Origin of the sequence: Saliniramus fredricksonii (genome assembly GCF_900094735.1) — a bacterium.
Taxonomy (GTDB): domain Bacteria; phylum Pseudomonadota; class Alphaproteobacteria; order Rhizobiales; family Beijerinckiaceae; genus Saliniramus; species Saliniramus fredricksonii.
This window is the reverse complement of sequence record NZ_FMBM01000003.1, coordinates 285,329-342,013: the sequence shown is the minus strand read 5'-3', so window position 1 is coordinate 342,013 and position 56,685 is coordinate 285,329. Positions and strand designations below refer to the sequence as shown.

Annotated in this window: 52 protein-coding genes and 1 pseudogene (2 of these 53 only partly in view); 21 read left to right on the top strand and 32 right to left on the bottom strand. The window is 66.6% G+C overall.

Annotation, left to right across the window (positions count from 1 at the left end):
* The 6 genes and pseudogenes from GA0071312_RS18890 to miaB form a co-directional block, all read right to left on the bottom strand.
* Positions 1-129, bottom strand: partial view of a helix-turn-helix domain-containing protein gene (locus tag GA0071312_RS18890; RefSeq protein ID WP_074446549.1) — the 5' portion only. The gene continues 309 nt to the left of window position 1, outside the view; 129 of the gene's 438 nt are visible here — the first part of the coding sequence; its start codon is at positions 127-129; its stop codon lies beyond the left edge, outside the window.
* A 17-nt stretch (positions 130-146) separates the two neighbouring features.
* The gene (lnt, locus tag GA0071312_RS18885) at positions 147-1,772 is read right to left on the bottom strand and encodes an apolipoprotein N-acyltransferase (RefSeq protein ID WP_074446629.1); all 1,626 of its coding nucleotides are present in this window, start codon (positions 1,770-1,772) and stop codon (positions 147-149) included.
* 230 nt (positions 1,773-2,002) lie between these two features.
* Positions 2,003-2,956, bottom strand: a pseudogene (locus GA0071312_RS18880) (hemolysin family protein); the annotation flags it as partial.
* Positions 2,957-3,208: 252 nt separating this feature from the next.
* Complete coding sequence (ybeY, locus tag GA0071312_RS18875) at positions 3,209-3,706, bottom strand: rRNA maturation RNase YbeY (RefSeq protein ID WP_074446547.1); 498 nt, start codon at positions 3,704-3,706, stop codon at positions 3,209-3,211.
* A complete protein-coding gene (locus GA0071312_RS18870) occupies positions 3,703-4,716 on the bottom strand; it encodes a PhoH family protein (RefSeq protein ID WP_074446628.1) in 1,014 nt (337 codons plus the stop codon). The genes ybeY and GA0071312_RS18870 overlap by 4 nt, the downstream gene beginning before the upstream one ends.
* A 149-nt stretch (positions 4,717-4,865) precedes the next feature.
* Entirely contained in the window at positions 4,866-6,257 is a 1,392-nt protein-coding gene (miaB, locus tag GA0071312_RS18865; protein WP_074446627.1) for a tRNA (N6-isopentenyl adenosine(37)-C2)-methylthiotransferase MiaB, read from the bottom strand.
* A gap of 251 nt (positions 6,258-6,508) precedes the next feature.
* Here miaB and GA0071312_RS18860 point away from each other — a divergent pair, with 251 nt between their 5' ends.
* Positions 6,509-8,008 (top strand): phosphomannomutase/phosphoglucomutase, encoded by a 1,500-nt coding sequence (locus tag GA0071312_RS18860; protein ID WP_074446626.1) that lies wholly within the window; start codon positions 6,509-6,511, stop codon positions 8,006-8,008.
* Here the strand turns inward: GA0071312_RS18860 and GA0071312_RS18855 are convergent.
* From GA0071312_RS18855 to GA0071312_RS18845, 3 genes are all read right to left on the bottom strand, one after another.
* Positions 7,990-9,156, bottom strand: a complete 1,167-nt coding sequence (locus GA0071312_RS18855; protein ID WP_074446546.1) for a metal ABC transporter permease — start codon at positions 9,154-9,156, stop codon at positions 7,990-7,992. The two genes, GA0071312_RS18860 and GA0071312_RS18855, sit on opposite strands and share 19 nt — an antisense overlap.
* Positions 9,153-10,343 (bottom strand): metal ABC transporter permease, encoded by a 1,191-nt coding sequence (locus tag GA0071312_RS18850; RefSeq protein ID WP_083204762.1) that lies wholly within the window; start codon positions 10,341-10,343, stop codon positions 9,153-9,155. The genes GA0071312_RS18855 and GA0071312_RS18850 overlap by 4 nt, the downstream gene beginning before the upstream one ends.
* Before the next feature lie 190 nt (positions 10,344-10,533).
* On the bottom strand, positions 10,534-11,562 hold the full coding sequence (locus GA0071312_RS18845; RefSeq protein WP_074446624.1) for a metal ABC transporter solute-binding protein, Zn/Mn family: 1,029 nt from the start codon (positions 11,560-11,562) through the stop codon (positions 10,534-10,536).
* A 299-nt stretch (positions 11,563-11,861) separates the two neighbouring features.
* Here GA0071312_RS18845 and GA0071312_RS18840 point away from each other — a divergent pair, with 299 nt between their 5' ends.
* The 3 genes from GA0071312_RS18840 to GA0071312_RS18830 all read left to right on the top strand — a co-directional run bounded on the left by GA0071312_RS18840 (position 11,862) and on the right by GA0071312_RS18830 (position 15,102).
* Positions 11,862-13,487 (top strand): bifunctional aminoglycoside phosphotransferase/ATP-binding protein, encoded by a 1,626-nt coding sequence (locus GA0071312_RS18840; protein ID WP_108721942.1) that lies wholly within the window; start codon positions 11,862-11,864, stop codon positions 13,485-13,487.
* A 77-nt stretch (positions 13,488-13,564) separates the two neighbouring features.
* A complete protein-coding gene (locus GA0071312_RS18835; RefSeq protein WP_238947345.1) occupies positions 13,565-14,344 on the top strand; it encodes a glycerophosphodiester phosphodiesterase family protein in 780 nt (259 codons plus the stop codon).
* Between the two features lie 164 nt (positions 14,345-14,508).
* Positions 14,509-15,102, top strand: a complete 594-nt coding sequence (locus tag GA0071312_RS18830) for a MarC family protein (protein ID WP_074446621.1) — start codon at positions 14,509-14,511, stop codon at positions 15,100-15,102.
* Between the two features lie 78 nt (positions 15,103-15,180).
* On the opposite strand, the gene GA0071312_RS18825 is transcribed toward GA0071312_RS18830, so the two are convergent.
* Together GA0071312_RS18825 and GA0071312_RS20190 are read right to left on the bottom strand one after the other, a co-directional pair.
* Entirely contained in the window at positions 15,181-15,495 is a 315-nt protein-coding gene (locus GA0071312_RS18825) for a DUF6522 family protein (protein ID WP_238947344.1), read from the bottom strand.
* A gap of 7 nt (positions 15,496-15,502) precedes the next feature.
* On the bottom strand, positions 15,503-15,652 hold the full coding sequence (locus GA0071312_RS20190; RefSeq protein WP_165604080.1) for a hypothetical protein: 150 nt from the start codon (positions 15,650-15,652) through the stop codon (positions 15,503-15,505).
* A gap of 211 nt (positions 15,653-15,863) precedes the next feature.
* Here GA0071312_RS20190 and GA0071312_RS18820 point away from each other — a divergent pair, with 211 nt between their 5' ends.
* Both GA0071312_RS18820 and GA0071312_RS18815 read left to right on the top strand, forming a co-directional pair.
* Entirely contained in the window at positions 15,864-17,486 is a 1,623-nt protein-coding gene (locus GA0071312_RS18820; protein WP_074446619.1) for a gamma-glutamyltransferase family protein, read from the top strand.
* Complete coding sequence (locus GA0071312_RS18815; protein WP_074446545.1) at positions 17,483-18,232, top strand: DUF1045 domain-containing protein; 750 nt, start codon at positions 17,483-17,485, stop codon at positions 18,230-18,232. The genes GA0071312_RS18820 and GA0071312_RS18815 overlap by 4 nt, the downstream gene beginning before the upstream one ends.
* Before the next feature lie 27 nt (positions 18,233-18,259).
* On the opposite strand, the gene GA0071312_RS18810 is transcribed toward GA0071312_RS18815, so the two are convergent.
* From GA0071312_RS18810 to GA0071312_RS18795, 4 genes are all read right to left on the bottom strand, one after another.
* Positions 18,260-20,122, bottom strand: a complete 1,863-nt coding sequence (locus GA0071312_RS18810; protein ID WP_074446544.1) for an ATP-binding protein — start codon at positions 20,120-20,122, stop codon at positions 18,260-18,262.
* A 114-nt stretch (positions 20,123-20,236) separates the two neighbouring features.
* On the bottom strand, positions 20,237-20,605 hold the full coding sequence (locus GA0071312_RS18805; RefSeq protein WP_074446543.1) for a YbjQ family protein: 369 nt from the start codon (positions 20,603-20,605) through the stop codon (positions 20,237-20,239).
* Positions 20,606-20,757: 152 nt separating this feature from the next.
* The gene (locus tag GA0071312_RS18800) at positions 20,758-21,993 is read right to left on the bottom strand and encodes an SGNH/GDSL hydrolase family protein (protein ID WP_074446542.1); all 1,236 of its coding nucleotides are present in this window, start codon (positions 21,991-21,993) and stop codon (positions 20,758-20,760) included.
* Positions 21,994-22,069: 76 nt separating this feature from the next.
* A complete protein-coding gene (locus tag GA0071312_RS18795) occupies positions 22,070-23,398 on the bottom strand; it encodes a lytic murein transglycosylase (protein ID WP_083204760.1) in 1,329 nt (442 codons plus the stop codon).
* Positions 23,399-23,571: 173 nt separating this feature from the next.
* Here GA0071312_RS18795 and GA0071312_RS18790 point away from each other — a divergent pair, with 173 nt between their 5' ends.
* A complete protein-coding gene (locus GA0071312_RS18790; RefSeq protein ID WP_074446541.1) occupies positions 23,572-24,237 on the top strand; it encodes a hypothetical protein in 666 nt (221 codons plus the stop codon).
* A gap of 54 nt (positions 24,238-24,291) precedes the next feature.
* Here GA0071312_RS18790 and tilS read toward each other — a convergent pair whose 3' ends face one another.
* From tilS to GA0071312_RS18735, 10 genes are all read right to left on the bottom strand, one after another.
* On the bottom strand, positions 24,292-25,383 hold the full coding sequence (gene tilS, locus GA0071312_RS18785; RefSeq protein WP_238947343.1) for a tRNA lysidine(34) synthetase TilS: 1,092 nt from the start codon (positions 25,381-25,383) through the stop codon (positions 24,292-24,294).
* Entirely contained in the window at positions 25,380-26,411 is a 1,032-nt protein-coding gene (gene ybgF / locus GA0071312_RS18780) for a tol-pal system protein YbgF (protein WP_238947342.1), read from the bottom strand. Before ybgF ends, tilS begins: the two co-directional genes overlap by 4 nt.
* 144 nt (positions 26,412-26,555) lie before the next feature.
* Positions 26,556-27,710, bottom strand: a complete 1,155-nt coding sequence (locus tag GA0071312_RS18775; protein ID WP_083204758.1) for a M48 family metallopeptidase — start codon at positions 27,708-27,710, stop codon at positions 26,556-26,558.
* Positions 27,688-29,061, bottom strand: a complete 1,374-nt coding sequence (locus GA0071312_RS18770) for a DUF898 family protein (RefSeq protein ID WP_165604079.1) — start codon at positions 29,059-29,061, stop codon at positions 27,688-27,690. Before GA0071312_RS18770 ends, GA0071312_RS18775 begins: the two co-directional genes overlap by 23 nt.
* A 196-nt stretch (positions 29,062-29,257) precedes the next feature.
* Positions 29,258-30,058 (bottom strand): SDR family NAD(P)-dependent oxidoreductase, encoded by an 801-nt coding sequence (locus GA0071312_RS18760; protein WP_238947341.1) that lies wholly within the window; start codon positions 30,056-30,058, stop codon positions 29,258-29,260.
* Positions 30,055-31,593: a tripartite tricarboxylate transporter permease gene (locus GA0071312_RS18755; RefSeq protein ID WP_074446537.1), complete on the bottom strand. Its 1,539-nt coding sequence runs from the start codon at positions 31,591-31,593 to the stop codon at positions 30,055-30,057. Before GA0071312_RS18755 ends, GA0071312_RS18760 begins: the two co-directional genes overlap by 4 nt.
* Positions 31,594-31,662: 69 nt before the next feature.
* A complete protein-coding gene (locus GA0071312_RS18750) occupies positions 31,663-32,157 on the bottom strand; it encodes a tripartite tricarboxylate transporter TctB family protein (protein WP_074446536.1) in 495 nt (164 codons plus the stop codon).
* 132 nt (positions 32,158-32,289) lie between these two features.
* Positions 32,290-33,258 (bottom strand): Bug family tripartite tricarboxylate transporter substrate binding protein, encoded by a 969-nt coding sequence (locus GA0071312_RS18745; RefSeq protein ID WP_074446535.1) that lies wholly within the window; start codon positions 33,256-33,258, stop codon positions 32,290-32,292.
* A gap of 121 nt (positions 33,259-33,379) precedes the next feature.
* Positions 33,380-34,639, bottom strand: coding sequence for an NAD(P)/FAD-dependent oxidoreductase (locus GA0071312_RS18740; RefSeq protein ID WP_074446534.1), 1,260 nt, complete (start codon positions 34,637-34,639; stop codon positions 33,380-33,382).
* 5 nt (positions 34,640-34,644) lie between these two features.
* Complete coding sequence (locus tag GA0071312_RS18735) at positions 34,645-36,336, bottom strand: thiamine pyrophosphate-binding protein (RefSeq protein WP_074446533.1); 1,692 nt, start codon at positions 36,334-36,336, stop codon at positions 34,645-34,647.
* A gap of 201 nt (positions 36,337-36,537) precedes the next feature.
* Here GA0071312_RS18735 and GA0071312_RS18730 point away from each other — a divergent pair, with 201 nt between their 5' ends.
* A complete protein-coding gene (locus GA0071312_RS18730) occupies positions 36,538-37,269 on the top strand; it encodes a GntR family transcriptional regulator (RefSeq protein ID WP_074446532.1) in 732 nt (243 codons plus the stop codon).
* A gap of 18 nt (positions 37,270-37,287) precedes the next feature.
* Here GA0071312_RS18730 and GA0071312_RS18725 read toward each other — a convergent pair whose 3' ends face one another.
* The 4 genes from GA0071312_RS18725 to GA0071312_RS18710 form a co-directional block, all read right to left on the bottom strand.
* Positions 37,288-38,052 (bottom strand): SDR family oxidoreductase, encoded by a 765-nt coding sequence (locus tag GA0071312_RS18725; protein ID WP_238947340.1) that lies wholly within the window; start codon positions 38,050-38,052, stop codon positions 37,288-37,290.
* An 18-nt stretch (positions 38,053-38,070) separates the two neighbouring features.
* Positions 38,071-39,087, bottom strand: a complete 1,017-nt coding sequence (locus GA0071312_RS18720) for a complex I NDUFA9 subunit family protein (protein ID WP_074446613.1) — start codon at positions 39,085-39,087, stop codon at positions 38,071-38,073.
* Between the two features lie 97 nt (positions 39,088-39,184).
* Positions 39,185-39,952 (bottom strand): SDR family NAD(P)-dependent oxidoreductase, encoded by a 768-nt coding sequence (locus tag GA0071312_RS18715; protein WP_074446531.1) that lies wholly within the window; start codon positions 39,950-39,952, stop codon positions 39,185-39,187.
* Positions 39,949-40,932, bottom strand: coding sequence for a 3-hydroxyacyl-CoA dehydrogenase NAD-binding domain-containing protein (locus GA0071312_RS18710; RefSeq protein WP_074446612.1), 984 nt, complete (start codon positions 40,930-40,932; stop codon positions 39,949-39,951). The genes GA0071312_RS18715 and GA0071312_RS18710 overlap by 4 nt, the downstream gene beginning before the upstream one ends.
* Positions 40,933-41,147: 215 nt before the next feature.
* Between GA0071312_RS18710 and glpK the strand changes: the two genes are divergently transcribed.
* Positions 41,148-42,665: a glycerol kinase GlpK gene (gene glpK, locus GA0071312_RS18705; protein WP_074446530.1), complete on the top strand. Its 1,518-nt coding sequence runs from the start codon at positions 41,148-41,150 to the stop codon at positions 42,663-42,665.
* Here glpK and GA0071312_RS18700 read toward each other — a convergent pair.
* Together GA0071312_RS18700 and GA0071312_RS18695 are read right to left on the bottom strand one after the other, a co-directional pair.
* Positions 42,646-43,029 carry a DUF5368 family protein gene (locus tag GA0071312_RS18700; RefSeq protein ID WP_074446529.1) on the bottom strand — a complete coding sequence of 128 codons (384 nt, stop codon included), beginning with the start codon at positions 43,027-43,029 and terminating at the stop codon, positions 42,646-42,648. The genes glpK and GA0071312_RS18700 overlap by 20 nt on opposite strands.
* A gap of 16 nt (positions 43,030-43,045) precedes the next feature.
* On the bottom strand, positions 43,046-44,407 hold the full coding sequence (locus GA0071312_RS18695; protein ID WP_074446528.1) for an NAD(P)/FAD-dependent oxidoreductase: 1,362 nt from the start codon (positions 44,405-44,407) through the stop codon (positions 43,046-43,048).
* 230 nt (positions 44,408-44,637) lie between these two features.
* Here GA0071312_RS18695 and GA0071312_RS18690 point away from each other — a divergent pair, with 230 nt between their 5' ends.
* The 12 genes from GA0071312_RS18690 to GA0071312_RS18635 all read left to right on the top strand — a co-directional run bounded on the left by GA0071312_RS18690 (position 44,638) and on the right by GA0071312_RS18635 (position 56,442).
* A complete protein-coding gene (locus tag GA0071312_RS18690) occupies positions 44,638-44,967 on the top strand; it encodes an NIPSNAP family protein (RefSeq protein ID WP_074446611.1) in 330 nt (109 codons plus the stop codon).
* Between the two features lie 275 nt (positions 44,968-45,242).
* Positions 45,243-45,965 (top strand): protein TolQ, encoded by a 723-nt coding sequence (gene tolQ / locus GA0071312_RS18685; protein WP_074446527.1) that lies wholly within the window; start codon positions 45,243-45,245, stop codon positions 45,963-45,965.
* Between the two features lie 9 nt (positions 45,966-45,974).
* A complete protein-coding gene (locus GA0071312_RS18680; protein WP_074446526.1) occupies positions 45,975-46,430 on the top strand; it encodes an ExbD/TolR family protein in 456 nt (151 codons plus the stop codon).
* Between the two features lie 9 nt (positions 46,431-46,439).
* A complete protein-coding gene (locus GA0071312_RS18675; protein WP_131817870.1) occupies positions 46,440-47,561 on the top strand; it encodes a hypothetical protein in 1,122 nt (373 codons plus the stop codon).
* 12 nt (positions 47,562-47,573) lie between these two features.
* Positions 47,574-48,917, top strand: coding sequence for a Tol-Pal system beta propeller repeat protein TolB (gene tolB / locus GA0071312_RS18670; protein WP_074446524.1), 1,344 nt, complete (start codon positions 47,574-47,576; stop codon positions 48,915-48,917).
* 109 nt (positions 48,918-49,026) lie between these two features.
* Positions 49,027-49,809: a DUF1217 domain-containing protein gene (locus GA0071312_RS18665; RefSeq protein WP_074446523.1), complete on the top strand. Its 783-nt coding sequence runs from the start codon at positions 49,027-49,029 to the stop codon at positions 49,807-49,809.
* Positions 49,810-49,813: 4 nt separating this feature from the next.
* The gene (flgF, locus tag GA0071312_RS18660) at positions 49,814-50,539 is read left to right on the top strand and encodes a flagellar basal-body rod protein FlgF (protein ID WP_074446522.1); all 726 of its coding nucleotides are present in this window, start codon (positions 49,814-49,816) and stop codon (positions 50,537-50,539) included.
* Complete coding sequence (locus tag GA0071312_RS18655) at positions 50,536-51,114, top strand: hypothetical protein (RefSeq protein WP_074446521.1); 579 nt, start codon at positions 50,536-50,538, stop codon at positions 51,112-51,114. The genes flgF and GA0071312_RS18655 overlap by 4 nt, the downstream gene beginning before the upstream one ends.
* Before the next feature lie 209 nt (positions 51,115-51,323).
* The gene (gene fliI, locus GA0071312_RS18650) at positions 51,324-52,625 is read left to right on the top strand and encodes a flagellar protein export ATPase FliI (RefSeq protein WP_074446610.1); all 1,302 of its coding nucleotides are present in this window, start codon (positions 51,324-51,326) and stop codon (positions 52,623-52,625) included.
* A gap of 163 nt (positions 52,626-52,788) precedes the next feature.
* Entirely contained in the window at positions 52,789-53,559 is a 771-nt protein-coding gene (locus GA0071312_RS18645; RefSeq protein ID WP_074446520.1) for an SDR family NAD(P)-dependent oxidoreductase, read from the top strand.
* 42 nt (positions 53,560-53,601) lie between these two features.
* Positions 53,602-55,272 carry a flavin-containing monooxygenase gene (locus GA0071312_RS18640; protein ID WP_074446519.1) on the top strand — a complete coding sequence of 557 codons (1,671 nt, stop codon included), beginning with the start codon at positions 53,602-53,604 and terminating at the stop codon, positions 55,270-55,272.
* 234 nt (positions 55,273-55,506) lie between these two features.
* Complete coding sequence (locus GA0071312_RS18635) at positions 55,507-56,442, top strand: NAD-dependent epimerase/dehydratase family protein (protein ID WP_074446518.1); 936 nt, start codon at positions 55,507-55,509, stop codon at positions 56,440-56,442.
* A gap of 216 nt (positions 56,443-56,658) precedes the next feature.
* Here GA0071312_RS18635 and GA0071312_RS18630 read toward each other — a convergent pair whose 3' ends face one another.
* On the bottom strand, positions 56,659-56,685 hold the 3' end of the coding sequence (locus tag GA0071312_RS18630) for a DedA family protein (protein ID WP_165604078.1). The gene runs 465 nt beyond the window's last position; 27 of the gene's 492 nt are visible here — the last part of the coding sequence; its start codon lies beyond the right edge, outside the window — the gene reads right to left on this strand; it ends in the stop codon at positions 56,659-56,661.

Below are 56,685 nucleotides of genomic sequence, written 5' to 3'. Positions count from 1 at the left end.
TTTCTGGATCTGCTGGAATGTCAGCCCGAGCGCTTCTCCGAGCTTTTCCTGGCTCATCCCGACCATCATCCGGCGCATGCGTACGCGGCTGCCGACATGGATGTCGATCGGATTCGGATTCTTCTTCACCTGCCTGTCCCCCAGACCTATGTGCCCGCGATGCGACGCGCGGTCAGCGATGCGAGAAGGCACAATAGTAACTGCAACCAAAAAATGCCATTGCCGAATCGTGCAAAAATGGTGGGTGCGTGCTGTTCGGGCAGGCCGGAATCGAGTACGCCCGCGATATTCACGTCGAGTGACGACAGTATTCGCCCGTATGGGTCGATCACGGCGGAAATACCACTGTTGGCTGCACGGACCAGGGGCAGGCCTTCTTCTACGGCACGTAGTCTCGCCTGCGCAAAATGCTGACGCGGTCCCGGCGTATCACCGAACCAGGCATCGTTGGTGACGTTCAGGATCATTCCCGCGCGCCGGGTTTCGTCGTCGGCGCGCATTGCGCCGGGAAAAATCGCTTCATAGCAGATCCCCGCAGCGATGGGCGGCAGGCCGGGCGCCTCCAGCATGCGCCGGCGTGTCGCCGCCGTGAAGCCGCCGGGCACCTGGATGAATTCGCGCAGACCGAGTGCCCGCAAGCTGCCGTCGAAGAGGCTCGGGAGATATTCACCGAAGGGGACGAGATGCACCTTGTCGTAGGTGGCGCGGATGCTGCCGTCTCCGGCCACGACATGGATGGAATTGAAGAAATCATGCCCGTCACCGCGCAGCCGTTCCTCGGCCCGCGCCGCGCCGGTGATCAATGTCACGTCGGACGGCAGCAGCGCCGCGATCTGGGCGAGCGCCCGGCGATCGTTGTGGAGCAGGAACGGAAAGGCCGATTCGGGCCAGATCAGATGTGTGACGTCGGCCACGCCGGATGTTTGCGGGGATGTGGCCCGGTCGGAGAGGCGCAGATAGCGCTCCATGATCTCTTCGCGATTGGCCGGGTTGAATTTCTCGTCCTGGGGCAGGTCCGGCTGCATGATGCGCAATTGCACGCCGGCGACGAGGGGACTCGGGCTCGCGGGCACACGCATGGCGCCGTAGCCGGTGACGGCGATCATCGCGACGAGTGCCGCGCCCGCCGGAATCCAGCGCCCCGCCGGGCGCGCGGCCGTAGCGATGGTCGCGGGAGCTGCGGCGATCGCGACTGCGAGCACGGTCATGCCCCACAGGCCGATCAGCGCCGCGATCTGCATGGGCCAGAGCTGCTGGCCGAGCGCCATGCCCAGGCTGTTCCAGGGGAATCCCGTAAACAGATGCCCGCGCAGCCATTCCGCCAGACCCAGGCCGAAAGCGAGTGCAAGAATGCGCCAGGGCCCGGCGCTCCAGACCAGACGGGCCGCGAGGAAACCGAACGCGTAGAAGAAGGCGAGGGCGGCGGGCAGGCCGATCACGCCCAGCGGCATCGCCCAGGCGAAGCGCTCCGCCTCGACGAGGAAGGCGGCGCCGAGCCACCACAAACCGGCGAGACAATAGCCGAATCCCCAGAACCAGCCGGCACTGGCCGCAGCCCGCAGCGGGCCGAACCGCCGGCCCGCCCCCGCACCGCCGGCCCCGTCGATCAGCCAGATCGCGATCACGAGCGAGACGATCAGGGCGGGAAAAAAGCCGAATGGCGGCATGGCGAGCGCCGCGACCGCGCCTGCCGCCATGGCCAATGCCGCACGCCGCCAGCCCCAGCTGAGGATGATCCCGTGGGCAAGGTCTTGCAGCTTGTCTATGATCATGTTGCGGCCACTCACCGCTGACCCGGGGTGCCGGTCACCTGTCGCGAATCGCCTGCTGGGTTCGCGGAGCCTTCGGGATCTGCCGCTTTCGGCCCCGGTGGCATCCCGTCCTGCCTCTCTGTCGTGCCGTCTTTCGCCATGGCGCCGTCTCCGGGGACAGGTGCCGGCGAATCACCCGGACCCGATACCTCTTCCGGTTGCTTAACACTGCTGCTGCGTGTCGTCACGCGCGGCGCGGCGATTTTGGCGCGCGGGTCGCGCCGATGCACCTTCACGCGCTTGAGCCGGCGCGGATCTGCGTCGAGAATCTCGAATTCCAGTCCTTCCGGCCCGGCGATGAGCTCGCTGCGCGCCGGCACACGCCCGGCCAGGGTCACGATCAGGCCGCCCAGCGTATCGACATCCTCGGCCAGATCGTCGCCGGTGAGATCAATGCCGAGCACTTGCGAGGCCTCCTCAAGATCGGCACGTGCATCGGCGAGCCAGGTATAGGGGCCATCCTGCTCGATCATTGCGGCGGAGGCGAGGTCGTGCTCGTCCTCGATGTCACCCACGATCAGCTCGACCAGATCCTCGATCGAGGCGAGCCCGTCGGTTCCACCATATTCGTCGATGACGAGCGCCATATGGGTGCGCGTCGTCTGCATCCGCACCAGCAACTCCACCGCCGGCATCGATGGCGGCACGAACAGGACCGGGCGCAGGATACGCGTGGCCGAAAGCGGCGTGGTGAGATCGATATGGTCGAGGGAGAGAGGCTGTGGCGCCTTGCCGCGCCGGCGGCGCCCGTTGCCGTTCTCGGCCTTGGCGACGAGATATTCCAGAAAATCGCGGATATGGATCATCCCCTTGGGATCATCCAGGGTCTCGCCATAGACGGGCAGGCGGGAATGGCCGGCGCTGCGGAAGATGCGCAGCAATTCCCCGAGGGCCGTATCCGCCGATACGGCGATGATGTCCGCGCGCGGCACCATCGCATCGCGCACGCGCGTGGAATGGAAGCCCAGCACGTTGCGCAGCATGGCGCGCTCCTGGGCCGAGAAGCCCTCGCTCTCGGCGGTGGAGGCGAGCACATCCTCGAGATCGGTGCGGATCGATTCGCGCGCGCGCAGGCCGAGCCGGTTCAGAAACCGGTCGAGCCAGGGTTCGCGGGCTTCCGGATCGGCGGAATCCGCATCCTGCATATCCGCAGTCAGGCTGGCGGGATCCGCCGTTTCCGCCTGTGCCACGCTGTTGCGGTTTCGCGCCGGGGCAACGGCATCGGATCCCGCGCCATCGGGGGACTGGTTCTTCGTGTCCCCGATTTCCGCGCGACCCGCAGCCTGCGCCGCATCGCGACCGGGTTCCGGCGCGCGCCTGGCCGCCTCGTCCGGATTGCCTTCGTTCGCGGGCTCGTGATCTTCCTGCAGACTTCGTCCGTCGTCGTTCATGGTACGTCAGTCATCGCGCCCGGTGGCGCGCTCCATATAAGGATCGGCGATGCCCATCCGGGCGAGAGCGGCGGTTTCGCGCGCTTCCATTGCCTCGGCTTGTGCATCATCCTCGTGATCGTCGCCCATACAGTGCAACACCCCGTGCACGACGAGATGCGCCGCATGGGCGGCGAGCGTCTTGCCCTCGGCTGCCGCTTCGCGCGCGCAGGTCTCGTAGGCAAGGGCGATATCGCCGAGCGGCTCGGGGCCGAGCGGGTTGATCCCCGGCGCGGCGGGGAAGGAGAGCACATTGGTCGGCTTGTCCTGGTCGCGCCAGTCGCGGTTCAACAGGGCGATTGCCGTATCGTCGGTAAACAGCAGGCTGAGCATGACGCCGTCACCCGCCGCGACATCAGCGCCGGCTTCCGTGAGCGCCGCCGAGACGGCTTGCCGGCACAGATCCTCCAGATCGGGAATCGCCTTCCAGCCCGGCGCCTCCACGCTGATATCGAGCGCGATCACGGCGTTGCATCCTCTTTTCTGACCCGTCCAGCGGTGACGCCGTCGCTCGCTGCAGCCGCGTCATAGGCGGCCACGATCCGGCGTACCAGATCATGGCGCACCACGTCGCCCTCGGCGAAGGTGACCCGACCGATGCCCTCGATCCCGGTCAGCACGCGCAGCGATTCGATCAGCCCCGAGCGCTGGCCCGGCGGGAGGTCGATCTGGCTCGGATCACCGTTGATGATCATGCGCGAGCCTTCGCCGAGACGGGTGAGAAACATCTTCATCTGCATGGAGGTGGTGTTTTGTGCCTCGTCCAGCAAGACCACCGCGCTGGTCAACGTGCGCCCGCGCATGAAAGCGAGCGGCGCGATCTCGATCATGCCGGTTGTCAGGCTGCGCTCGACATGGCGCGCCTCCATGAAATCATAGAGCGCGTCATAGATCGGGCGCAGGTAGGGATCGACCTTCTCGCGCATGTCGCCGGGCAGGAAGCCGAGGCGTTCGCCGGCTTCCACGGCGGGGCGGGTGATGATCAGCTTGTCGACCTGGCCGCTCTCCAGGAGCGACACGGCCCAGCCCACGGCGAGCCAGGTCTTGCCGGTACCGGCCGGGCCGTCCGCGAAGACGAGTTCGTTCTTGCGCAGGGCGCGCAGATAGGCGTTCTGCGCCGCGTTGCGCGCCTTGACGAAGCCGCGCCGACGCGTGCTGATCCCCTCGAAGCTGCCGCTGCCGGGCGTCTCGGACCCTTTTTCGGGGGCGGGAAACAGGGTACCCTGAAAGACGGTCTCCTGAATGGCCCCGTCGATATCGCCGAGTGTCACGGTGTCGCCGTGCGAGACGCGTTCATAGAGCGATTCGAGCACCCGCCGCGCTTGTTCGGAGGCTTCCGGACTGCCGCGCACGACGACGCAATTGCCGTTGGCATTGGCCAGAATGTCGAGCCGGCGCTCCATATGGGCGAGATTCTGGTCGTAATGACCGAAAACCAGACTCGCGAGGCGGTTATCCTCGAAAGTCAGCGTGATCTGCGCCGTCTCGTCGACACCCGGATGGGAACCGGCTTCCGCCGGTAGCTGCGCGCCTGCCGCCGCACCGGGCGGCGTGTTCTGCTGGCGACCGTCACTGTCGGGCAATGCGCGTTACTCCTTCTCGCGATACCGCGCGGCACACACCATCATGCCACATCCGCCGCCGCCGTGTCTCCCGGCGCATTCGTCTCTCCGGCGCGCCCGCGCAAAGCTTCGCCCTGAAGCGAATTGCTCGATTGCGCCGTGATCAGCACCGGCACGATATCACCGACGGCCAGCCCCGCGCCATCGAGATGCACCGCCTGCAGATAGGGCGATTTGCCGCCGAGCTGGCCGGGATGGCGACCGGGCTTTTCGAGCAGCACCTCGACCACCTTGCCGACCGTGCCGCGATTGAAGGCCTGGCGCTGCTCTTCCAGAAGCGCCTGCAGCCGTGCCAGCCGCTCGGCCTTCACGGCCTCCGCGATCTGCGCGGTATCATCCGCCGCAGGGGTGCCGGGGCGGGTGGAATATTTGAAGGAGAAGGCGGAGGCGAAGCCGATATCGGCGACGAGCCGCATCGTCTGATCGAAATCCGCGTCGCTCTCGCCGGGAAAGCCGACGATGAAATCGGAAGACAGCGCGATATCCGGACGCACGCGCCGCACCTTGTCGATGATGCGGCGATAGGCATCACCCGTATGCTTGCGGTTCATCGCCTTGAGGATACGGTCGGAACCGGCCTGCACGGGAAGATGCAGATAGGGCATCAGCTGCGGCAGGTCGCGATGGGCTTCGATCAGCGCATCGTCCATGTCGTTGGGATGGCTCGTCGTGTAGCGGATACGCGCCACGCCCTCGATTTCGGCCACGGCATGCAACAGCTGCCCGAGCCCCCATTCGCGCCCGTCCGGCCCCGCGCCGTGATAGGCGTTGACGTTCTGGCCGATCAGCGTGATCTCGCGCACTCCCGCATCGGCGAGCGCGCGGGCCTCGTCGAGCACCTTCGCCACGGGCCGCGAGACCTCCGCGCCGCGCGTATACGGTACGACGCAGAAGGCGCAGAACTTGTCGCAGCCTTCCTGGATGGTGAGGAAGGCGGAGACGCCGCGGCTGCGCACGCGCTTGCGTTCGAGCTTCGGCAGATGCGCGAATTTGTCGTCTTCCGGGAAATCCGTATCGACGACGCGCCCCTTCTGCGCTGCGCGCACCATGGCGGGCAGGCGGTGATAGGCCTGCGGGCCGACCACGACATCGACGACCTGGGCCCGGCGCAGGATCTCCTCGCCCTCGGCCTGGGCGACGCAGCCGGCGACGACGACCCTGGTCTCGTGCCCCTCCTCGGCGCGGCGCTGTTTCAGCGTGCGCAGGCGCCCGAGTTCGGAATAGACCTTCTCTGCCGCCTTCTCGCGGATATGGCAGGTATTGAGCACGACGAGATCGGCGTTCTCGACGGAATCGGTCTGCTCATAGCCGTCCACGGCGAGCGCATCGGCCATGCGCTCGGAATCGTAGACGTTCATCTGGCAGCCGTAGGATTTGACGAATACTTTTTTCAAGCGCTGCAACCGCTGGCTTCGCAATGAACCGGATCCGGCAGGGCCGGGATTTCGCCCCCTGTTTACGCGTTTTCGCGCCATAAGAGAATAGCGTTCCCATGGTTTTTGCGCGGCTGGCGCGCGGCCCGCGAGGTGATCCTGTGCGCCGGTGCGGATCACCGCCTGCGCGACCGTTTCCAAAGCGCCCCGGAATGGGCTATTGCTGGATGCCGCACCCGCAGATTCCGACGCGTAATGACGAGGCTGTCTCCATGATCCCCAAGCCGCATGCCGCTCTTTCGCCCAACACCTATGACTACGAATCCCTGCCTCTGGTGAAGGCGACCGGCTTTCGCGAATATGATGCGCGCTGGCTGTTCGAGAAAGAAATCAATCTCATGGGCGTCCAGGCGCTGGGCGCGGGGCTGGGTACGCTGATCCATGAGATGGGCGTGCGCCCCGATCTGGTCACCGGGCACGATTTCCGCGGCTATTCCGCCTCGATCAAATATGCGCTGATCGCCGGGCTGATGGCGGCGGGCGTGCGGGTCAAGGATGTCGGGCTCGCGCTCTCGCCGATGGCCTATTACGGCCAGTTCGCGCTGGATTGCCCCTGCGTGGCGATGGTTACCGCCTCGCATAACGACAATGGCTGGACCGGGGTGAAGATGGGCGCCAACCGCCCGATGACCTTCGGCCCCGAGGAGATGGGGCGGCTGCGGGACATTGTCCTGTCGGGTGAATTCGTCCTGCGCGAGGGCGGCGCCTACGCCTTCGTCGAGGGCTTTGCCGAGCGTTATCTCGATGATCTGACGCAGAACGTGACGATCGCGCGCAAGCTCAAGGTGGTGGCGGCCTGCGGCAACGGCACGGCGGGGGCCTTCGCCCCGCGCGCGCTGGAGGCGATCGGCTGCGAGGTGATCCCGCTCGATTGCGAGCTCGACCACACCTTCCCGCATTACAATCCCAACCCGGAAGACATGAAGATGCTTCACGCGCTGGCCGACAAGGTGCGCGAGACCGGGGCTGATGTCGGGCTCGGTTTCGACGGAGACGGTGATCGCTGCGGCGTGGTGGATAATGAAGGCAAGGAGATCTTCGCCGACAAGATCGGCGTCATGCTCGCGCGTGATCTCTCGAAGCTCTATCCGAACGCCACTTTCGTGGTCGATGTGAAATCCACCGGATTGTTCAAGGACGATCCGGTGCTGATCGAGAACGGCGTCACGGCGGATTACTGGAAGACGGGTCATTCCTATATCAAGCGCCGTGTCAACGAGCTCGGCGCGCTGGCCGGCTTCGAGAAATCAGGGCATTTCTTCTTCAACGATCCCGTCGGGCGCGGCTATGATGACGGCATCCTCACCGCCATCCACGTGGCGCAGATGCTTGATCGCAATCCGCAGAAGACGATGGCCGAGCTCTACCGCGCCATTCCGCAGACCTGGGGCTCACCCACCATGGCGCCGAAATGCGCCGATGAGGAGAAATACGCCGTGGTCGATCGCGTCAGCGCCCGCTTCAAGGCGATGCACGAGGCCGGAGAAGAGGTGGCCGGCCAGCCGATTCGCGAACTCGTCACGGTGAACGGCGTACGCGTCGTTGCCGAGGACGGTACCTGGGGGCTGGTGCGCGCCTCCTCCAACAAGCCGGAACTGGTCGTCGTGGTGGAAAGCCCCGTTTCGGAAGAGCGCATGCGCGCCATGTTCAAGGGCGTCGATGCGATCCTGCGCGAGAACCCGGAAGTCGGTGCCTATAACCAGTCACTGTGAGGCCCCCCCGCTTCGACCCGGCGCGCAGCCGGGTCGGCCAGGGCCGCGCCCATTGCCGAGCCTTTCGGCGTCAGCCGCAGCAGGGCGGCATCGCGGGTGATCAGGTCGCGGTCGAGGGCACGCAGGATCACGGCGCGTGCCCGCTGCGGGCGCCATTGCAGATGCTCTGTCAGCGCCTGTGGGGTGTTCTCGCGCGCCATGACGGGGGTGTCCTCATGGGTGTGGAGATGCACCACAAGGGCGACGCAATCATGATCGAGCTTTTGCTGCCTGCGCCGGAAGCCCTGGGCGATCAGCCCCTGATGCGGCGAGAACAGCAGTGCCAGGGCGAAGAACACCCCCGTCATCGCCGCCATCGAACCGCCGATCGAGACGTCGAGGGAAAGCGCAAGGAAATAACCCAGCACGCATGATGCCACGGAAATCGCCACCGCCAGTACCACCATCCGCACCAGTCGGCGGGTCAGCAACACGGCGGTTGCCGGGGGCGTGATCACGAAAGCCACGAAGAGAATGGCGCCGACCGCATCGAAGGCGGCCACGGCGGTGACGCTGGTCAGGGCCAGCAGGGCGTAGAAGATCACCCCCGGTGCAAATCCGAGCGCGGCTGCCAGAGCCGGATCGAAGATCGCGATCTTCAGTTCCTTCCACAACAGCACGACGAAACCGAGATTGGCTGCGAAAACCGCCGCGAGGCTCAGCACCGTCACAGGGACCTCTACCCCGAGGATGGGCACCGTATTCATCCAGACGAAGGCGATCTCGCCGAGCAGCACGGTCTGGGTATCGAGATGCACGTCGCGGGCAAACAGGGTGATGAGCAGGATGCCGGCGGCAAACAGCGCGGGAAAGACGAGCCCGATCGCCGCATCCATCTTTACCAGCCGCGAGCGCGCCAGCGCTTCGGAGAGCGCCACCGTCAGCAATCCGGCGAGACCCGCCCCGATCAGCTGGACCGGGCCGGTGAGCCGGCTTGTGGCGAGCCAGACCACGACGATGCCGAAGACGATGGCATGGCTGATTGCATCGGTGAGCATGGCCGAACCGCGCAACACCAGAAACACGCCGATCAGCGAGGAGGCGGCGCCAACCAGCACACCGGTCAGCATGATCATCGCCGGAATGCTCTCGAAGAAGGCCGCGATCATGACTTCGTCTCCGCAGCATCCTGCGGCGGACGGGCGTCCGCATCGAGCCTCTGCCCGGCCTCGTCCGGCATACCCAGATTCCCTTGGGCGCGGGCATGTCCCGCCTCGGTGAGCTGCCAGTGGGGGCTGGTCTCGGGCGCATGGGTGACTTCCCGCACCAGCCCGTCGCGCGCGAGCTCGGCGAGGGCGTGGCGGGTGGAGGCGCCGTGCAGGGTGTCGAGCATGCCCGCTTCGGCCTTGTAATCGCGGTTGCCATGCGCCTGCGCAAGCCCGTGCACCGACATCAGCACGCGCCGTGCCGCGAGTTCGCGCCTTTGGCGGCGTGCATCGCGCCAGCGCCGCACCAGTCCGCGACGCGGTGCCAGCAGGATCGAGATCAGCACGATCGCACTGGCGATCAGCACCACCAGCGGCCCCGTGGCGAGGCCGCGTCCAGAGGCGCTGATCATGGCGCCGCTCACCCCCGAAATCATGCCGAAGAATGCGGCGAGCACCACCATGCCACCGAGGCTGCGCACCCATTGTCGCGCGGCGGCGGCAGGCGCGATCAGCATCGCCACCATCAGGATCACGCCGACGAGTTGCAGCCCGACGACAATGGCGAGCGCCACCATCACCGTCAGCGCGGCTTCGAGCGCGACCACGGGAAAGCCCTGGGCGCGGGCGTAATCGGGATCGAAGGAGACGAGCTTGAACTCCTTCCACAACGCCGTCACCAGGGACAGGGCGACCAGGGTGATCCCGCCCATCAGCCACAGATCCTCGCGCAGGATCGCCGCCGCCTGGCCGAAGAGAAAGCTCGACAGTCCCGCCTGGCCGGTTCCGGGCCGCCCCTGGAGCCAGGTCAGGAGCATGATGCCGACCGCGAAATAGACGCTGAGCACGACGCCGAGCGCGGCATCGGTCTTCAGCCTGGTGCGGCGGATGATCAGCATCACCGTCAGTGCGGCCAGCGCGCCGACGATGAAGGCGCCGGCGAGGATCGCTCCAAGATCGCGGGAGCCGGCGATGATGAAACCGAGACAGACGCCCGGCAGCGCCGCATGGCTGAGCGTGTCGCCCATGAGACTCTGGCGGCGCAGCACGGCAAAGCAGCCCAGAACGCCGCTGACGAGGCCGAGGATCGCCGCGCCGAGCGCGACGGTTTGCACGATGCTGCTTTGCAGGAGGTCGACCAGACTCGTCATGATCTTGCCCGATGCGGCGTCGAACCGGGCCGCGCGCAGGCCCTTCCGTAGGGTTTGGTAGCAGTGTCGAAGTTCAATCTCGTCTCATCAAAGTGTTAGGCCCCCGCAGCGGCGCTGACAAGCCGTTGCAGGGGCCGGATACCGACCGGATCAGGAGAGAAGCCCCGCCGGCATCACCGGGCAATCCGCTTCATTGCGCGATATTCCATTCCCGCGCCCAGTCCGCCAGAGCTTCAGGCAGCGGTGCCGGGGTGCCGCCGAGCGCCTGCGTGATCAGCATGGCATTCTCGTAGATCATGCCGATATAGGTCCCGCCGACGGTTCCCCGTTCACCCATCGCATCGGAATAGAGCGCGCCGCCGATCTCGATCCGACCGCCGCGTGCCCGCACCTCCTGGACCAGCGCTTCGATGGTGCGCGGGGACACGGTGGTCTCGACGAAGACGGCGGCGATATTGTTGTCGATGACGTAATCGGCCACCTCCCGGATATCGCCGATACTCGCCTCCGAGGCGGTCGAGATTCCCTCGATGGCCTCGCTCGCCTCCATGCCGTATGCGTTGGCGAAATACTCGAACGCGTCATGAGCGGTGACCAGACGGCGCTGATCCCGGGGGATGGTGGCGATGCTCTCGCCGGCCCAGTCGTAGAGTGCCTGCAACTGAACCGTATAGGCATCGACGCGCGCGTTGATCGCTTCGGCGCAAGCGGGGCGCTGTTCGATGATCGCATCACCGATCACCGGCGCGATCCGCGCCCAGAGGCTCGCATCCATCCAGACATGCGGATCGGCCTGGCCGGGCTCCTCGGGATCATCGACCAGATCCGCCGGATCGATCGCGGCGGCGAGGACGCCGATGGTAGGGCGACGCGCGGAGAGGCGCTCGAGCACCGAGGCCAGCTGTTCCTCAAGGGCGAAATCCACATAGAGAATGAGGTCGGCCTCGCCGAGTTGCGCCACGTCGGAGGCGGTGGCGATATAGTCATGCGGATCGACGCCGGGTCCGAGCAGCGCTTCGACCTCGGCGCAACTGCCGGCAATGTTGCGTCCCACATCGGCGATCATCTCGACCGTGGTGAGAACGCGGACCGGCTCGTCTTGCGCTGCCGCACGCTGTGGCGCAAGGAAGGTGGTGGCGAGGGCAAGGCTGGCGAGGGCAAGGGGGGCGAGGGCAAGGGGGGCGAGGGCAAGGGGGGCGAGCAAGGGGAGGCTGCGCATCGGCAAAATCCTGCGCGCAGTGCGTGTCATTTCGGAACTCTGTCGAATCATCAGGCCGGGGCTCCAGGTTGACGGGGCGCGCATTGCAATGCGCCATGTTCGCATGACAGGAGAATTAATGCAGTTGCAAGTCATTTGCAAGTAGGTCGTCGCAGAAGATCGCCCCTGCGGCCATATCGCGCAGCCGCTGACGCGCCCGCATCAGCCCGGATGGTCCACCGCCGGCTCAGATGCGATAAGCGTCGCATGATGAAGGCTCCGGGAGGCCGGGGCAGAGGGCAGGGAGGGCAGGAGAACGCATGAGCGAGAGCAACGAGACCGATCCCGGCGCGGCGATCGCCGCGCAGGAAAAGACCCAGCATGCGGTCCGCGCTTTTCTGCGAACCCGTCTCGAAGCCGAGGACGGCGCGCCCCCGCAGCAGCGTGACACGCATATCTCGACCATCCTGCTCAGCGGAACGCGCGCCTTCAAGCTCAAGCGCGCCCTGCGCCTGCCCTATGCCGATTTCTCGACGCCGCAACGGCGTCTCGCTGCCTGTGAGGCAGAGTTGCGCCTCAACCGCCGCACCGCGCCGCAGCTCTATCGGGCGGTGCGGCGCATCACCCGCGAGGATGACGGCAGCTTCGCCATTGATGGCAAGGGCGCCCTGGTCGATGCCATGGTGGAGATGCACCGCTTCGACGAGGAGGGGCTGTTCGACAGGCTCGCGGCGCGCGGTGAACTGAGCACCGGGCTGCTCGATGCGCTTGCCGATGCGATCTGCGCGTTTCACGAGGAGGCCGAACCCGTCGCCGATGCGCATGGGGCGCAGCGCCTTGCCGATGTCATTGCCCTCAATGAGCGCAGCATGGCCGATCTGCCGGCCCTGCCGCGCGAGCCGGTCGCCGATCTGCTGCGGCGGCAGGAGGCGGAATGCGCACGCCACGCAAACCTGCTCGATGCCCGCGCCGGTGCCGGCATGATCCGCCGCTGTCATGGTGACCTGCATCTGCGCAATATCTGCCTGCATGAGGGGCGCCCGCAGCTCTTCGACTGCATCGAATTCAACGAGGCCATCGCCACCACCGACACGCTCTACGATCTCGCTTTCCTGCTGATGGATCTGCGCGCGCGCGCTGCGGACGATCCCGAGCTCGCCCGGGCGGCGGCCCATGTGGCAAACCGTTATGTCGATCGCAGCCGCGATGATGCGGGTTACGCGCTTTTGCCGCTCTTCATGAGCCTGCGCGCCTCGATCCGCGCCATCGTCGCCGCGACACAGATCGCGGAGGGGGATGGCGACCCCGCGCTCGCCCGGCAGATGCGCAGCTATCTCGTCCTTGCCGGCGATCTGCTCGAACCTGCCCCTGCGCGCCTCGTGGCGCTGGGCGGGTTCAGCGGCTCGGGCAAGACCACCCTCGCCGAGGCGCTCGCGCCGCTGATCGGGCCGCCACCCGGCGCGCGCATTCTCGAGAGTGACCGGCTGCGCAAGCACTTGCACGGTGTCTCTCCGGAAACGCCGCTCGGCCAACAGGCTTATACGAAGGAGGCTTCGCAGGCGGTCTATGCCGAAATGCGCGCACGCGCCGCAAGCGTTCTGTCGGGCGGCGGCAGCGTCATACTGGAAGCCGTTCATGCCCGCCCGGAAGACCGCAATGCCGCTGCCGCCATCGCGGAAGAAGCCGGCTGCCCGTTTCACGGTTTCTGGCTCGATGTCGATCCCGCCGCTCTGGAGGCGCGAATCGCGGGGCGGGGCAAGAGTGCCTCCGACGCGACACGTGCCGTGCTGGAGTCCCAGATCGCCACCGGCACCGGCCCGCTTGACTGGGACCGGCTTTCCCCCGCCGGAGAGGGGCAGGCCGGAATCACGGCGCAGGTGAAGGCGATTGCTGATACGGTCGGGCGGGACGCCGCATCGCCATCCTTCCCCGTGGATCGGAGCTGAGTGGCGGTCATGAAAGAACGCACCCGCCCTTCCCGACCTTCCATGTCAATGTCGTTCGTTTGCCGAGAGGATACTTGATGATGTCGTCACCCTTGTCTCCGCCGGCCGGAGCGCCGTGGCTCACAACCCGCCCGATCGCCCATCGCGGCCTGCATGATCGCAGTGCCGGTGTGATCGAAAACAGCCTGGATGCCGCCCGGGCGGCGATTGACGGGGGCTATGCAATCGAATGCGACGTGCAGGATTCGGCAGATGGCGAGGCTTTCGTCTTCCATGATCACGATCTTGCACGCCTTACCGGACGGGCCGGCGCATTCTGCGCGCTGCGCGCCGATCTGCTCGACACCCTGAGTCTGCAGGATGCGCAAGCCGCGGGGCGAATCCCGCGTCTGGCCGATTTCCTCAGCCTCGTCGCCGGGCGGGTTCCCCTCGTGATCGAGATCAAGAGCCGGTTTGATGGCAATCCCGCGCTCACCCGGCGCTGTCTCGAAATCCTGGGCGATTATGCCGGGCCCTTCTGCGTGAAATCCTTCGATCCGCAAATCGTGGCATGGCTGTGCCGGGACGCCCCGCATATCCTGCGCGGCATCGTCGCGGATGCCGCCGGTAGCGGGCCGCCGGACGGCACGGGCATGAAGCGCGACGGCTGTCTTGCGCGCGGCCATCTCCTCCATTTCGACGAAACCCGGCCCGATTTCGTCTCGTGGAAGGCGGCTGATCTGCCCCATGCCGCGCCGTTTCTCTGCCGCAGCCTGCGTGGCATGCCGATTCTGGCCTGGACAGTACGCAGCCCCGATCAGGCAGCGGATGTGCGCGCCCATGCCGACCAGATCGTCTTCGAGGGATTCGGGGCTTAGAGTATCATTCCGTCAGGTCGCGCGCTTCAGTGTGGATAAGACGGGCCGGGCTGCAGGCGGGTTTGCCTATCGGGAGGCCGGCGCTATGGTCGCCACGATCGAAGGCAACTGACGGGGAGGCGCGCGCTTTGGATTTCGGTTTTCTCTGGACCGCGCTCGTCACCATGCTGGTCACGCTCGACCCGCTCGGTCTCGCGCCGATCTTCATCTCGCTGACGGCGGGGATGGATGCAGGTCAGCGGCGGCGGATCGCGGCGCGGGCCTGCCTGATCGCGCTGGCGATCCTCACCTTTTTCGGTCTGGGCGGGCAGTTCCTGCTGGATGCGCTGGGCATTGGCCTGCCGGCCTTTCGCATCGCCGGGGGGTTGCTCCTGTTCTACATCGCTTTCGAGATGACCTTCGAACTGCGCGCCAAACGCAAGCAGCGCACGGCGGTACGCGGCGCGAATCAGCCGGATGCGGAAAAGCATCTCGCCGCCTTTCCGCTGGCCATCCCGCTTCTGGCGGGGCCCGGTGCGATCACCGCGACGATCCTGCTTGCGGGCCGGGTGCAGGGTGATCTGCCCAATGCGCTGGGGCTCGCCGGTGTGATCACGCTCGGTGTCGCGATCTGCTTCGGCGCTTTCGTCGCTGCAGAGCGCGTCTCGCGGCTGATCGGCGAGATGGGCAATATCGTTCTCACCCGCCTGCTCGGCGTGATCCTCGCCGCACTCGCCATCCAGTTCGTCATCGACGGCGTGGTGGCGGCCCTGCCGTAAGGGCGCCGACGCATTACAGGGCACGCATCCGGTCGTTCTTGCCGCAGCGCTGTCAGGCGCTGAGCGGGCCTGCCCCTCCTAATCCCCCGGTCGGCGCATCGCCGGGGGGAGGGGGGTCTCGCCGAAATCGATGCGCGAGCGCTGCAGGATCGTGCCGGTCTCGTCGACGATCAGGCGCAGGCGGCAATTGTCGTGGAAGAAGGTCAGGCGCCAGCGCCCGGCATCCGCACCCGAACCGCGTTCGGTCAGCGTCGTGATCGCGCCGTCGCGCAATCCCGCCATCACCTGCTCCGGCGTCAGCGCAAAGGCCTGCGCGACGAGCCGTGCATCGATGCAGGGATCGTCGCCGTGGAAAGCGACACGCATTTCCGTTGTTTCGGCTTGCTTGCTCATCGCCTCCTCAATACGCCATCAGAGCCGGGAGCGCGGGGCCGGCATCAAGGTTCATGGCGCGTGCCTCACCAGCCAGTGATTCGGCGATGGTGGAGGCATCATCACGCGCCGCCGCGTTGTCCGCCGCGACCGGCGCGTTCCGGATGAATCTGTCCAAGATACGGCGCGCTCCTCGCTTGCGAGACGATCATCGCTAATGTGGGACCCCGGATCGCAGGGCACAAGGCGGATGATTGCGCATGCGGCAAACCGGGGCGGCGCGCGGATCTTCCGGTGATGGCGCCGGCATCCTCGATATGGCATGCTTGGATTTCTGCCTGACGCCATTCCTCCACGCAGCCCGATTCGCCCGATCACGGAACTTCCCGATGCACCGCGATACCACGCCCGTCTTCTCGAAAAGCGCCGTCGCGGCACCCTCGCCACTGGCTGCAGAGACCGGAGCGCGGGTTCTGGAGCAGGGCGGCAACGCCATCGAGGCGATGATCGCCATGGCGGCGACGATCGCGGTGGTCTACCCGCACATGAATGCCATGGGCGGTGACGGTTTCTGGCTGATTCGCGAGCCTGACGGGAAAGTCACCGGAATCGATGCCTGCGGCCCCGCCGGAGCCCGCGCAACACGGGATTTCTACCGCGAATCCGGACAAGAGACGATACCCGCGCGCGGGCCGCTCGCGGCCCTGACAGTGGCCGGCGCGGTCGGTGGCTGGAGGCTGGCGCGGGAGGCAGCGAAGGCGGCGGGCGGGCGACTTCCCCTGCCGGTCCTTCTCGAAGACGCGATCCGCCATGCCCGTGAGGGTTACCCGATCGCCGAATCAGAGCAGCGCTACTGGGATCGCGAGGCCGGCGGCGCCACGCTCGAGACCCTGCGCGCGGTGCCCGGTTTCGACGCGACCTATACGCTCGCCGGAGAGCCACCCCGAGCGGGCGCCTCGCGCCGAGTGCTGCCTCTGGGGGATACGCTGAGTCATCTCGCGGATGCGGGCCTCGCCGATTTCTATCGCGGCGATGTCGGGCGCGAGATCGCGGCTGACCTGGAACGCGCCGGGGCGCCGGTGACGCGCGCCGATCTCGAATCATACGCAGCGCGCGCGGTCCGTCCGCTCGGCCTGCGGCTGGCGGATGCGACCTTGTGGAACTTGCCGCCGCCGACCCAGGGCATCGCGTCGCTGATGATCCTGGGCATGTTCGAGCGGCTCGGCGTGACGCGCGGCGACAGCCTCGACCATCATCACGGGCTGATCGAGGCGGTGAAGCGGGCCTTTGCCATCCGGGACCGGGTGGTGACAGACCCGGCCCGTCTCGATGCCGATCCCGACGCCCTGCTCACCCCCGATGCGATCGCCCGCGAGGCGGGCGCCATCGACATGGCCCGCGCCGCCGCCTTCCCCCTCGCCGCCGATCACGGCGATACCATCTGGATGGGTGCCATCGACGATTCGGGGCGGGCGGTCTCCTATATCCAGTCGGTCTACTGGGATTACGGCGCGGGGCTCGTCCTGCCCGCCACCGGCGTGCTGTGGCAGAATCGCGGCATGTCCTTCTCACTCGATCCCGCTGCGCGCAACCCGCTGCAACCGGGCCGCAAACCCTTCCACACGCTCAACCCGGCGCTCGCCGTCTTCAATGATGGGCGGGTCATGTCCTATGGTTGCATGGGTGGCGACGGCCAGCCGCAGACGCAGGCGCAGATCTTCACGCGCTACCGCTTCGGCATGGATCCCGCCGCGGCAGTCGATGCGCCGCGCTGGCTGCTCGGACGTACCTGGGGGCAGGATTCGACCACGCTGAAACTCGAAAACCGCTTCGACCCCGATATCGTCTCCGGTCTCGCGGCGCGCGGTCAGGTCGTGGAGGAAATCGGCATGCCCTATGCGGATCTGCTCGGTCATGCGGGCATGCTGGTGCGCCACTCCCGGGACGGGCATATCGCGGCCACACACGATCCGCGCGCAGGCGGTGCGGCACGCGGGACGGGGGGCGCATGAATCAGGCCCGTCCCGATCCGCGCGCGCGCTATGCAATCTATTTCGCGCCGCACCCGAAGACGCCGCTTTGGCGCTTCGGGTCGCGCGTCCTCGGTTACGATTCGGCGCGTGGCGAAGACGTGCCCCGACCGGATCTGGGTGCCATCACGCCGGAGCGGCTCGCGGAACTGACGCAGCGCCCGCGCATCTACGGCTTCCACGCCACGATCAAACCGCCGATCCGGCTCGCCGAGGGCTGCGACGAGCCCGGTCTGATCGCCGCGCTCGATGCCTTCTGCGCCGATTGCGCGCCGGTCACGCTGGCCCCGCTCGTCATCGCGGCGCTCGGGGAAGATGGTGATGACGCCGCTTTTCTCGCCTTGATCGAATCCGGCGGCGAACAGAGCCCCGCTTTGCGCGATCTCGAGGCGCGGGTGGTCATGGCGTTCGAACCCTTCAGGGCACCGCTCACGCCGGAGGAATACGCGCGACGCAATCCGCAAGCGCTGCCGCCGCGCAAACGCGCATTGCTCGACCGTTACGGCTATCCCGCCGTCCTTGATGCCTTTACCTTCCACATGACCCTGAGCGGGCGGGTCTCGGGCCGCGAGCGCGCGATGCTCGAAGCGGCGCTTGATGCGTTGCGACGGGAAATGCTGCCGGATGAGGCCACCGTGATCGATCATCTGGCTCTGTGCCGGCAGTTGCCGGGCGAACCTTTTCGCATCCTGCACCGGGCCGGTTTCGGAAAAACGCCTCTTCCCTGATCGGGGCGCCGAGGCTGCCGGGCGGCTTCAGAACAGGCGACGGCGCAGCAATGTGGATTGCAGGGCGCTGAATTCCTGCGGCATCAGATCCTCGTCGCGCAGGGTTTCCACCTGGCCCGCATTCGCCGGCATCTTTGCAGCGGAGCCGGGGCCGGAGCCGGGATGCGGCACGCCGTTTGCCTTGTCAGGCGGCAGGGGCGTCGTGGTCCGGCGGGGTGTGACATCCATATCATGATCGCCCGAGAAGCCTTCACCGGTCTCGCGCATGCTGCCCGCGCGGCGCCAGCGGGCGATGACGGCGGCGATGTCGCCATGGGTCAGCGCCGTTTCGCTGCGTGCGCCCAGATTGTTGTTCGGGCCCGGCAGGAACTGCGCCGGAAGGCTGTCGAAACGGATGCGCATGGGCAGCGGCACGGCCTCCCCGAAAGCGAAGACCTCGCGAATGCCCAGAGCCGGCACGAAGGCGACGAGGGATTCCGCCGCATCCGAGACGGCGCTCTTGACGATGGCCTGGTCGCGGTCATTGGCCATGCGCATGGCGAACAATGTACTGCATTGCGAGATGATCGGCGGATCGAGATCGGCGGGGCGCTGGGTCACCAGGCCGAGCCCGATACCGTATTTGCGCCCCTCCTTGGCGATACGCGAAATCGCCTTCTTGGTCGGACCAAAACCGAGATGGCGCTCGGCGGGTGCGTAGCGATGGGCTTCCTCACAGACGAAGAGCAGGGGCACGGCTCCGCCGCTCCACAGCCCGAGCTCGAAAGCCAGCCGCGCCAGCACCGAGACGACGGAATCGACCACCTCCGCCGGCAATCCGGCAAGCTGCATCACGGTGATGCGGCGCCGCTGATCGGTGAGATTGAACAGACCGTCAAGCGTCTCGACCATGGTGTCGCCGCCGATATTGGCATCAGCGAACATGAAGGCGTAGCGCGGATCCTGCGAGAGCGAGCGGATACGCGCGATCAATCTCTGATAGATCGGCACCTCCGAGCGGTTCTCGAGCCGCCCCATCCCCTCGTCGAGCAGCCGCAACAGATCCGCGAGCCGGTACGGAGCCGGCGTATCCACCGTGAAACCACCCGTGCCGCCGCTGCCGGGCCGGCGCAGGCTCGCCCCCGTGCCGCTGCGTTCCTGGGCATAGGCGGCTTTCGCGTCCATGATTGCCTGGGCCAGCAGATTGACCTCGGCATCGACGCCGGGGCGGGCGCGAAACAGCGCATCGACGAATTCTTCGAAGGCGAACATCCAGAAGGGAAGCCGCAGGTTTTCCGGTGTGATCAGCCGCATCTGCGACGTCTCGAAACAATTGGCGTATTCCGCATGCGGATCGAGCAGGAAGATCCGCTGGCGCGGGCGCTCGGCGAGAACGGCGCGCAGCATCAACGCGATACCGCTGGACTTGCCGACACCCGTCGTGCCGAGCACGGCGAAATGCTTGGTCAGCATTTCGTCGATATCGATATAGGCGGTGACCTGGGCATCGAGGGCGAGGGTGCCGAGCGCGATGGCGCGGCTGTCGCGCCGGGTATGGATGTCGCGCAAGGTATCGCGCTGCATCGGCACGACCGGCGCGCCGAGCCGGGGGTAGCTGCTCACGCCGCGCTGAAACGCGCTGCGCCCGTCCGGCAATTGCAGGACTTCCCCGAGCATGTCGATCCGGGCATGAGCACCGGTCTCGGCTCCCGCTTCGGTGATGGTGGTGATCACGGCGATGGTCTGCGATTGCGGCGTTGCAATGGCGATGAAATCGCCGACCGTGACACTGTCGCGTGACGTCAGCCATATGCCGGCATGCGCCCCGGCCAGATCGACGAGCGTACCGAAGCCTGCATCCGCTTGGGCCGCGACGGGGATGGTCTCGATGCAATGATCCCGGTTCTGCATGGTTTTCGTGGCCTGCCCCCGTGCGACGGCTTTCTCATCCGTCTGTAACGCGCCTGTCCGCCGAACGCGGCAGGCGACGTCATCTTCAGGGAAGAGAGGATGCCACGATGCGCGTTAATGCGGCGTTGCCGCGTCGATGCGGGATTGATCGGTTTGCGTTCCGGGCGCGATCCGGACTGCCGTTCCGGTGAGCGTGACCACGACATGATGCGCGGTATCACCGGATGTCTCGAAGCTGAAAGAGATACCGATCACCGCATCCGCACCCAACGCCGTCGCCGTCGCGATCGCCTCGGATGTGGCCTCTTCACGGGCGCGCGCGAGTTCGTTCGCGTAATCGTGGCGACCGCCATTGTCGACGTTGCGAATGCCGGTGCGAAATTGCTTCACGACATCATGCCCGATCACCGCCTGGCCGATGACCAGGCCGCAATAATCGGTGACGGAATGTCCATCGAGTGAATCGGTCGTGGTCAACAGCATGCATGTCCTCGCATCGTTACGGGTCGGCGGGCTGCCGGACCGGCGAACGGGATCATGATTGCCCGAAACCGTTAAGCTTGGATGACCAGAAATATACGTAAGATTGTGTATGATCGCGACCCGGTTCCGGCCCCGGCAACTGCCGGTTCGCCTCAGGGGCTGCGTGGCCAGCGGAAATCATCGGCGCGCCCGGCAACCGGCGGCGGCGACACGCCTTCTTCAAGGACGCGCTCGGTAATGATGCGCGTGGCCGGATCGAGAGGCGGGTTGCCGGACAGCAGGATACCCTGCGCGGAGACGTCGATCCGCGTCAGCGGCATGACGGGGCCGACGGGATCGCGGCGTGCGGTGTAGAGCAGGCCGGGCGCGAGGGGCAGTTCGCCGAGTGAACGCCGGATCAGCATGTCGATCGCGGCAATCCGCGCGGTTGCGTCATCGGCCGCTTCGATGGCGGCGCGTGCCACGGCGATCTCGTCGCGCGGGCGCGTGATCAGGCGCTGAATCTCGATATCGACGAAATGCGCCGCCTTGCCTGCGCCGGCTTTCGTGAGATGGATTCCATCCGATGTGCGCAAGCGGGCCGGTTGACCGGAGAGGTCCGGACCGGTGGCGCTGTAGCGGTCATTCTCGTCGACGAAACCCTTCCAGATATCGACATGGATGACGTCACTGCGCCGCAGGCGATCGCGCACGATCTCGTTGATCATGGCGAGATCCGTGGAGAGCCGGCTGCTCTGCATGGGCGGCAGGCCGACCCAGATCAGGGGGATCCCGGCATCGGCAAAGGCCTGCGCGATGACATCGATGCGCTGACCGTATTCCGCGCGCCAGGGATCGGAGAGCGGTGCGGCGCTCGCGCCGTCGACCCTGAGCGCCTGACGATCGTTCAGGCCGATCTGCAGCACGGCTATGTCGAAGTCGGGCGCGTCGGCGAGAATGCGTGCGAGATTGGCGGGCCAGTCGAAGAAATCGTCGCGCACCAGGCCCGACGAGCCGCGTGCCTGGACGGAAACCGCGATCTCCGCCCCTTCCTCCTCCTCCATCAGCGCCTGCAGACCCTGCCCGAGATTGGTTGCCAGCGAATCACCGAAGACGGCGATGCGGGTGGAAGCGGCCTCTTCCGCGTCCGGATCGGTCCGCAGCGGCGCCGGCGCAGCCGGCCTTGCCGGACGCGTCCGGCTCTGTTGGGCCGGGACCGGTTCGGGCTCGGAGCGCTGAAACAGCCGCAGGAAGGCGTATTGTGCCGGCGTCGCCGGCGCGATGCCGGTCGCATTGGCAGGCATCGCCGCCGCGCCGTGCGGCAGGGTGGCCCAGAGCAAGGACAGGGTCATGAGCAGAACCGGCAGCAGCCGGACCATGCCGTGGCCGGAGAGGAGCATCCGCATCATGGCTCCATGATAGCGCAAGATCGCGCGCCGGTCAGCGCTCTTCCTGCCCGTCGGCGCTGTTGCCATAAATCAGTGCTCAGCGGTTCGTGCGCAACGTCTCCAGCAGCGCCATATTGGCATAGCCATCCGCCGGCAGGCCGCGCCCGCGCTGGAAATTGCGCACGGCCTCGCGCGTCTTCGAGCCGAACATGCCGTCGATATCGCCGCGATAATAGCCCAGATCCCGCAAACGGCGCTGCAATTCCTCGCGCTGGGAGGTGTTCATGCGCGGCTCGTTGCGCGGCCAGCTCGCCTGCACTGCGGCACCGCCCGTGAGACGCTCGCCCAGAAGCGCCACGCCGAGCGCATAGGCATCGGAGGAATTGTAGCGCTTGATCACGTCGTAATTGGCGGTGACGAGGAAGGCCGGGCCGTTCGAGCCGGCGGGCTGGAACAGACTGGCCTCGCCACGATTGGGCAGCGAACCGCCGGCTGCGGGGCTGAGGCCGAGGCGCGCCCATTGCCCGAACGAGGCTTTCTCCACGCCGTAATCGAAATTCGAGGGCAGACGCACCTCCATGCCCCAGGGCAGCCCTGGCTGCCAGCCGTGTTCGCGCAGATAATTCGCGGTCGATGCCAGCGCATCGGGGATCGAGTTCCAGATGTCCCGGCGCCCGTCACCATCGCCGTCGGCGGCAAAACGCAGATAGCTCGTGGGCATGAATTGCGGATGCCCCATCGCCCCCGCCCAGGAGCCCTTCATCGCGTCACGGGAGATCTTGCCCCGTTCGAGGATTTCGAGCGCCGCCAGCAACTCTCCCTGGAAGAAATCGCCCCGATGGCCCTGATGCGCCAGGGTGGCCAGCGAGCGGAAGACGTCCTTCGAGCCCTTGTAGCCGCCGAAATTCGTCTCCATTCCCCAGATCCCGAGCACGATGGCCTGCGGCACGCCATAGGCGCGCTCTACCGCCGCGAGGTTCTGCCCGTGGCGCGAGCGCGCCTCGTTGCCCAGCCTTATCCGGGTGGCCGAGACCGCGCCGTCGAGATAGTCCCAGATCGGGCGCGCGAATTCCGGCTGGCGCTGGGTCAGGCGAATCACTTCCTGATCGGGAGTGACTCCGGCAAAGGCGCGGTCGAAGGTGGCGCGTGACACGCCGCGCCGCTCGGCTTGCGGGCGCAGGCTCTCGAGATAGGCCGAGAAATCGGCCGGGCGGGTGCTGTTGCCGGCATTGGTTTGACTCGGTGCATCGCGTGATGCGGCCTGGATGGAACCGGTGCGTTGCGAATCACCGCGTTCGGCGAAGGCATTGCCGCCGATACAGCCGCCCAGCGGCAGGATCAGCGTTGCGCACAGCGCAAGGCGCAGGCGCGCCCGAACGGATGGCCGCAACGCAGATATCTGAACGGCGGACGAACGGCGGCGCATCGGGAATATCCTCGTCTCGGGCACAGGCCTCCTCAAAGCACCAAATCATGATGAAGGAATGTTTAATCGGCAAGCTGCCGGAAGATGACGAAATGGTCATCTTCCGGACACGCCCGTGCCATTGCCGACCGACCATGCTCAGCGCATCGAAACACGGATCAGGACGACATCCCATGAAGATACTCGCTGTGATGACTTTCGCCGCCGCTACGGCACTTGCGAGCGTTCCCGCGATTGCCGAAGGCCCTGCGCGCGGTGGCCCGGGCGATCCGGGCGGCCCCGCCGCCATGCTCGATCAGGATGATCGTGCCGCCCTCGCCGATGCGCGCATCGCCGCCATCCGTGCGGGATTGCGCCTCACGCAGGAGCAGGAGGCCCTGTTCGAACCGGTCGCCGAGGCCCTGCGCGCCATGAGCCACAATGCCGCACCAGGCTTCGGCAGAGACGGGCGCGATCCGGGCATGCGGCAAGGCATGCGGCAAGGCATGCGCGACGGCATGCGCGACGGCATGCAGGAGATGTCGCGCGACGAGCGCCGTGCGATGCGTGCTGACATGCGCGAGAGGCGCGGCGAGGGTCAGGCCCATGATTTCATGGAGCGGCTCGAGCGCCGCAGCGAGATGGCGAGCACCAATGCCGCCATGATGGCCGATCTCACCCAGGCCATGCGCCCGTTCTGGGACGGACTCGATGCCGATCAGCAGCGCCTTCTGCCCATCCTGATGCAGCCGAACATGACAATGGGTCAGAATCGTCACATGCGCTACGGCGACTCCCGCAGCGGCCATATGGGCGAGCACGGCCCCCGCCGGATGCGCGGGCACGGTGCCAGCGAGTAAGCGCCTGACCCGGTGTGACGGCGCCCGTGGCGCCTCGGCGCAAGGCGTTTCACATTACTGCCGCACGGCGCGTCGTGGCCCGGCCCGGCTCAGGCTGACCGTGCCGTCGGTCGTGCAGGCGAGACGAATCCCGGCGAGTGTGCGCCCCGGCAGCGCCTTGCCCTGCCGCAGCGCCTGTTGCAGCGCGCTGGTCAGGGCCTCGATCTTCTCCAGGCCGGGGCCATAGCCATGTGCCCCGGCAGCGCCCCCGCCGCAGGCGAGGAAGGCGCGTTGCAAGACGCGCCGGGCGATCGCGACCGGGGCATCGCGCAGCACCGCGCCATCAAGGGTCAGCGCGCCGTCGCAAGCGGCGAGACGCGCCCGTGTGAACAGAACCTCCGCCGCGTGATCCAGCGCCTCGCGGGTCTCGCTTGCGCGCCGCGCCAGACGGGTCAGGCGTGACGCCGTGAGGCCCTCCTGCGCCAGAGCGGGCAGCAAGGCGCGCAGCCGGGCGCGGGTATGGCGAAAATCCGTGTTGGCCGGATCACGCACATGCCACCAGCCGAAATCTTCGCAGGCCGCGATCAGTCTCGCCTTGGCGATGCCCAGAAACGGACGCACCAGCGTGATGCCGGTCCCGGCCTCTCCGGCGACGGCATCGAGTGGCGCGCGTTCCGCCATGCCCGCGAGCCCGTCAATGCCGCTGCCGGCGCAAAGCCGCATCAGGACCGTCTCGGCCTGGTCGTCCTGCGTATGCGCGGTGAGGACGATTGGTGCCTGCGCTGCGCGGGCTTCGTCGGCAAGCAGGCGATAGCGTGCGGCGCGGGCCGCCTGCTGGATCCCGACCGCAGGGGCCGCGTCATGCTCCCAGCGACGCGCTCTTGCCGCAAGCCCGAGCGCCGCCGCCTGTGCGACGACCTCGGCGGCCTCGCCGGTGCTCTCGGGGCGCAAGCCGTGATCAATGCTCACGATGGTGACGCGATGGCCTTCACCACGCGCCACCAGCGCCGCGACGGCATGCATCAGGACGGTGGAATCCGGACCGCCCGATACGGCGGCGACGAGGGTTTTTTCGCCCGGCGCGAGCGCGGCGGCGATCAGCGCCGCACCTGCTTCGGGCAGGAGCGGCGCGCCATCATCCGTATTCGCGGGATCTTGCGGCGTCACGCGCAGCCGGCGCGTGACGCCTCACGCGCAATGTTGTCCCGCATCGCCTCGGCGGCCTGCGGATATTGCTGCGGAATCTCCGCGAAGGTTGCGCAGGCCTGCTCCAATGCGCCGATTTCGACGAGGGCGCCACCAAGTCTCAACATGGCCTGCGGCGCGACATCCGTCTCGGAATATTCTGTCGAGACGGTCAGAAACTGTTCCGCCGCCTCGCGATAGCGCTCCTGCCCGCGATAGCTCTCGCCGAGCCAGTAGCGCGCCTGCGGCGCCAGATCGTCACGCGGGTGTGATTGCAGGAACTGGCGGAAACCCATCTCGGCATCGTCGTAGGCGCCTTGCAGAAGCAGCGCGTAAGCCGAATCATACAAGGTACGCGGATCCGCGTCACCCGTGGCCGCGATGCTTGGACGCGGTGCGGTATCGCCGGTATCCTGCGCGGAGGCATCACCGTTGAGATCGCGATTGCGCAATTGCGGCAGGCTCATCGTGAGACCGGAATCGCTGCCCGTCTGCGCGTCTTCGCCATTGCCGAGGATCGCGCCGGGGAGGGCGAGCGGCGCGGAGGGCTGCGTCGAACCCAGCGGCTGCGGCGTGCCGGGCGCCAGCGGGTCTCGCCCCGGATCGAAGGCATCGCCGCGTCCCGGCCCGGCCTGTTGCAACGGTGCCTCGGATGAAGGCTGCGCGGCATCCGGCGCATCCATCTGCGGCGTGGCGGGCACAGGGTCTTCGGCAGGCGGCGTATTCTGCCCCGAGCGCTGCGGCGCAGGCCCCGCGCCCAGTTCATCGAAGCGGAACGCGACATCTTCCTGCATGCGCTGGAGGCGTTCGCGCAGCTGGCGATTCTCGAATTGCAGTTCCTCCACCTGCCCGGACAGATTGCGCACCTGCCCTTCGAGCTGGTTCAGCCGCAGCACGATCTCGGACAGGTCCTGCGCCTTCGCCGCAGCCGGGACGAGCAGGCTGAACCCGGCAATCAGCGCGGCGACGGCGAACGCGCGCGCCGGGAATCCCGCGAAGAATCCGATCAAGGGACGAATCCGCAATGTCTTCATGGCCAGAAAAATCCTCGAATACGACGCCGTAGCCCTCCGGAGCGCCGATTGCAACGCCTTATCACAAATCTGCCGGAGAGGCTAAATTATGGCGATGACGCGCAGATGCGGCGACCGGGATCAGGGAACATCCGCACCGGCACCCGGTTGTGCTCCGCCATCACAGATCGCGCGCAGATCAGACCATTGCGCATCGGCGAGCAGCGGCGCCGTTGCCGCTTCCGCGCGCGGCGATCGCCGTACCGGTGCGGTTTCCCCGAGAGCCCTGACGGCGCCTTCGCGCTGCTCTCCCATCGGATGGGTGGCGAAGAGCCCGTCATCCTGCGCGCCGAGATCGAGCAGGAAGCCGGCGAAGGGATGGGTGGGGCGCCCCAGCGCCCGCAGGCTCTGCGCGGCGAAGCGATCCGCCGCAAGCTCCTGCTGGCGCGAATGTGACGCCATCAGGCTCGCCTGCGCAAGCCCGGCCATGACGCCGCCACCGATGAAATCGCCGAAGAACAAGCCCATCAGAAAGCCCGTCCCGCCCGCGCGGATGAGATTGCGCAGACCGTCGCGATGCGCCACATGGCCGATCTCGTGGGCGATGACACCCGCCAGCGCATCGGGGCCGTCGACGTGTTTCAGCAAGCCCGCGAACACGTAGATCTGCCCGCCCGGCAGAGCCACCGCATTGACCTGGTCGCGCGCGACGACGCCGACCTGCGGATCGACATGCAGATCATGCAGCGCCGTCAACCGCGCGGTCAGCTGCGCGAGGGCCGCGTCGCCCCCTTCGCTCTCGCAGGTCACCAGATCGAACCGCTCGCGCAGCGCCCGGTCGACCATCTCACCGAGACGGATCTCGGCCCGGGCTGGGACCAGCGGCGCGATCCGGTCGGCAAGAGCCGGGATCAGGAAGACGATCGAGGCCATGATCGACACCGTCGCGGCGATCAGCCAGAAGACCAGCCGGCGGTGTTCACCGGCGCCGCCCCGCCATCCGCCGCGCGCACCGATATGCTGCAACACGGCCCGGCGCGCCACCTGATCATGGATATGCACACGTGCGCCCCCCTCGCCGCAGGCCAGAATCAGCCGGTCATCGGGACCGGAAGGGCGGTGGATCTCCCGGCTCGGCCAGAATACCGGCTCGCCCTGCTGCGTGATGAAGCCGATGCCGTCGGGCGTGAGCTGCAGCATCACTGCCTGCTTCTGTGCATGCACGCCGTCAAAATAGCAGCCCGGCAGCGCCTCCCCAGCGCCGCATTGCGGCTCATGGGCCGAGTGAGAAGGCATCGGCCAACCCCTCTCCGGCGCCCGCCGAGGCCGGCTCGCAATAGCGGAGGCGTTCGATGAGTGCCTGCGGCTGCGTCACGCTCAGCGTGCTCATCACCGCGACCCAGACCCCGCGTTCGACGAAATAGCGCCGCATGGCGCCGATCAGCGTGAGCACCACGAGAATGCCGGCGACTGTGAGAACTGCGGAAAACGTGCTCGGCTCCTCCGAGGTGCCGAACAGGGCACGGGTCTCCTCGGGAAAATGCTGCGTCAGGAAGAGGGCGATTATTCCTAACAGCACCATGATGAGAAAGAGCAGGAGCAGCATGCCCGCGCCGAAGCGCAGATAGCAGCCGACGACCTGCCGCGCCCGCAGCGCGGAGACGAAACGCGTCGTGCCGAAGGACAGGTGATTGAGCCGCCAGCGATGCCAGATCGCGATATAAACCGCATAGAAGGTGAAGCCGACCACCAACGTTGGGATGATCGCGAGCGCTGGCCCCGTCATGACCTCGCGCAACTCCCGCAAGTCGGGAGCGGCGGCCGTGATCAGGGAGGCCAGAAGGGGCACGCTCAGGATACCGATCACCAGCCAGACCAGCGCCGTGATCATCCAGCCGAGATAGACCCGCCATGCCAGGCTCCAGCCCGTGCCGGAAAACTGCGCCTTCTGGTCCCCGATCCGGCATCCGCCGATCAGGTAACGGTCGAGGGAAGCGCGGCGAAACGGGATGGCGAGGCCGAGGCTGAGGATGGCTGCCGAATCCCAGCCGATGCGGCGCATGAAATAGCCGGCGAATTGGGCATCGAGCGAACCGGCAATGCCGCGATAGCGGCTGCGCGTGATGCGATAGGCGAAAGTGCGGAACTGGGCGAATTGCTGCAGGACCATCAGCCCGAAAAAGGTTGGCCCCGCCAATGAGACGGAGCTGCCGAAGGATGTCAGCCCCAAAAGCGTCAGCAGCAGATTGATGGGGATCAGCACGGCCATGCCGATCAGGAAGCCGCGCAGCAATTCACCCCCGCGACCGGCATATTCGAGCGGCTCGCCGGCAATGACGGTGTTTCCCCAGAGATGGCGCCGGATATCCGTGATCAGCCAGAAACGATACAGCCCGAGCGTCGGCAGCGTCAGCAGGCTCCCGCGCGCGAGCAGGCCGGCGAAGGCCGCGCGGGTCCCGGTGAACGCGACGTTCTCCTGCGCGCCGGCGCTCGCGGCCACGGGCGGCTCATGCGCATCGCGAATGGTCGCACCGGGTCGTGCCGGTATCGCCGCGACGGGCATCGGGGGCGATGCCGGCGCAGGGCATGGCGCGCCGGGTCCGGCGGCCTGGGGATCGCCGACGCGGCGGCCTGGCGCGGCCGTCATGGCGCGAACGCGGCTGATCGGAACGGCGGGAACGGAAAGGCGTGCGGATATCATCGAATGTCACTATCTTTAATAGCAAAATGATCGTATAGCATATCTTATATGGAAAACGATCCCGGATCGTCAATTTGCGACCGGGATCATGGTAAAACAAAAAGTGCTCCCATGTGCGGCGACAACCGGCCCGTCGCGGCCATCACAAGGTCAGCCCGCCATCCACATGCAGCACCTGGCCGGTGACGTAGCCGCCAAGGGGCCCGAGGAGAAAGGCGATCAGGCCGGCCACCTCCTCGCGACGCCCGAGCCGGCGCATCGGAATATCGGCCTTGATCGCCTCCCAGGCATCAGCGCTCAGCGAGGAATGGCCGCCATCCTTCTCGGTATAGCCCGGCGCGACCGCATTGACCGGGATGCCGCGCGCGGCATGTTCGGAAGCGAGGGTGCGGATCAGCGATTCGAGCCCGGCCTTGGCGGCGGCGCTGGCCATGAACAGGCCTTTCTGCGGATAATGCGCCGCACCGAAGGAACTGACCGCGACGAAACGCGGCCAGGGCGATTGCGCCACGAGCGGCATCACCGCCTTGGCCAGGGCGAAGCTGCCGAGCGTCATGGCCCGCCAGGCGGCTTCGAGATCATCGGCCCCCGTATCCGCCAACGCGCCGCGGCGCGCGTAACCGGCTGCACTGACCACCTGATCGAGCCGGCCGTATTCGTCCTGCGCGGCCCGGGCGAGGGCGGGGGCGGTGTCCGGATCGGCGAGATCGCCGGTGACGCAGATGCAACGTGATCCCGCCTGAGCGAGTTCGCTCGCAACGGCCTCCAGTGTTTCGCGGCGTGCACGCGTATGCAGCACGAAGGCCGTGTCGGGCGCCGCGATCCGACGTGCGGTTTCGGCGCCGATACCGCTCGCCGCGCCCGTGACCAGCACGACGCGGGCGATCGCCCCGCCATGCATCGCCCCGCCATGCATCGCCGCGCCATGCATCGGCCCGCTCATGCGTCGTTCTCCTCTTGCGATGCACCCGAAGCCGCGCGCTCACGTGCCCTGCGGCGCTGCTGGCGCGGCTGGATCCAGGCGAAGTAGAAAGCCAGCAGGGCGGCGGTGAGCAGCAGCAATACGGCGATCCAGGAGCTGACGAGAATGGTCGGGTCGCCGCCCGAAATGCCCAGCGCCCGCCTGAAATTGCGCTCCAGCAAAGGTCCCAGGATGACGCCCAGCAGGACGGGGACCAGCGAGAATTGCAGGCGCTGCAACAGCCAGGCGCCGATCCCGATCACCACCATGGCCCCCATGGCGAAGAGGCTGCGTTCGGACACATAGGCGGCCACCACGGCAACGGCTGCGATCATGGGAAACAGAACGGCGTGATCGATCACCGCGACACGGGCAAACCACGGCAACAGCAGCAGGCCGAGCACCATCAGCACCAGATAGGCGAAGAGGAAACCCACCATCAAGGGCAGCACGAGATCGCCGGCCTGCGTGAACAATTGCGGGCCGGGCACGATCCCCTGGATGACCAGCGCGCCCAGAATGACCGCCGTCACCGAATCACCGGGAATGCCGAAAGCCAGCATCGGGATGAAGGCGCCCCCGGTCATGGCGTTGTTGGCCGATTCCGGCGCGACGATGCCCTCTGGAATGCCCGTGCCGAACTTTTCCGGATGCGGCGAGGACCGCTTCGCCTCGGCATAGGCGAGAAAGGCGGCCATGGCCGCACCGGCACCAGGCAGGGCACCGATCACGGCGCCGATCAGAGAGGACTTGATCGGCAGTTTCCAGCCGACCTGGCGCCAGACCGGCACGAAGGCGAAGATCCGCCAAAACGAAATCCAGGCCACCTGTCTGGGGCGCGACAGCGGCTCTTCGAGCCGGCGCAGCACCTCCGCGAGGGCGAACAGACCGATCACCAGCGGGATCAGCGGCACGCCGGTATAGAGGCGAAAAACCTCGAAAGTGTAGCGCGGCACACCCGCGAGATCGATGCCGATCGTGGAGATCATCAGGCCGATCACCGTGGCGATCAGGCCCTTCACCAGGGATTCCTGGCTGACCGCCGCGACGGCGACGAGTGCGAGGACGACCAGCGCGAAGATTTCGGGCGACTGGAATTCCAGCGAGAAGCGCGCGAGCTGTGGCGCAAAGAGAATCAGAAGGACGCCCCCGACCAGCCCGCCGAAGACGGATGCGGCAGTGGCCAGCCCGAGGGCCAGCTCGGGCTTTCCCTGCTTGAGCATCTCGTGGCCATCGAGCATCGTCATGGTGTTGGCTGGCGCACCGGGCACGCGCACCATGATCGCCGTCGCCGAGCCGCCATAGATGCCGCCAACGAAAATCCCGGTCATCAGCAGGATCGCCTCGAGGGCCGGCATGCCGAAGGTGAAGGGCAGGAGCAAGGCGATGGCCAGCGTGGCCGTCAGCCCCGGTACGGCCCCCACGAAAACGCCCAGCAGAACGCCGAGGCAGACGACACCGAGCAATTGCAGATCGCCGGCGAAGAGGCCGATCGCGCCAGGCAGTTCAGCCAGCATGAGATACTCCGCTGCAAAACGGGAGAATGATGCCAAGTGGATCGCAGGATGCCATGCACATTGCCGGTCTCATGACAGGAGCCCGAGCGGAAGGCGTGCATTCAGCAGCACACCGAAGAGCAGATACATGAAACCGACGGCCCCGATTGCCGCGAGCAGGGTAACCCAGAGGTTGTCGCGGCGAAACAGGAGCGATATCGCGCCCGCATAGAGCGCCGTGGCGATCACGTAGCCGAGGGTCTCGAACACGGCGACGAAGGCCAGGGAGAGGCCGGCGGCGATCAATGCCCGCACCAGACCCGCCCGGGCCGAGACGCGCGCGCGCATCGTTTCCTGCCCTCCCTGTTCCTGCGGTTCCGGCGGCGAGAGCGCAGCCCCGGCTATCAGCCAGAGCGACAACACACCCAGAAACAGGGCCAGCAATGTGGGAAACATGCCTGCACCCGGATCGCCGGAGCGCCCGGGGCGGAACGACTGCGCCTCCAGCCCGTACCAGATCGCGATTGCGAGCAGGAGGATGCCGATGACGGCGTCGCCCCTCAAAAGCTTGCGCGGCAACTGCATTCACGTCCCCTCTGAATCACGGGTAACCCGCGACCTGATGGCGATGACGAAAGAAAGGGGGCATGCGGTTGCAGGCGATCCGCGCGCAACCGCATGAAAAGCAGGCCGGCGCCGCAGCGCCGGCATATCCGTTCAGTCGGTCAGGCCGAGATCGGCCATGAGCTGCCCGATCACCGGAGCGATGGCCGCCATATAGGCAATGGAGGCCTCCCGATCGAGCCAGCGCTCACCGATGCCGGCCTCTTCGGCCCAGGCGAGAAATTCCGGATCCTGGAAGGTGTCGTACATGGCCTGTTCGAGCACTTCCACGATCTCGACCGGCGTGCCGGGAGGCGCCGCGAGCAAGCGGAAGCTGCCATAGACGACATCGTGACCGAGTTCGACGAAGGTCGGCACGTCGGGCGCCATCTCGACGCGCTCGTCACCCATCACCGCCAGCACACGCATCTCCCCCGAGCGGACATATTCCATCACGGGCGGCAGGCTGATCACGGCAGCCATGGTCTCACCGCCGAGCAGCGAGGTGACCTGCGGTGCGGCGCTCTCGTAAGGCACATGGTTGAGCTCGATGCCGATTTCCTGCTCCATGGCCACTGCGTGCTGGTGCCAGACGCCCCCGGTGGAAGCGTTCGAGACGGTCACGCTGCCGGGTTCGGCCTCGGCTGCAGCGATGAATTCGTCGAGGTTGTCGAAATCCTCCGCACGCACCACGAGGGCGCTGGCATGTTCGGTCACCATGCCGATGATCTCGAAATCCTCCCACGAGACCGGGGCCATGTTCTGATATTCGACGGTGAGAATATCGTAGGTCAGGGTGCCGATCGTATAGCCGTCAGACGGCGCGCCCTTGAGCGTCATCCAGCCGACGGAGCCGACGCCGCCGGTGACGTTATCGGTATAGATCGACGTGCCAAGATGCTTCTGCATGTACTCGACGAAGCCGCGCATCACCGTGTCGGTGCCGCCACCTGCGCCCCAGGGCATGATGTGACGCACTTCGCGATCGGATTCGGGATACTCGGCCTGTGCCGGTCCGGCCAGGACGAGCGCCCCGGCCATCAGGCCGGCGCCGAGAATGGATAGACTGCGAATTCCCTGCATGATTCTGGTTCCCCTGTTGTTGTCATGATTCTCGTTTACGCAACGCGATTACGGGTCTTCTCTCCTGCGTCGATGCTCTGTTCCCGGATCGCGACCGGCATCCCGCTTGCGCATGCGACCCTCATGCGCGAAACCTGTCAGGCGCGTAGGGCGCCGGATCGATATTGGACGGCGTCCCCGTCAGCATGCCCGCGAGCAGACGCCCGGTCTTGGGGCCGCCGGTGAGGCCGATATGGTGGTGGCCGAAGGCGGTATAGACCCGCGTGCCGCCCACCTCGCCGATCAGCGGCAGGCTGTCGGCGGGGGCCGGGCGATGGCCGAGCCATTCCGCCTCGCCGGTCGCCTCCAGATCGGGGAAGGCGCGGCGCACCTGACGCCGCAACAGCGCCAGCGGGCTTTGCGAGGGTCCGGCTTCGAGACCGCCGAATTCGACGATTCCGGCACAACGCAGACCGCCTTGCATCGGCGTCGCCACGAATTTTCCACTCGCCACCATGATCGGCAGATGCGGGCCGTTTTGCGCATTCTCGAAAACGATGTGATAGCCGCGCTCGCTCTCCAGCGGCACATTGAGCCCGAGCTTCTTCATCAGGGGCTTCGACCAGACGCCGGTGGCGATGACGCAATCGCTGCACGCAAATCGCCCGGCATCCGTCTCCACCGCACGGATGCGCCCGCCGGAGAGATCGAAATTCTCGGCGCTCGCCGCCACGATGGTGCCGCCCATGCCTGCGAAGACATTTGCCAGCCGCGCCACGTAGCCGCCGGGATCGCGCACGAAACCATGATCGCTCACGCTCACCAGGCAGCCGATATCGCGCCCCAGCGACGGCTCGTATTCGCGCAATTGCGCGCCCTCGCGCACCACCGGGCGAAAGCCTGCCTCCTCGCGGATCCGCCAGGTATAGGAATCGGCCTCGAAAGCCGCGCGGTCGGCATAGGCGAAGCAATAATCGCTGTCCTGTACGAGCGCAGCGGCGGGCGTGCCGTCGGCGAGGGCGTGATGCTGTTCGAGGCTGTCGGTGACGATCGGGGTGAGGCCCCGGGCGATGCGCTGCGTATCGCTGTCATTGGCGTGGGAGAGATAGCGCATCAGCCAGGGGGCGAGCCTGGGCAGATAGGACCAGCGCAGAAACAGCGGAAAATCCGGGTTCATCAGCATGCGCGGCGCCTTGCCGATCAGCCCCGGTGCAGTGACGGGTGCCATGGAACATGCGGCGAGCACCCCGGCATTGCCATAGGAGGTGCCCTGTCCGGGAGGGGCGCGGTCGATCAGGGTGACGGGGATGCCGGCGCGGCGCAGCCAGATACCGGTGGAAACGCCGACGATTCCGGCGCCGATCACCACGACATGCTTTTCCTCGCGCCCCGCCTGTGCCATCTGCCTCACCCCATCCAGCGCCGCACCGGCGCGGCGGCTTCTTCCAGGGGCTGGGCAATGACATCGACGAGGGTCGGCCCGTCCGTCTCCACCGCCTCGCGCAAGACGCGCTCCAGATCCTCCGGCCGCTCGACGCACCAGGATTTCACGCCATAGGCGGCGGCGACGGCGGCGTGATCGGTGCGCCCGAAATCCACATTGTAATAACGCGCGCCCTTGTCCGCCTTCTGGCTCGCCTTGATCCAGCCATAGGCGGAATTCGACATCACCACGAAGGTGATCGGCGCCCGCGCGCGGCAGATGGTTTCGAGCTCGCCTGCCGTGAAGCCGAAGGAGCCGTCGCCCATCAGCGCCACGACCTTGCTCTCGGGCCGCCCGTACCAGGCCCCGAGCGAGGCCGAGAGCGCATAGCCGAGCGCCCCGTGGGCGCGGTTGGTGATGAAATGGCGGCCAGCACGCGGCAGGGTGAAATAGGCCGAGAAATACGGGCAGGTCGTGCCCGGATCGGAGACGAGTGTCGCGGTCTCGGGCAGAATCTTCTGCAAGGTGGCGACGACACGTTCGGGCCGCAGCGGCGTCTCGCTGGTCTCGGCATGGCGCATGAAGGCTTCAAATTTGCGCCGGCGGATATCGGAGGCGATTTCCGCCCCGCGAAAGCGGGCGCTTTCATCCTCGCGCGCATCGAGCGCTGCGTTGAGCTGGTCGAGGGCAAGGCGCAGATCGCCCAGCACCGCGACTTCGGCCTGGTAATTGGCACCCAGCACCATCGGGTCGCTGTCGAAATGCACGATGCGCGAGCCCGGATCCGGGGCCTCCCAGCGCGCGGTGGTGGTCGAGCCGGCGCGGCAGCCCATGAAGACGACGAGATCAGCACTGGTCATCGCCTCCCAGGTCTCGTCGGTGCCGCCATTGGAGCCGACCACGCCGACGCAGACGGGATTTGTCTCCGCGAGCGAGCCCTGGCCGGAAATCGAGGTGGCGACGGGGATGTCGAGCCGGTTCGCGAAACGCTCCAGCGCATCCATCGCCCCGGCGATCACCACGCCGCCGCCGCAGACGATCAGCGGGCGTTTGGCCGAGAGGATCGCATCGAGCGCGGCCTCGGCCGCCCCCGGTTCCGGCGCCTGCGGATAGGCCGGATAATGGCCGAGCTTGCGATCCGCCCAGATATCGGCGGAATCGACGTCGTCATACTGGATGTCGTAGGGCAGGCCGAGATGCGACGAGCCGGGGCGCCCCGTGGTCATGGCGCGAAACGCTGCGCGCATCATGCGCGGAATGTGTTCGGCCTTGCGGATCACCGTGTTCCACTTGGTCAGGGGCCGCATCAGCGCCTCCTGATCGACTTCGGTCAGCGGAAACTTGCCATAGGTGGAGACCGAGATGTCGGTGGTGATGGCGAGCACGGGGATCGAGCTCTCCCCCGCCTCGATCAGGCCGGGCAGGATATAGGTCGCGCCACCGCCCGAGGGGCCCTCGCAGACACCGACCTTGCCGGTGACGCGGGCATAGGCATCGGCCATGTAGGTCGCCGAGCGCTCGTCGCGGGTGAGCACATGGGTGATGCCGTGATCGAGCTGAAGCATGGCATCATAGAGCGGCAGGCTGGTATCGCCGCACAGGCCGAAGACGTGTTTCACGTCATGTGCCTGCAACATGCGCACCACGGCCTCGGCGCCATTCATCCGGTTTGACACGCGCGATCTCCGGCTGGCCGGTCACAGTCGATCTGCGACACGGTTGCATCAGGCGGCGAAAGTTTCTGCCAATGCAGGGTTTTTTCGCCTTGTTTATTGTATACAGTACGGCATGCAATAAGCTGTGCAAGTGTGAAAAGCGATGCATGGCGTGTGAAACGGCCCATCCGGATGTGCCGGTGCGGGCGTGCGGGGGTGAGGATGGCGCGAGGCAATGTCGACCGGATTCATGCGCAGCTGCGGCGCATGGCGGCCGATTTCGAGATCAGACCGGCAACGCGCATCAACGAGGCGCGCATGGCAACCGAACTCGGCGTCAGCCGCACGCCCCTGCGCGAAGCGCTCAACCGCCTCGTCGCCGAGGGCTTCCTGACCTTCCAGAGCAATCACGGCTTCTTCTGCCGTGCCCTCGATCCGCAGCAATTGCTCGATCTCTACGAGGCCCGCGCGGCGATCGAATGCGAGGGGCTGCGGCTCGCCGTCACGCGTGGCAGTGATGCCGATATCGCGTCGCTTGCGCGCTTTCATGACGAGACGCTTGATGAATATGCCGGCTGCACCGACCCGTTGCGCCAGCTCGCCATCGACGAGGAATTCCATGCCCGGATCATGGCGCTGTCCGGCAATGGCGAACTCGCGCGCCTGCTCGACAATATCCACGGACGCATCCGCTATGTGCGCATGATCGGGCTCAAGGATTTCTACGAGCGCGCTCGCGCCGGGAGTGGCGCGGCAGCCGGGAACGGGGTGGTGCAGGATTCGCGCGTTGTGCGTCAGAGCCGAGCCGATCACGCCGCGATTCTCGCGGCGATCGTGGCGCGCGATACCGACCGGGCCACCGCCCTGATGCGCGAGCATATCGAATGGCGCCTCGCCGACGCCACCCGCGCAGTGGGCCTCGCCATCTACGAAATCCACCGCAACAGCGCCTGAGGGCGCCGCGACCGGGCGTCAGGCTGCGAGGCCGCCATCGACGATCAGGGTCTGGCCGGTCACATAGGATGCCCTGGGGGAGATCAGCCAGGTCACCGCTTCGGCGATCTCGTGGGCCGCGCCATAGCGGCCCATGGGGATGCGTGCGAGGCGGGTCTCGGTGGGATCGCGGGTATCAACGAAGCCGGGCGCGACGGCGTTGATGCGGATGCCATCCGCTGCCAGCGGCCTGGCCGCGAGGCGGATATAGCCGTCGAGGGCGGCGCGCTGGGCGACAGAGGGGGCGAAATCCTGATCGGTCCGGGCGATGGCGAAGCTCGACAGGGCGCAGATCGCGCCCTTGCTCTCGGCCAGCGCAGCACGGGCATGGCGCACGAGGCGAACCGTGGGCAGCATCATCATGTCGAGGGCGCCGTGCCAGTCTTCATCGGTGATATCGAGCACGGGCTTTTTTGCGGCATGGCCGGAATTTGGCACGATCGCATCGATCCGCCCGCTCTTCGCGAGCGCCGCCTCGACGAAACCGGCGAGATCTTCGGCCTTGCTGACATCGCCGATGAATGCGAAGCCGCCGATCTCCGCCGCCAGCGCCTCGGTCTTGTCAGAGCGCGCCATGATACCCACAAGATACCCTTCCGCCGCCAGCGCGCGCGCCACCGCGCCGCCGATACCCCCGCTCGCCGCCGTGACCAGAGCCGTCTTCTGCACGATCAATCCTCCCCTTCGATGCTGCTTTTGCAGTGTGCCGATGGCAGGTGCGCCGTCTTCTGCGGCGAAATCCATGCATGGCTCCCGGCGCGATCACGCGGCGGTCTTGCGCTTTTCGTATTGTCCATGCTTGCGAAAACGCTTGAGATAGCCCGGCACGATCGCCTCGAGCGAGGTCGGCGTGATCCCCAGAGCCGCGAATGTGCGCCCCTCCGCCTCGGCTTGCGCTGAGACGACATTGTCTTGCGCGAGCATCAGAAGCTGGTCGCGGGTGAGCACGATCTCGTCCGGCATCAGGCCGAAGGTGAAGCGGTCGAGGGTTTCGGTGATGCTGGCCTGAAGCCGCGCGAGGGCCGGAGGCATCGCCGCGATGATGCGCTTGCGCTCGGTCACGGTCAGCACATAGGCGAGCAATTCACGGAAGCTGTAGACGCCCGGACCGCCGAGTTCGTAGATCCTGCCGCCTTCGACCGCGCCGTCCACGGCCCGCGCCACCGCCTCGGCCACGTCACCGGCATAGACCGGCTGGAAACGCGTATCGGCGCTGGCAATGGGCAGGACGGGGAAGACCCGCGCCAGCGCCGCGAAACGGTTGAAGAAGGAATCACCCGGACCGAAGACGATGGAGGGACGCAGGATCACCGCCTGCGGCGCCACGGCCAGGACCCGCGCCTCGCCCTCGGCCTTGGTGCGCCCGTATTGCGCGGGGCTCTCGGGATCGGCGCCGATGGCGGATATCTGCACCATGCGTGCGCCATTCTCGCTCGCCGCCCGCGCCACTGTCTCGGCGCCGACGGTCTGGAGCGCCTCGAAGGTCTGACGGCCGCCCTGCTGCAGGATGCCGACGAGATTGACCACCGCATCCGCGCCCTGCGCCGCCGCGCGCACCGATTCGGGATAACGCAGATTGGCCTGGACCGCATGGATCTGGCCGACGGCACCGAGCGGCTGCAGATTCTGCGCGAGATCGGGCCGGCGCACGGCGACGCGCACCCGGTAGCCGCGTCTGGCCAGTGTCTGCACGACGAACCGACCGAGAAAGCCCGATCCGCCGAAGACGGTCACGAGCTTCCCGGTCACGGGGTGCGGCTGCTGGTTGGAGGCGCTCATCATCATCCCCTGAAAACTGTCTGTCGACTGTACATCGACACGGGGCGTTCAATAGTCAAATCCGGCCCGCCTGTGAAGCGCCGTTTGCACCGCATCATCAGCGCGAGAGCATGAGGCCGCCATCTACCGTCACTGTCTGGCCCGTCACCATGGCCGCGCCGGCCAGCAGATAGACCATCACTTCCGCGATATCCTCCGGCGTGCAACGCCGCTCCAGCAGCGCCTTCTCGGCACTGGCCCGGCGTTTTTCCGGCGTCCATTCCACCATCCAGGGCGAATCCACCGCACCCGGCGCCACCGCGTTGACGCGCACCTGTGGCGCGAGCCCGCGCGCGAGATTCCTGGTCAGGCTGATCACGCCGGCCTTGGTGGCGCCATAGGCCATCGAGGAGCCGGGGCTGTCGAGCCCGGCGATCGAGGCGACGTTCACCACGGCGCCATTGCGTTCGCGCAAAGCCTCCGCCGCGGCACGCGTACAGCGAAACAGCCCGCGCAGATTGACCTGGAGGACACTCTCCCAGAGTTCTTCGCTCAGGGCGTCGAGCTCCGCCGGCGGGATCAGGCGCGTCGTGCCCGGCGTGCCGGCATTGTTGACGAGCCAGTCGAGCCCACCCAGAGCGGCGACCGCCTCGCGCACCATGCGCGGCCCGTCATCGCCATCCCCGACATTGCCCGGCGCGGCGATGACGTCGTGCCCGAGATCGCGCAGCCGCGCCACCTCGTCGGGCCCGCGTGGATCATCTTCCAGATGGTTGAGCGCCACGCGGCACCCCGAACTGGCAAGCAGCGTCACCGTGGCGAGGCCGATTCCGGAGGCGCCGCCGGTCACCAGCGCCGTGCGCCCGGTGAGATCATAACGGATCATGGCTTGCTTTCCTCCATATCCGCTGCCTCTTCGCCTTTCTGCTCACCCAGCAGCTTCAGAAGCGCGATCAGCCGCGCGTCGCGTTCGGCTTCGAGCTCTTCCATCGAGCGCCCCGCCATCAGCGCGTCGACGCCTTCGATCAGGGCGCTCTTGAGGGCGTCGTCGAAGACGGGCGTGCGCTGCATCGTCGCCCACCAGGCCTCGAAGGCGGGGCCGAACTGCTCCACCGAGGCGCGGATACCGCCGCGCCCGCCGGTCATGTTGAAGATCATGTTGGGGCCGTAGAGCGCGTAGCGCAGGCCGGGCCCCTGGGCGATCGCCGCATCGATATCGGCGGCATCGGCGAGTCCGTCCTGGAGACAGTTGAAGGCCTCGCGCCAGAGCGCGACCTGGAGCCGGTTGGCGAGATGGCCGGGCACCTCCTTCCTGAGCATGATCGGATGCTTGCCGATATGCGCGTAGAAGGCATGCGCCCATTGCGCCGCTTCCGGATCGGTGAATCGCGAGGCCACGACCTCGACCAGCGGGATCAGATGCGGCGGGTTGAAGGGATGGCCGACGACAAAACGCGGCGCGCTTTCCAGCCCCGCGACCAGATCGCTGAGGATCAGCCCCGAGGTCGAGGTGGCGAGGATGCTGCGGGCAGGCAGGGCCTTGTCGATGCGCTTGTAGAGCGCCTGCTTGATCCCGAGGCGCTCCGTCGCATTCTCCTGCACGAAATCCGCCTGCGCCACCGCCTCCTCGGGCGTGTCGACGCAGGTGAGCCGGCCGGCGGGGTCACGCGCGGCGCCGGTCTGTTCGACCTGCGGCATGGCATGGGCGGTGAAGGCTTCAAGCCGCGCGCGCCAGCCCTCGGCGGGATCCCAGGCGACGACGTCGTAGCCGCGTGCGAGAAACCACGAAGCCCAGCTCGCACCGATCGTGCCGGTTCCCAGCACCGCAACGCGGCGCACCTCGGCGACGGGGACGTAACCGCCCATGTCTTCCTCCCTGAATTGATCGTTCTTCTGCCACGCCATAGGAGCACCGAAAGCCCGCGATGGGCCAGTGATGAAACCGTGACGAAGGGCGCTTTCCGGTGAGGTGCGATGCCCGCACGGCGCCGCGGCGGGCTTTTCCCCGCGCGGCTTCACGGCTAACCTGCGGTTCGGGATCGGTTGAGCATTGCAACGGAAAAATTGTCAGGGAGAGCCGGATGAGCGGATACACCATCGCCCTCGATCAGGGCACGACGTCGAGCCGGGCCATCATCTTCGATGGCAAGCTCTCTCCCGTCGCCGTGGCGCAGCGCGAGTTTCCGCAGATCTATCCGCGCCCTGGCTGGGTGGAGCACGATCCGGAGGAGATCTGGGCCTCCTGCGTCGCGGTGATCTCCGAGGTGCTGGCCCGCGCCGGGTTGCATGCCGGTGACATCGCCGCGCTCGGCATCACCAACCAGCGCGAGACCGGGATCGTATGGAACCGGCGTACCGGGCGCGCCGTTCACAACGCCATCGTCTGGCAGGATCGCCGCACCGCCCCCGATTGCGCACGCCGCGTCGCCGCCGGGGAGGAACCCGCCCTGCGGGAAAAGACCGGGCTGTTGCTCGATTCGTATTTTACCGCGACGAAATACGCCTGGCTTCTGGAGAATGATCCCGGCATCCGGGCCGCCGCGCAGGCCGGCGAACTCGCCTTCGGAACGGTCGATACCTTCCTGATCTGGCGGCTGACCGGCGGGGAGGTCTTCGCCACCGATGCGACCAATGCCTCGCGCACGCTGCTCTACGATATCGCGCGCGGGGATTGGGACGAGGATTGCCTCGCCGCCTTCGGCATCGCCCGCGACTGGCTGCCGCAAGTGCGCGACAGCGCCGGCGATTTCGGCCGGGTGCGCGATGATCTGTTCGGGGGGGGCATCCCGATTCGCGGCGTGGCGGGCGATCAGCAGGCGGCGACGGTGGGCCAGGCCTGCTTCACGCCCGGTATGGCGAAGGTGACCTACGGGACCGGCGCCTTCGCGCTGGTCAATATCGGCACCACGCCGGCCCCCTCGCAGAACCGCCTGCTCACGACGGTGGCCTATCAGATCGCGGGCGTTCGCCATTACGCGCTGGAGGGCGCGATCTTCGTGGCGGGCGCGGCAGTGCAATGGCTGCGCGACGGGCTGGGCATCGTCGCCTCGGCGCAGGAAACGCAGACACTCGCCGAGCGCGCCGATCCCGATCAGGCGGTCTATCTGGTGCCGGCCTTCGTGGGGCTTGGCGCACCCTGGTGGGATTCGCAGGCGCGCGCCACGCTCTCGGGCATGACGCGCGGCACGGGACGTGCCGAGATCGCCCGCGCGGCGCTGGAGAGCGTCTCGCACCAGACCGCCGATCTGCTGGCAGCGATGACGGCGGATATCGCGGCGGCGAACATCCCCGATGCCGGCGGTGACGGGTCGGTCCTGCGCGTCGATGGTGGCATGGTGGCCAATGACTGGCTGCTGCAGAACCTCGCCGACATACTTGCAAGACCCGTTGATCGCCCCCGCGTCGCGGAGACGACGGCGCTGGGGGCGGCCTATCTCGCAGGACTGGCCGCCGATCTCTATCCGCAGCCGGCGGAATTCGCGCGCAGCTGGTCGCGCGAACGCCGTTTCACGCCGACAATGGCGGATGCCCGGCGCGCCGAAAAACGCGCCGGCTGGGAAGATGCGCTGCGGCGCACCCTCACTCCGCCGGCGCCGTGAGCGAAACCCGCTCCTCGCGCGCCCCACCGAGACCGAGCAGCACCAGAAGTGGCGTCAGCGCGATCACGCTCGCGACGAAACCGCCGATCCCGATCAGGGCGATGAAGACGTAATCGATCCCGGCGACGAGATGCGCGAAACCCGCATCCGTCATGGCGGGCGCCGCCGCCATCGCGACGATGCCGACGAGGATGCCCAGAATCGCCGCGATCCGCATCGGTGCGCCGCGCAGGGCGAGCCCGCGCATCAGCGCGATGGCGTAGAGCGCGAGCACGATCACCGCGAGCCCGATGCCGAGCCAGAGCAGGAAGCCCAGCGTTTCCTGTGCGATCACGAAGAGTGTGGCGGGATGAAAATCCTGCATGGTCGTTCCTCCCGGTTCACGCGTAGCCGCGCAGCATGGCGTGGTAGGTGGGCTTGAGTGCCTTTTCCTCGATCACCCAGGAGATCCAGCTCTCCGTCAGCGGGTCGATGAAGGGGAAGGACGGCGTGAGATTGTCGTCGTAATCGAACTCCACCAGCATCGCCGTGCCGACACGGGTCACCAGCGGGCAGGAGGTGTAGCCGTTATAGCGCGCGCTCATCTCGCGTCCCTCGATCACGTCGATCAGGTTGGCGACCGCGACCGGCGCCTGCCATTTCACGCTGGCGGCGGTCTTGCCCTTGGGCACGCCGTTGATGTCGCCGATGCCGAAGATGTTGGCGTAGCGGCGGTGCTGCATCGTGTACATGTCGACTTCAAGCCACGAATCGGCGGCATAGGGGCCGTCCTGCCAGCCCAGCGGACTGTCGACGACCGCATCCGGCGCGCGCATCGGCGGGATGAGATGGATGAAGTCGTAGTCAAATTCCGTGAGCCCGTCCGGCGTACGGTAGGTCACGCGTTTGCTGCCGGGATCGATGGCGTGGATGACATGCTCCCAGCGCGCCGCGATGCCCCGGTCGTCGAAGATCTGTTTCACCTTGTCATTCACGGGCGGCACTGCGAACAGGCCCTGATTATGGGCGTGATAATGCAGTTCCGCGCCGCTGCGGCGCCCGCGCGTGGTCAGCCTGTCTTCGGTCAGGAGCGCGAATTTGAGCGGCGCGCCGGCGCATTTCATTTCGCTCGCCGGGCGACCGAAATGCCCCTGGCCGCCATTCTCGATGAAGGCCTCCATCAACTCCCAGGAGGCCGCCGCCTCGGCGGGGCCGGCATAGATCGAGGCGATGCCGTGGCTGCCGATCAGGCTGCGTTCCATTCCCTCGACCGCCTCGTAATCGAGATGCAATCCGGTCGCCACGACAAGATAGTCATAGGCGATCTCCTGTCCCGTGCTGGTCACGACGCGGTCGCCGTCCGGATCGAATTCCGCGATATCGGCGCGCACCCAATCGACATTGCGCGGCAGAAAGCGCTCGGTCGAATCAATCACCTGGCCTTCATTCCACACACCTGAACCGACCAGCGTGTAGCCGGGCTGGAAATAGTGGCGTTCCTGACGATCGATGATGGTGATGCGGGCATTGGGCATGCGGCGGGAGAGCTGCGAGGCGGCGGTGAGGCCGCCGGCCCCGGCGCCGGCAATCACGACATGCGCCTGTGCCGCGCTCTGGGCATTGGCTTCGCGGGATGCGTTCAGCGCAAACCCGGAGGCGGCACCGGCTGCTGCGAGGCCCAACAACGCCTGACGGCGGGTCGGGGCGACGCTGCCGGATTCAGTCTGCTTCGAGGCATTGTGATCGGGACGGTCGTTACGCATCGGGTTTCCTCTCTCAACCGGCGCGGTTGTCTTATATTAGCTTATTCTTAAATTATTGAACAATTATACGAAAGGCACAACCCCTTTACCATCCGTTGAAACCGGTATTCTGCCGCGCCTGCATCTGTGCGGGACGCGCATCGATGCAAGGCGACACGGGGATCGCGCGGCCTTGCCGCGACCGATCCGCGCGCCCAATGTCGGGCCATGGCCCAGGAATGGAGGAAACCATGCTGATCGACATGCGCATCTATCGCTGCCAACCGGGGCGCCTGAAGGCGCATCTCGCCCTCTATGAAGAACGCGGCAAGGCGCCGCAGACGCGTCATCTGGGGGAGCCGCTGGCCTATCTCACGACCGAGACGGGTAACCCCAACGAATATGTGCATATGTGGATGTACCAGGACGCCGCTGACCGCGAGCGCCGGCGCGCCGCCATGCAGGCCGATCCCGACTGGCAGGCCTATCTCGCCGCGAGTGCGGAGCTCGGCGCGCTGGAGCACCAGGAAAACAAGCTGATGAAACCGGTCGATTTCTTCGCCGCGCCCGCGCGGGGCTGAGGGCGCCCCGCGCGCGGCACACGCTTTCGTCATCGCCGCGCGCGGGCTTTCATAACCCCCCGTTAACCCTGACAGGTCCTTAATCGCAACACGACGATCCGAACTTCGCAACCGCCCGAATCCGCTCATACTTTCGACAGAATCGGCGGCGAACGAAGGATCGGACCGGATGTGCCTGCGGGCCACGCCATGTCCGCGCGGCGCATCCGTCGTGAATGCCGTTCGAGCCCGGCGGGACGCGATTGCCCGCTGGCTGCTCCAGAGAGGACCGTTCGATGAACCCCGCCGATGCGATCGAGGCCGTGCCGCTGGCTTCCCATGATCTCTCGCTCTGGGGCCTGTTCTGGCAGGCCCATATCGTGGTGCAGCTGGTGATGGTCGGGCTCGCGGTCGCCTCGATCTACAGCTGGGCCATCATCATCGACAAGACCCTGACCTTCCGCCGCCTGAACCGGGCGATGGACCGGTTCGAGGAGGTGTTCTGGTCGGGCCAGTCGCTGGAAGAGCTGTATCGCTCGTTGCAGGACCGCCCGACGACGGGCATGGCCTCGGTCTTCGTCTCGGCCATGCATGAATGGCGCCGTTCCTTCGAAGGCGCGGCGCGGTCCTTCGCCAGCCTGCCCCAGCGCATCGACAAGGTCCTCGACGTGACCATCCAGCGCGAGGTGGACCGGCTGGACAACCGGCTGATCTTTCTGGCCTCGATCGGCTCCGCCGGCCCCTATCTCGGCCTGTTCGGTACGGTTTGGGGTGTGATGACCGCCTTCACGGCGATCGCGGGCTCCAACAATACCAGCCTGGCCGTGGTGGCGCCGGGCATTGCCGAGGCGCTGTTTGCCACCGCGATCGGGCTGTTCGCCGCAATTCCGGCAGTGATCGCCTACAACAAGCTGCAGAGCGAAGTTTCGCGGGCCCAGGCCCGGATGGAGGGCTTCGCCGACGAGTTCTCGGCGATCCTGGTACGCCAGGTCGACGAGCGCATGGCCCAGGCGGCGTGAGGTGTTGCGATGGTGATGTCTCACGGCGGGCCGGGCAATGTCGGTGGCGGCGCGCGCCGGCGCCGGCGCGGGCGCAAGCGCGCCATCAACGAGATCAACATGACGCCGTTCATCGACGTCATGCTGGTTCTGCTGATCGTCTTCATGGTCTCGGCCCCGCTGCTCTCGGCAGGGGTGCCCCTCGATCTGCCCGAGAGCCGGGCCGGCGCGCTGAATGTCGAGAGCCGACCGATCACGCTCTCGATCGATGCGCAGGGCCGCGTCTTCCTCGACGATGACGAAATTCCCGATGCGGATATCGTCTCGGCGATCGGTGAGCGGGTGAGCGCGGGTGCGCAGGATCGCGTCTATGTGCGCGGTGACCGGCGGGTCGATTACGGGCGGGTCGCGGAGGTGATGTCGATCGTCACGGATGGCGGCTACCGACGCGTGGCACTGGTGACATTGCCGCAATCGCAACAGTGAATGCAAGGGATGACGGCCTTGGCCTCGTGGTTTCGCGAACCGGGACTTCTGCTCAGCACGGTGGCGCATGTCACGCTGCTGACGGCGGGGCTCGTCTCGTTTTCGCAGATCGCGCCCCTGCCCGAGGCCGATGAGGGCATTCCCGTCGAATTCATCACCGAAAACCAGTTCTCGCAGATCAGCCAGGGCGAGACCGACGCCCCGGAAATCCTTGAGGAGCCGCGCCTGCGCGCCGATCGCGAAGCCGAGACCCGCGAGGTCAATCCCGTCGGCGACGATGCCCGCAACACGCCGGCCCCGCCGACACGCCCGCAAGACGCGCCCGTCGCACAGGACACGCCGCCCGAGCCGGAACCGGCTTCGGAGAACGTCTCTGAACCCGTTACCGAGCCAGAACCCGTTACCGAGCCAGAGCCCGTTACCGAGCTTGAGCCCGAGCCGCAAGCGGTGACCGAATCTGAGCCCGCACCGGAACCGGAGGCGGAGCCCGTCGCCGAGATCGCCGAAGCCCCGACACCGCTGCCGCCGGCGCGCACTGCCCGCGCCGAGGCGCAGCGTCAGGCCGCCGCCCGCGCCGAACAGGCGCGGCGTGAAGAATCGCGGCGCGAAGAAGCGCCCAGAGAAGAAACCCGAAGACGTGAGGTTGAGCGCCAGCAGAGTGCACCGCCCGAGGCAGAGATTGCCGAACGCTTCGATCCCGACGGCATCGCCGCGCTGCTGCGCTCCACCGAGGATCCGGCTGCGCGCGGCGCCACCGGCGAGCAGGTCTCGCAGACGGCGTCGCTCGGCACCGAAACCGGGCGCGCCGCGCAGCTCGCACCGAGCCAGAAGGATGCGCTGATCGGCATCATCCAGGCGCAGCTGCGCCGCTGCTGGGATGCGCCCCTGGCCGCGCAATCCCTGCCGCAGCCACCGGTGGCCACCCTGCGCATCGCGCTCAATGCCGATGGCTCGCTCGCGGACCGGCCACAGATCGTCAATGCGGAAGCGGACCGCCTCTTCCAGGCCGTGGCCGATTCCGCCTCACGGGCGACACAGCGCTGTGCTCCCCTGTCGATCCCCGCCGAATTCGCACCGTTCTATGAGGATTGGAAGACGATGGTCGTCAATTTCGATCCGCGAGACGCATGAGGAGCGTCGCTGATGCAACGCCTTGTCCCCTTCCCGACCCTGCGTGATGCGCGCTTCCTGATTGCCGCGATCGGACTGATCATGGCCGCGCTGGCCCTGCCGCGTCCTGCTGCGGCGGAACTCGTCATCGATGTGCGTGGCGGCCAGTTCGCACCGATGCCGATCGCCGTGATCGATTTCACCGGAGACGGCAATCTCGGGATGGAGATCACCCGGGTGATCTCCAGCAACCTGCAGCGATCGGGCTATTTCAGCCCGGCCGATCCGGATCGGTTTCCCGAGCGCGCGCCGGCCTTCGATGCGACCCCGCAATTCGATGCCTGGCGCGATACCGAGATCGAGGCCATCGTCACCGGGCGCGTCACCCGCGATTCCGGGGGCAGGCTGCGGGCGGAATTCCGGCTCTGGGACGTGACCACCGGGCGCCAGACGGTCGGCCAGCAATATTTCACCGAACCGGCCAACTGGCGGCGCATCGCCCATATCATCTCGGATGCGATCTACACTGAAATCACGGGTATTCCCGGTTTCTTCGATACGCGCATCGTCTTCGTCGATGAGACCGGCTCGCGCGACGACCGGCGCAAGCGCCTCGCCATCATGGACCAGGACGGGGCGAATGTGCGCTATCTCACGCCGGGAGACAACGCCGTGGTGACGCCGCGCTTCTCCCCGCGCAACCAGGAAATTGCCTTCATGGCCCAGGCGCGCGGCGAGCAGCCGCGGGTGCAGGTGCTCAATATCGAGACCGGCGCGCGCCAGGCGGTGGGCAATTTCCCCGACATGACCTCGAGCCCGCGTTTCTCGCCGGACGGGCGCTCCATCCTGATGGCATTGCAGCAGGGCGGGAACGCCAATCTCTATCAGATCGACCTGCATTCACGCACCACCACCCGCCTCACCTCCACCGGCGCCATCGACACCTCGCCGTCGTTTTCGCCCGATGGCGACCGGATCGTTTTCGAGAGCGATCGCGGCGGGCGCCAGCAGCTCTATGTAATGAACGCGGATGGTTCGGACGCGGAGCGGATTTCCTTCGGCGACGGCTCCTATTCGCAGCCGGTCTGGTCGCCGCGCGGGGATCTGATCGCCTTCACCCGGATGTCGGGCGGGCAGTTCTCGATCGGCGTGATGCGGCCCGACGGATCCGGCGAGCGCATCCTGACGGAGGGCTATCACAATGAAAGCCCGGCCTGGGCGCCGAACGGACAATATCTCGTCTTTTTCCGCGAGCCCCGGGGCGAGGGGGGTGGACAGCTCTTCATGGTTGACGTGACGGGTCGGGTCGAGACGCCGATCCCGACACCGAATTTCGCTTCCGATCCGACCTGGTCGCCCTCGCTCAGTGGTCCCTGAGCGCACGGCCTGCGCGGGTCGCAAGCCACACGCAAGGCTTCTGCCTCACTGTCACGGCACGACCGCGATGGCCATCAGGCGCATCGCGGGCTGCCTGTGAGGGAAGACCATGCTCTCGACACCGCTCGCCTTCAATCTCGTCGCGCGTGATCTGCCACGCTCACTGGAGCGCACCGCGCAGGAGCCGATGGCGGCGCGCGACATCGCCTATTACGAAGAGAATATCAGCAAGATCCGCTCGATCGACGATTTCATGAGCGACGAGCGGATCTACCGTTTCGCGCTCAAGGCGCACGGACTCGAAGACATGGCCTATGCCAAGGCTTTTATTCGCAAGGCGCTGGAGGAGGGTACCGACGAGCGCGATTCCTTCGCCAACCGCCTCGCCGACAAGCGTTATCGCGATCTCGTGGAGACCTTCAACTTCAAGCGCTACGATAGCGCGACGACGAGTTTCTCGCGCGCGCAATCGGGCACGATCGAGAAATTCGTGCGCCAGACGCTGGAGGAAACCCAGGGCGCGCAGAACGAAGGCGTAAGGCTGGCCCTGTATTTCGAGCGCAAGGCGCCGGGCATCGAGAACGTCTACGAGATCCTGGCCGATCCGGCCTTGCTCAAGGTCGTGCAGACGGCGCTCGGCCTCTCGCCGCAGACCGGCGGGGCGAGTGTCGAGCAGCAGGCGGCGTTCATCGAGGGCCGGCTCGATATCGCGGATTTCAAGGATCCCGACGCGCTGTCCAGGTTCCTCACGCGCTTCACCTCGCTCTATGAACTCGACAACCCGACCGCCCCGGCGAGCGCGCCCAACATCCTGATCGGCGGGCCGACACCGCAGGGGATCGGGATCAATCTCCTGACCAGCATTCAATCCATCAAGCGCGGAGGCTTCTGAGGCCATGCAGAGCCCGATCTATGTCGCCGTTTCCGGCCAGGTCGCCCTCGAGCGACGCATGGAGACCATCGCCCGCAACGTCGCCAACATGTCGACGGTGGGCTATCGCGCCGATGAGGTGACCTTTGAATCGATCTTCTCGGCGGCGGGCCGCGAACGCGTCGCCTTCGCCAGTGTCGGGGAAACCCATATATCGCGCCAGGCCGGCAGCCTCGATCAGACCGGCAACCCCCTCGACATCGCCGTGAATGGCGATGCCTTCTTCGCCATCGAGACCGGTAACGGCCCGGCCTATACCCGCGACGGGCGCTTGCAGATCGACGAATTCGGCGAATTGCGCACGGTGGCGGGCCATCTCGTGCTCGATGCCGGGCTCGCGCCGATCCAGCTCGATCCCAATGGCGGACCACCGGCGATCTCGCGCGACGGCATGATCACGCAAAACGGGGCGCAGATGGGTGCGATCGGGCTCTTCGCCATCGATTCTGACGCCGATCTCACGCGGTTTTCCAATTCCGCTCTGATCCCGAGCATCCCCCCAGAGCCGGTGCTCGATTTCGTCGATAACGGCGTGGTGCAGGGCTATACCGAGAGCGCCAATGTCAACCCGATGCTGGAACTGACCAGGCTGATCGCGGTCAGCCGCGCCTTCGAGAGCGCATCCACGGCGGTCGAGCAGAACGACCGCACCCTGCAGGATGCAATCCGCACCCTCGGGGATACGCGATGAGTGAGGCGCCCGCCGTCATCGGTGCTGCAAGCGGCGCGGCTTCGCCTGATCGCGTGGTGCTCGCGCGCAGCGATCACAGCCTGCGCCTCGTGAATGCCCTCAACCACGCCCGCCAGGCGCTGAACGCCGAGCCGGTGCAGGATTTCACCGCAACACTCTCCGACAGGCTCGACGAGAGCGGGCAGAAAACCGCGGACGTGGACGCAGCGACCGATCCCGCCACGGCGGACAAGCCGCGTCTCGATTTTCTGCGCACCAGCATCCTGCGTGGCCATGTCTCGCAGCCGGGCGGCTTCAATCCCGATCCGAACGCGCTGCCGCCTCTGCCCGATCTGCCGCGCGAACGCGACGCCGCGCAGGGCCCTGCGCCCGATGTCGCGCGGGCGGACGAGATCGCCGCGCTCAGCGCGATGCTCGATGCCGATCGTGTGGGGAGATCACTGCCATCCGTCGAGGGGCTGGCCCGGGCCGACGCGAATCAGCTGCCGGCTGACGTGCTCGAAGATCTGCATCAGCGCCACCTCGCTCGCGAGGCGCAGACCGCTACCGCAAACGGCTGGCCTGCGCCTCCATGAAGCTTAAGACAGAACTCCCCTCTCCGGGGTGGAGAGGGGTTGGGGGTGAGGAGGTATCAGAATTGAGCGAAACCGGGATGAAGCAGGCGACGGAAATCAACGGCGACGATTCTTCTGCGCCGCCCCTCACCCCCGGCTCCTCTCCACGGCGGGAGAGGGGAGATCGCGCGGAATCGGCGCCCGATGCCCTCGACGGGCTGGGCGACGCCATGGCCCGCGCCACGCAGGATCTGCCTCTTGTGCGTATCGGGGGGCGGGTCAGCGCGGTGACGCCGGCTTTCTACCGCGTCGGGGGGCTCTCCCCCTTCCTCAAACTGGGGGAGCGCGTCGTCCTTCCCGCAAATGGGGATGCCCGGCCCCAGATCGGCGAGGTGGTGCGCATTGATGCGGGCGGGGCCACGGTCAAGCCTTTCGAGGGCGCGATCGACGCCCGGCTCGGTGCCGAGGTGCATCGCATGGAGGCGGTCTCGCTGCATCCGCATGCGGGCTGGCGCGGGCGCGTCCTTGATGCGCTGGGCAAGCCCATTGACGATGGCGGCGCCCTTCCCCTGGGTGAGCGGCGCGTCTTCCCCTTCGCCGAACCGCCGCCGGCCATGCATCGCGCCCGCGTCGGCGCGCATATCCGCACGGGCGTGCGCATGGTCGATCTGTTCACGCCGCTCTGTGCCGGGCAGCGCATCGGCATCTTCGCCGGCTCGGGCGTCGGCAAATCCACCATGCTCTCGATGCTCGCCGGCGCGGAAGGTTTCGACACGGTGGTGATCGCGCTGGTTGGCGAGCGCGGGCGGGAAGTCCGCGAGTTCCTCGAGGAAACGCTGGGCGAGGCCCGCTCCAAGGCCGTGATGGTGGTTTCGACCGGGGACGAGAGCCCGATGATGCGCCGCCTCGCCCCCAATACCGCCATGGCCATCGCCGAGTATTTCCGCGATCGCGGCGAGAAGGTGCTGATGATCGTCGATTCGGTCACGCGCTACGCCCATGCCGCCCGCGACGTGGCGCTGGCGGCCGGCGAACCCGCCGTCTCGCGCGGCTTTCCCCCGAGCGTGTTCAGCGACCTGCCGCGCCTGCTGGAGCGCGCCGGTCCCGGATGCGAGGGCGCCGGCACGATCACCGGGCTGTTCTCGGTGCTCGTCGACGGCGACGACCACAACGATCCCGTGGCCGACAACATCCGGGGCACGCTGGACGGCCATATCGTGCTCGATCGCACCATTGCCGATCGTGGACGTTTTCCCGCCATGGATCCGCTCGGCTCGATCTCGCGGCTGGCGCGCAAGGTCTGGAGTGCGGAGGAGCAGGGCGTGGTGCGCCGCTTCCTCGCCCTCGTCGCCCGTTTCGAGGAAACGCGCGATCTGCGCCTGATGGGCGGCTACCAGCCCGGTCACGATGCCGATCTCGACCAGGCCGTGACCATCGTGCCGCGCCTCTACGACGCCCTGCGCCAGGACCCGTCCTCACCGCGCAGCCGCGACCCGTTCCGCGAGATCGCCGGGATGCTGCAAAACGGTTGAGTGGCCGTTTGGGACGGGATCCCGCGTGATGGTGCCCGCTGGTGTCGTGGGGCGGATGCCGAGACGCGCCCATCCCCCTCAGGCAAAGCGCGCGTTGATCGGATCGCCTCCATCCCGGAAGATCAGCAAAAAACACAGATGCTGAGCCGGGAGGATCGGAACAATGAGCAAGGACGACATCACGGTGGTGACGGGCGGGGCGAGCGGTATCGGCGCGGCATGCTGCCAGCTTCTCGCGGCGCACGGGGGCAAGGTCGTCGTTCTCGACCGCGACGGCGAGGCGGCCAAGGATCTCGCCGAGGAGATCGGCGGGTATGGCTGCGTCGGCGATGTCGCGGTGCAGGCCTCGCTCGAGGAAGCGGTGTCGCGCATCGAGACGGAATTCGGCGCGGTGACGGGGCTCGTCAACAGCGCCGGTATCCTGCAGCGACCGGTATCGCCCGAAGAATTGTTCATGGAAAGCTATGACGACGTCGTCGCGGTCAACCAGCGCGGCACCTATCTCGCCAGCGCGATCTTTGCGCGGGCCATGATCGGGCGCGGGGGCGGCGCGATCGTCAATATCGCTTCGGTGGCGGGAATGCGCTCGATGCCGCTGCATTCCTACTCGCCGACGAAAGCCGCCGTGATTGCGATGACGGCCTGCCTCGCCGCCGAATGGGGGCCGTCGGGCATCCGCGTCAACGCGGTCTCCCCCGGCTTCACCCTGACCCCGGCCCTGCAGGCCGAAGTCGATGCCGGGAGGCGGGATCTTTCCCTCGCGGAGGCGCAGGCGGCATTGGGGCGTCTGGTGCGGCCCGATGAAATCGCGCAGGCGGTCGCGTTCCTGCTCTCGCGGGAAGCCTCGGCGATTACCGGGGCGAACCTGCCCGTCGATTGCGGCTGGCTCGCGGGCACGTCCTGGACGACGCATGGCGGCGTGCGCCGGGCTTGAGGCTCTGTCGACCGGATCACATGGAATGAAGGGGAGGTTCGCGTGAGCGATCAAGAGACGGAATTCGACGCGCTGATCATCGGGGCGGGTTTCGCCGGGCTCTACCAGCTGCATCTGCTGCGGGACCGGCTGGGCCTGTCGGTGCGCGTGCTCGAGGCGCAGCCGGGGATCGGCGGGACCTGGCAGGCGAACCGCTATCCCGGGGCGCGCTGCGATTCGGAAAGCCATTCCTATTGCTATTTCTTCTCGCCGGAGATCTACCGCGAATGGGAATGGAGCGAGCGCTATCCCGGGCAGGCGGAGATCCTGCGCTATCTCCAATTCGTAGCTGAGCGCCTCGACCTGATGCGCGATATCAGCGTGGGCGTGAAGGTCACCGGCGCGCGTTTCGACGATGCGGGCAATCGCTGGATCGTCGAGACGGATCGCGGCGAGAGCCTCACCTGCACCTGGCTGATCACCGCCGTGGGCTGCCTGTCGAGCGCCAACATTCCCGACATTCCCGGCCTGAACGGCTTCGAGGGCGAATGGTACCATACCGGGCAATGGCCGCACGAGGGCGTGGATCTCGTCGGCAAGCGTGTCGGTCAGATCGGCACCGGTTCGACCGGTATTCAGGCAGCCCCGGTCATTGCCGGGGAGGCGGGGCATCTGACCGTGTTCCAGCGCACGGCGAATTACTCCGTCCCCGCCCGCAACGCGCCCCTCGATGAGGCGCGCAAGCGCTATTTCAAGGAGAATTTCGAGGAAATCCGCGGCATCGTGCAGCGCACGCCCAACGGCCATCCCTTCGAGATCGCCAAGCGCAAGGTCTTCGATGTCGATGAGGAAGCGCGCCTCGCGCTCTACGAGGAAGCCTGGGAGACGGGCGGCTTGCGCTTTCGCGCGGTGTTTCAGGATCTGCTCGCGAGCGAAGAGGCCAACGCCACTGCGGCGGAGTTCATCAAGCGCAAGATCCGGCAGATCGTGCATGATCCGCGCAAGGCACGGATATTGTCCGATATCGACCATCCCTATGCCGCCAAGCGCCCGCCGGTCGATACGCAGTATTTCGAGACCTTCAACCGCGATAATGTCGATCTTGTCGACCTGCGGGCTGAACCGATCAAGCGGATCACCGAAAACGGAATCCGGACGGAGGAGGCTGAATATCCCCTCGACGTGATCGTCTTCGCCACCGGCTTTGACGCGATGACCGGGCCGCTCCTGCGGCTCGGCCTGACCGGGCGCGACGGATTGAGCCTCGAAGAGGCGTGGGCGGCGGGGCCAGTGACGTATCTGGGCCTGCAGATCCCGGGCTTTCCCAATCTCTTCACGGTGACCGGCCCGGGCAGTCCCTCCGTGCTGGTGAACCTGCCGGTCGCGATCGAGCAACATGTGGAATGGATCACCGAGTGCATCGCGTTCATGCGCGAGCGTGGCGTGACGCGGATCGAACCGCGCATGGAGGCGGCAACGGCCTGGGGCGCGCATGTGGAAAACGCGGCGGGGCGCACATTGCTGCCGCAGGTGCCCCATTCCTGGTATCTGGGGGCGAACGTGCCCGGCAAGCCGCGCGTCTTCATGCCCTATACCGGCGGCATGGGACGCTACCGCGCCATCTGCGAGGACATCGCCGCGCGCGGTTATCCCGGCTTCACCCTCGACGAGACGACGCAACCCCCGCCGGTCGCGGCTGATTTCGACGCGCCGGTTTATACGCCGGGTGTGTGAGAATTGCCGTCCCGCCGCAGCGGCCCGCAGGGCGGCTCGGTAAAGAGGTGCCGGATCCGCCCGGCCGGCGCCGATTTCCGGCAAGCGAAACCCCACTGGCCATGCGACGGCGCCAATCGTACTTTGCTGACGAGGCGGGCGGGCACATGATGGCGTCAGGTTGTCCGGCGCGCCGCATCTTGCGCGAAACGGCGCTGAGGGGATTGGTCATCCGTCTGGGGCAAGCATATGAGAATGAATGAAGGGTCTCTGATTGCACTCACTGGAGCAACGGGTTTCATCGGACGCCATCTGATGGAGGATCTGTCCCGTCGCGGTTACCGGCTGCGTGTGCTGTTGCGCCGGCCCGTTCCGGAATTCACCACGGGTGAACAAGTATTGATCGGCGATCTCGCCTCGCCGATCAATCTCACCGAGGCCATGCGTGGTGTCGATTACGTGATCCATTCTGCCGGTATCGCCCATGCCATGTCGGGACGCCCGGAGGACGATTACCGGCTGATCAATCGCGATGCGACGCGGGCACTTGCGATTGCCGCCCGGCATGCCGGAGTGCGTCGTTTCGTTTTCCTCTCGTCGGTACGGGCGCAATGTGGGCCGGTATCGAATCACAGTGTCGGTGATGACGAGGCACCGGAGCCGACCGATCCCTATGGGCGATCCAAGCTTGAGGCCGAAAAAGTTCTCAGTGATATCGGTATTCCTTTTGCCGCCTTGCGCCCGACCCTCGTCTACGGGCCGAACCTCAAGGGCAATCTCGCGGCTTTACTCGCCCTCGCGCGCAAACCCTGGCCCTTGCCATTCGGCGCATTTCATACAAAGCGTTCAATGGTCGGGCTGGAGACGCTCGCCGGAGCGGTCGCCCATGTGCTGACGCTGGACGATCCTTTGAATCGTGCTTTCCTCGTGGCCGATCCCGAGCCGGTCTCTCTGGCGCAGATCATCACGTTCTATCGCAGGGGGCTTGGACGCGGCCCCGGGTTGATCCCGGTGCCGCCAGTCGTCGTCGGCACGGCATTGCGGTTTGCCGGGCGACAGGAGATGGCAGAGCGTCTGACGGGATCACTCGTCCTGGCACCGACCGGTCTCGCCGCGACCGGGTGGCAGCCGGCCCAGACGACGCGGGACGGGTTGGAGAGGTTGGGGCGGCACGACTTGACGTATTCCTGATCTCTGGAAAAACGCATACGCTTTGCCGTGTGGGACGGCGCATGTCGCGGGCAATCCGGCGGGCCGGTCGCGAGCCGTGCAGAAATGCCAGTTCGCCGGGAACGGCGATGGCGTCTTCTTCCATCGAAGATTGTCCGGCATTGATGCCCTGGCGCCAGGACCATGAAGTGCATGTCGTCGGCGACGCCCGATGCCGGCATATCCGCAAGGCGTTTTTCAGTGAGCGCGCTTTCGCCGAAACAG

Coding starts and splice junctions, on each gene's coding strand:
- GA0071312_RS18790 (WP_074446541.1), top strand. CDS start 23,572: ATGAAGATACTCGCTGTGATGACTTTCGCCGCCGCTACGGCACTTGCG.
- GA0071312_RS18850 (WP_083204762.1), bottom strand. CDS start 10,343: ATGACGAGTCTGGTCGACCTCCTGCAAAGCAGCATCGTGCAAACCGTC.
- GA0071312_RS18700 (WP_074446529.1), bottom strand. CDS start 43,029: ATGCAGGATTTTCATCCCGCCACACTCTTCGTGATCGCACAGGAAACG.
- GA0071312_RS18740 (WP_074446534.1), bottom strand. CDS start 34,639: ATGGCACAGGCGGGGCGCGAGGAAAAGCATGTCGTGGTGATCGGCGCC.
- GA0071312_RS18825 (WP_238947344.1), bottom strand. CDS start 15,495: ATGAGCAAGCAAGCCGAAACAACGGAAATGCGTGTCGCTTTCCACGGC.
- GA0071312_RS18680 (WP_074446526.1), top strand. CDS start 45,975: ATGGTGATGTCTCACGGCGGGCCGGGCAATGTCGGTGGCGGCGCGCGC.
- GA0071312_RS18805 (WP_074446543.1), bottom strand. CDS start 20,605: ATGCTGTTGACCACGACCGATTCACTCGATGGACATTCCGTCACCGAT.
- GA0071312_RS18845 (WP_074446624.1), bottom strand. CDS start 11,562: ATGCGCAGCCTCCCCTTGCTCGCCCCCCTTGCCCTCGCCCCCCTTGCC.
- lnt (WP_074446629.1), bottom strand. CDS start 1,772: ATGATCATAGACAAGCTGCAAGACCTTGCCCACGGGATCATCCTCAGC.
- GA0071312_RS18695 (WP_074446528.1), bottom strand. CDS start 44,407: ATGCGTAACGACCGTCCCGATCACAATGCCTCGAAGCAGACTGAATCC.
- GA0071312_RS18840 (WP_108721942.1), top strand. CDS start 11,862: ATGAGCGAGAGCAACGAGACCGATCCCGGCGCGGCGATCGCCGCGCAG.
- GA0071312_RS18725 (WP_238947340.1), bottom strand. CDS start 38,052: ATGGATTTCGCCGCAGAAGACGGCGCACCTGCCATCGGCACACTGCAA.
- tolB (WP_074446524.1), top strand. CDS start 47,574: ATGCAACGCCTTGTCCCCTTCCCGACCCTGCGTGATGCGCGCTTCCTG.
- flgF (WP_074446522.1), top strand. CDS start 49,814: ATGCAGAGCCCGATCTATGTCGCCGTTTCCGGCCAGGTCGCCCTCGAG.
- GA0071312_RS18760 (WP_238947341.1), bottom strand. CDS start 30,058: ATGAGCGGGCCGATGCATGGCGCGGCGATGCATGGCGGGGCGATGCAT.
- GA0071312_RS18795 (WP_083204760.1), bottom strand. CDS start 23,398: ATGCGCCGCCGTTCGTCCGCCGTTCAGATATCTGCGTTGCGGCCATCC.
- tolQ (WP_074446527.1), top strand. CDS start 45,243: ATGAACCCCGCCGATGCGATCGAGGCCGTGCCGCTGGCTTCCCATGAT.
- GA0071312_RS18665 (WP_074446523.1), top strand. CDS start 49,027: ATGCTCTCGACACCGCTCGCCTTCAATCTCGTCGCGCGTGATCTGCCA.
- GA0071312_RS18690 (WP_074446611.1), top strand. CDS start 44,638: ATGCTGATCGACATGCGCATCTATCGCTGCCAACCGGGGCGCCTGAAG.
- GA0071312_RS18800 (WP_074446542.1), bottom strand. CDS start 21,993: ATGATGCGGATGCTCCTCTCCGGCCACGGCATGGTCCGGCTGCTGCCG.
- fliI (WP_074446610.1), top strand. CDS start 51,324: ATGGCCCGCGCCACGCAGGATCTGCCTCTTGTGCGTATCGGGGGGCGG.
- GA0071312_RS18710 (WP_074446612.1), bottom strand. CDS start 40,932: ATGGGCGGTTACGTCCCCGTCGCCGAGGTGCGCCGCGTTGCGGTGCTG.
- GA0071312_RS18645 (WP_074446520.1), top strand. CDS start 52,789: ATGAGCAAGGACGACATCACGGTGGTGACGGGCGGGGCGAGCGGTATC.
- GA0071312_RS18815 (WP_074446545.1), top strand. CDS start 17,483: ATGAATCAGGCCCGTCCCGATCCGCGCGCGCGCTATGCAATCTATTTC.
- GA0071312_RS18770 (WP_165604079.1), bottom strand. CDS start 29,061: ATGACGGCCGCGCCAGGCCGCCGCGTCGGCGATCCCCAGGCCGCCGGA.
- GA0071312_RS18745 (WP_074446535.1), bottom strand. CDS start 33,258: ATGCAGGGAATTCGCAGTCTATCCATTCTCGGCGCCGGCCTGATGGCC.
- GA0071312_RS18855 (WP_074446546.1), bottom strand. CDS start 9,156: ATGATCGCGGCCTTCTTCGAGAGCATTCCGGCGATGATCATGCTGACC.
- GA0071312_RS18655 (WP_074446521.1), top strand. CDS start 50,536: ATGAGTGAGGCGCCCGCCGTCATCGGTGCTGCAAGCGGCGCGGCTTCG.
- GA0071312_RS18730 (WP_074446532.1), top strand. CDS start 36,538: ATGGCGCGAGGCAATGTCGACCGGATTCATGCGCAGCTGCGGCGCATG.
- GA0071312_RS18675 (WP_131817870.1), top strand. CDS start 46,440: ATGACGGCCTTGGCCTCGTGGTTTCGCGAACCGGGACTTCTGCTCAGC.
- GA0071312_RS18750 (WP_074446536.1), bottom strand. CDS start 32,157: ATGCAGTTGCCGCGCAAGCTTTTGAGGGGCGACGCCGTCATCGGCATC.
- GA0071312_RS18635 (WP_074446518.1), top strand. CDS start 55,507: ATGAATGAAGGGTCTCTGATTGCACTCACTGGAGCAACGGGTTTCATC.
- GA0071312_RS18830 (WP_074446621.1), top strand. CDS start 14,509: ATGCTGGTCACGCTCGACCCGCTCGGTCTCGCGCCGATCTTCATCTCG.
- GA0071312_RS18810 (WP_074446544.1), bottom strand. CDS start 20,122: ATGCAGAACCGGGATCATTGCATCGAGACCATCCCCGTCGCGGCCCAA.
- GA0071312_RS18835 (WP_238947345.1), top strand. CDS start 13,565: ATGATGTCGTCACCCTTGTCTCCGCCGGCCGGAGCGCCGTGGCTCACA.
- GA0071312_RS18715 (WP_074446531.1), bottom strand. CDS start 39,952: ATGATCCGTTATGATCTCACCGGGCGCACGGCGCTGGTGACCGGCGGC.
- GA0071312_RS18720 (WP_074446613.1), bottom strand. CDS start 39,087: ATGAGCGCCTCCAACCAGCAGCCGCACCCCGTGACCGGGAAGCTCGTG.
- glpK (WP_074446530.1), top strand. CDS start 41,148: ATGAGCGGATACACCATCGCCCTCGATCAGGGCACGACGTCGAGCCGG.
- GA0071312_RS18755 (WP_074446537.1), bottom strand. CDS start 31,593: ATGCTGGCTGAACTGCCTGGCGCGATCGGCCTCTTCGCCGGCGATCTG.
- GA0071312_RS18860 (WP_074446626.1), top strand. CDS start 6,509: ATGATCCCCAAGCCGCATGCCGCTCTTTCGCCCAACACCTATGACTAC.
- GA0071312_RS18775 (WP_083204758.1), bottom strand. CDS start 27,710: ATGCCTTCTCACTCGGCCCATGAGCCGCAATGCGGCGCTGGGGAGGCG.
- GA0071312_RS18820 (WP_074446619.1), top strand. CDS start 15,864: ATGCACCGCGATACCACGCCCGTCTTCTCGAAAAGCGCCGTCGCGGCA.